The organism is Parolsenella sp. LCP21S3_E11 (genome assembly GCF_052118165.1).
In the GTDB taxonomy this organism is placed as follows: Bacteria; Actinomycetota; Coriobacteriia; order Coriobacteriales; family Atopobiaceae; genus Parolsenella.
On record NZ_JBQKHS010000003.1, the window covers coordinates 115,343 to 170,932 of the forward strand.

At 63.4% G+C, this 55,590-nt stretch carries 47 protein-coding genes, 2 tRNA genes and 1 riboswitch; of the genes, 19 read left to right on the forward strand and 30 right to left on the reverse strand.

From position 1 onward, the window contains the following. Positions 1–108 precede the first annotated feature (108 nt). The 10 genes from ricT to ACTQ1Z_RS04825 all read right to left on the reverse strand — a co-directional run bounded on the left by ricT (position 109) and on the right by ACTQ1Z_RS04825 (position 10,928). A complete protein-coding gene (gene ricT / locus ACTQ1Z_RS04780) occupies positions 109–1,692 on the reverse strand; it encodes a regulatory iron-sulfur-containing complex subunit RicT (RefSeq protein WP_441859149.1) in 1,584 nt (527 codons plus the stop codon). Then, the gene (locus tag ACTQ1Z_RS04785) at positions 1,671–2,825 is read right to left on the reverse strand and encodes a DNA polymerase III subunit (RefSeq protein WP_441859151.1); all 1,155 of its coding nucleotides are present in this window, start codon (positions 2,823–2,825) and stop codon (positions 1,671–1,673) included. Before ACTQ1Z_RS04785 ends, ricT begins: the two co-directional genes overlap by 22 nt. Beyond that, positions 2,818–3,507 carry a dTMP kinase gene (tmk, locus tag ACTQ1Z_RS04790; protein ID WP_441859153.1) on the reverse strand — a complete coding sequence of 230 codons (690 nt, stop codon included), beginning with the start codon at positions 3,505–3,507 and terminating at the stop codon, positions 2,818–2,820. Before tmk ends, ACTQ1Z_RS04785 begins: the two co-directional genes overlap by 8 nt. After that, entirely contained in the window at positions 3,508–4,341 is an 834-nt protein-coding gene (locus tag ACTQ1Z_RS04795) for an HAD family hydrolase (RefSeq protein WP_441859155.1), read from the reverse strand. It lies immediately after the preceding gene. A 4-nt stretch (positions 4,342–4,345) separates the two neighbouring features. Beyond that, positions 4,346–6,985, reverse strand: a complete 2,640-nt coding sequence (locus ACTQ1Z_RS04800) for a DNA topoisomerase I (RefSeq protein ID WP_441859157.1) — start codon at positions 6,983–6,985, stop codon at positions 4,346–4,348. Positions 6,986–6,988: 3 nt separating this feature from the next. Beyond that, positions 6,989–7,780 (reverse strand): twin-arginine translocase subunit TatC, encoded by a 792-nt coding sequence (gene tatC / locus ACTQ1Z_RS04805; RefSeq protein ID WP_441859159.1) that lies wholly within the window; start codon positions 7,778–7,780, stop codon positions 6,989–6,991. Further along, complete coding sequence (locus ACTQ1Z_RS04810; RefSeq protein ID WP_330028773.1) at positions 7,781–8,278, reverse strand: Sec-independent protein translocase subunit TatA/TatB; 498 nt, start codon at positions 8,276–8,278, stop codon at positions 7,781–7,783. 43 nt (positions 8,279–8,321) lie between these two features. Continuing rightward, positions 8,322–8,633 carry an STAS domain-containing protein gene (locus ACTQ1Z_RS04815; protein ID WP_293814304.1) on the reverse strand — a complete coding sequence of 104 codons (312 nt, stop codon included), beginning with the start codon at positions 8,631–8,633 and terminating at the stop codon, positions 8,322–8,324. 13 nt (positions 8,634–8,646) lie between these two features. Further along, positions 8,647–9,519, reverse strand: a complete 873-nt coding sequence (locus tag ACTQ1Z_RS04820; protein ID WP_441859162.1) for a tetratricopeptide repeat protein — start codon at positions 9,517–9,519, stop codon at positions 8,647–8,649. 116 nt (positions 9,520–9,635) lie between these two features. Next, on the reverse strand, positions 9,636–10,928 hold the full coding sequence (locus ACTQ1Z_RS04825) for an aminotransferase class I/II-fold pyridoxal phosphate-dependent enzyme (RefSeq protein ID WP_320679744.1): 1,293 nt from the start codon (positions 10,926–10,928) through the stop codon (positions 9,636–9,638). Positions 10,929–11,191: 263 nt separating this feature from the next. Between ACTQ1Z_RS04825 and ACTQ1Z_RS04830 the strand changes: the two genes are divergently transcribed. Further along, entirely contained in the window at positions 11,192–11,482 is a 291-nt protein-coding gene (locus ACTQ1Z_RS04830) for a hypothetical protein (RefSeq protein ID WP_441859164.1), read from the forward strand. A 931-nt stretch (positions 11,483–12,413) separates the two neighbouring features. After that, positions 12,414–13,502, forward strand: a complete 1,089-nt coding sequence (locus ACTQ1Z_RS04835; protein ID WP_320679743.1) for a hypothetical protein — start codon at positions 12,414–12,416, stop codon at positions 13,500–13,502. 952 nt (positions 13,503–14,454) lie between these two features. On the opposite strand, the gene nhaA is transcribed toward ACTQ1Z_RS04835, so the two are convergent. From nhaA to ACTQ1Z_RS04850, 3 genes are all read right to left on the reverse strand, one after another. Beyond that, entirely contained in the window at positions 14,455–15,846 is a 1,392-nt protein-coding gene (gene nhaA, locus ACTQ1Z_RS04840; protein WP_441859166.1) for a Na+/H+ antiporter NhaA, read from the reverse strand. Between the two features lie 5 nt (positions 15,847–15,851). Continuing rightward, positions 15,852–16,778 (reverse strand): manganese-dependent inorganic pyrophosphatase, encoded by a 927-nt coding sequence (locus ACTQ1Z_RS04845; protein ID WP_320679681.1) that lies wholly within the window; start codon positions 16,776–16,778, stop codon positions 15,852–15,854. 326 nt (positions 16,779–17,104) lie between these two features. Next, positions 17,105–17,668, reverse strand: coding sequence for a DUF1836 domain-containing protein (locus ACTQ1Z_RS04850; RefSeq protein ID WP_320679680.1), 564 nt, complete (start codon positions 17,666–17,668; stop codon positions 17,105–17,107). Between the two features lie 204 nt (positions 17,669–17,872). Between ACTQ1Z_RS04850 and ACTQ1Z_RS04855 the strand changes: the two genes are divergently transcribed. The 3 genes from ACTQ1Z_RS04855 to ACTQ1Z_RS04865 all read left to right on the forward strand — a co-directional run bounded on the left by ACTQ1Z_RS04855 (position 17,873) and on the right by ACTQ1Z_RS04865 (position 21,588). Beyond that, positions 17,873–18,739, forward strand: a complete 867-nt coding sequence (locus tag ACTQ1Z_RS04855) for a DegV family protein (protein ID WP_320679678.1) — start codon at positions 17,873–17,875, stop codon at positions 18,737–18,739. Between the two features lie 296 nt (positions 18,740–19,035). Next, a complete protein-coding gene (locus ACTQ1Z_RS04860; protein WP_441859169.1) occupies positions 19,036–20,400 on the forward strand; it encodes a PFL family protein in 1,365 nt (454 codons plus the stop codon). A gap of 21 nt (positions 20,401–20,421) precedes the next feature. Further along, the gene (locus tag ACTQ1Z_RS04865) at positions 20,422–21,588 is read left to right on the forward strand and encodes a serine hydrolase (RefSeq protein ID WP_320679676.1); all 1,167 of its coding nucleotides are present in this window, start codon (positions 20,422–20,424) and stop codon (positions 21,586–21,588) included. Positions 21,589–21,593: 5 nt separating this feature from the next. Here ACTQ1Z_RS04865 and murB read toward each other — a convergent pair whose 3' ends face one another. Next, positions 21,594–22,538 (reverse strand): UDP-N-acetylmuramate dehydrogenase, encoded by a 945-nt coding sequence (gene murB, locus ACTQ1Z_RS04870; protein ID WP_441859171.1) that lies wholly within the window; start codon positions 22,536–22,538, stop codon positions 21,594–21,596. Between the two features lie 308 nt (positions 22,539–22,846). After that, positions 22,847–22,990: riboswitch (FMN riboswitch) on the forward strand. Between the two features lie 6 nt (positions 22,991–22,996). Here murB and ACTQ1Z_RS04875 point away from each other — a divergent pair. From ACTQ1Z_RS04875 to ACTQ1Z_RS04920, 10 genes are all read left to right on the forward strand, one after another. Further along, positions 22,997–23,566, forward strand: coding sequence for an ECF transporter S component (locus tag ACTQ1Z_RS04875; protein WP_320679674.1), 570 nt, complete (start codon positions 22,997–22,999; stop codon positions 23,564–23,566). A gap of 27 nt (positions 23,567–23,593) precedes the next feature. After that, positions 23,594–25,363 carry an ABC transporter ATP-binding protein gene (locus tag ACTQ1Z_RS04880; RefSeq protein ID WP_441859174.1) on the forward strand — a complete coding sequence of 590 codons (1,770 nt, stop codon included), beginning with the start codon at positions 23,594–23,596 and terminating at the stop codon, positions 25,361–25,363. Then, complete coding sequence (locus tag ACTQ1Z_RS04885; protein WP_441859177.1) at positions 25,357–26,160, forward strand: energy-coupling factor transporter transmembrane component T family protein; 804 nt, start codon at positions 25,357–25,359, stop codon at positions 26,158–26,160. Before ACTQ1Z_RS04880 ends, ACTQ1Z_RS04885 begins: the two co-directional genes overlap by 7 nt. Before the next feature lie 462 nt (positions 26,161–26,622). After that, entirely contained in the window at positions 26,623–27,822 is a 1,200-nt protein-coding gene (locus ACTQ1Z_RS04890; RefSeq protein ID WP_441859180.1) for a coiled-coil domain-containing protein, read from the forward strand. Between the two features lie 285 nt (positions 27,823–28,107). Beyond that, the gene (gene galE, locus ACTQ1Z_RS04895) at positions 28,108–29,163 is read left to right on the forward strand and encodes a UDP-glucose 4-epimerase GalE (protein ID WP_441859183.1); all 1,056 of its coding nucleotides are present in this window, start codon (positions 28,108–28,110) and stop codon (positions 29,161–29,163) included. A gap of 9 nt (positions 29,164–29,172) precedes the next feature. Next, the gene (locus ACTQ1Z_RS04900; protein ID WP_441859186.1) at positions 29,173–30,219 is read left to right on the forward strand and encodes a polyprenyl synthetase family protein; all 1,047 of its coding nucleotides are present in this window, start codon (positions 29,173–29,175) and stop codon (positions 30,217–30,219) included. A 94-nt stretch (positions 30,220–30,313) separates the two neighbouring features. Further along, complete coding sequence (locus ACTQ1Z_RS04905) at positions 30,314–31,222, forward strand: peptidoglycan-binding domain-containing protein (RefSeq protein WP_441859188.1); 909 nt, start codon at positions 30,314–30,316, stop codon at positions 31,220–31,222. A 195-nt stretch (positions 31,223–31,417) separates the two neighbouring features. Then, entirely contained in the window at positions 31,418–32,923 is a 1,506-nt protein-coding gene (locus ACTQ1Z_RS04910; protein ID WP_441859191.1) for an efflux RND transporter periplasmic adaptor subunit, read from the forward strand. A 2-nt stretch (positions 32,924–32,925) separates the two neighbouring features. Continuing rightward, positions 32,926–33,741, forward strand: a complete 816-nt coding sequence (locus tag ACTQ1Z_RS04915) for an ABC transporter ATP-binding protein (protein ID WP_441859194.1) — start codon at positions 32,926–32,928, stop codon at positions 33,739–33,741. 3 nt (positions 33,742–33,744) lie between these two features. Beyond that, the gene (locus ACTQ1Z_RS04920) at positions 33,745–34,974 is read left to right on the forward strand and encodes an ABC transporter permease (protein WP_441859197.1); all 1,230 of its coding nucleotides are present in this window, start codon (positions 33,745–33,747) and stop codon (positions 34,972–34,974) included. A 219-nt stretch (positions 34,975–35,193) separates the two neighbouring features. On the opposite strand, the gene ACTQ1Z_RS04925 is transcribed toward ACTQ1Z_RS04920, so the two are convergent. The 5 genes from ACTQ1Z_RS04925 to tatA all read right to left on the reverse strand — a co-directional run bounded on the left by ACTQ1Z_RS04925 (position 35,194) and on the right by tatA (position 43,098). Beyond that, positions 35,194–37,812, reverse strand: a complete 2,619-nt coding sequence (locus ACTQ1Z_RS04925; protein ID WP_441859200.1) for an ATP-dependent Clp protease ATP-binding subunit — start codon at positions 37,810–37,812, stop codon at positions 35,194–35,196. A gap of 202 nt (positions 37,813–38,014) precedes the next feature. After that, positions 38,015–39,703, reverse strand: a complete 1,689-nt coding sequence (locus tag ACTQ1Z_RS04930; protein WP_441859202.1) for a threonine/serine ThrE exporter family protein — start codon at positions 39,701–39,703, stop codon at positions 38,015–38,017. A 417-nt stretch (positions 39,704–40,120) separates the two neighbouring features. Then, on the reverse strand, positions 40,121–42,067 hold the full coding sequence (lysS, locus tag ACTQ1Z_RS04935; protein WP_441859204.1) for a lysine--tRNA ligase: 1,947 nt from the start codon (positions 42,065–42,067) through the stop codon (positions 40,121–40,123). A gap of 154 nt (positions 42,068–42,221) precedes the next feature. Beyond that, complete coding sequence (gene greA / locus ACTQ1Z_RS04940; protein ID WP_441859207.1) at positions 42,222–42,698, reverse strand: transcription elongation factor GreA; 477 nt, start codon at positions 42,696–42,698, stop codon at positions 42,222–42,224. Between the two features lie 82 nt (positions 42,699–42,780). After that, complete coding sequence (tatA, locus tag ACTQ1Z_RS04945) at positions 42,781–43,098, reverse strand: twin-arginine translocase TatA/TatE family subunit (RefSeq protein WP_441859210.1); 318 nt, start codon at positions 43,096–43,098, stop codon at positions 42,781–42,783. A gap of 206 nt (positions 43,099–43,304) precedes the next feature. Here tatA and ACTQ1Z_RS04950 point away from each other — a divergent pair, with 206 nt between their 5' ends. After that, positions 43,305–44,147 (forward strand): spermidine synthase, encoded by an 843-nt coding sequence (locus ACTQ1Z_RS04950; protein ID WP_441859213.1) that lies wholly within the window; start codon positions 43,305–43,307, stop codon positions 44,145–44,147. A 159-nt stretch (positions 44,148–44,306) separates the two neighbouring features. On the opposite strand, the gene ACTQ1Z_RS04955 is transcribed toward ACTQ1Z_RS04950, so the two are convergent. From ACTQ1Z_RS04955 to ACTQ1Z_RS04965, 3 genes are all read right to left on the reverse strand, one after another. Further along, positions 44,307–44,383, reverse strand: a tRNA-Pro gene (locus ACTQ1Z_RS04955). 87 nt (positions 44,384–44,470) lie between these two features. Then, complete coding sequence (locus ACTQ1Z_RS04960; RefSeq protein ID WP_320679104.1) at positions 44,471–45,337, reverse strand: 4-(cytidine 5'-diphospho)-2-C-methyl-D-erythritol kinase; 867 nt, start codon at positions 45,335–45,337, stop codon at positions 44,471–44,473. Between the two features lie 9 nt (positions 45,338–45,346). Further along, complete coding sequence (locus ACTQ1Z_RS04965; RefSeq protein ID WP_317285038.1) at positions 45,347–45,646, reverse strand: Veg family protein; 300 nt, start codon at positions 45,644–45,646, stop codon at positions 45,347–45,349. A gap of 146 nt (positions 45,647–45,792) precedes the next feature. Between ACTQ1Z_RS04965 and ACTQ1Z_RS04970 the strand changes: the two genes are divergently transcribed. Continuing rightward, entirely contained in the window at positions 45,793–46,881 is a 1,089-nt protein-coding gene (locus ACTQ1Z_RS04970) for a M24 family metallopeptidase (protein ID WP_441859216.1), read from the forward strand. Between the two features lie 107 nt (positions 46,882–46,988). On the opposite strand, the gene ACTQ1Z_RS04975 is transcribed toward ACTQ1Z_RS04970, so the two are convergent. The 6 genes from ACTQ1Z_RS04975 to ACTQ1Z_RS05000 all read right to left on the reverse strand — a co-directional run bounded on the left by ACTQ1Z_RS04975 (position 46,989) and on the right by ACTQ1Z_RS05000 (position 51,683). Further along, the gene (locus ACTQ1Z_RS04975) at positions 46,989–47,762 is read right to left on the reverse strand and encodes an HAD family hydrolase (protein ID WP_320679098.1); all 774 of its coding nucleotides are present in this window, start codon (positions 47,760–47,762) and stop codon (positions 46,989–46,991) included. A 216-nt stretch (positions 47,763–47,978) separates the two neighbouring features. Further along, positions 47,979–48,716, reverse strand: coding sequence for a glucosamine-6-phosphate deaminase (gene nagB, locus ACTQ1Z_RS04980; protein WP_320679096.1), 738 nt, complete (start codon positions 48,714–48,716; stop codon positions 47,979–47,981). A gap of 345 nt (positions 48,717–49,061) precedes the next feature. Further along, entirely contained in the window at positions 49,062–49,688 is a 627-nt protein-coding gene (gene rdgB / locus ACTQ1Z_RS04985) for an RdgB/HAM1 family non-canonical purine NTP pyrophosphatase (protein WP_320679094.1), read from the reverse strand. A gap of 115 nt (positions 49,689–49,803) precedes the next feature. Next, positions 49,804–50,538: a ribonuclease PH gene (gene rph / locus ACTQ1Z_RS04990; RefSeq protein WP_320679093.1), complete on the reverse strand. Its 735-nt coding sequence runs from the start codon at positions 50,536–50,538 to the stop codon at positions 49,804–49,806. 13 nt (positions 50,539–50,551) lie between these two features. Next, positions 50,552–51,511 (reverse strand): glutamate racemase, encoded by a 960-nt coding sequence (gene murI / locus ACTQ1Z_RS04995; protein WP_320679091.1) that lies wholly within the window; start codon positions 51,509–51,511, stop codon positions 50,552–50,554. Positions 51,512–51,607: 96 nt separating this feature from the next. Further along, positions 51,608–51,683: transfer RNA gene (locus ACTQ1Z_RS05000), tRNA-Val, on the reverse strand. Between the two features lie 260 nt (positions 51,684–51,943). Here ACTQ1Z_RS05000 and ACTQ1Z_RS05005 point away from each other — a divergent pair. Next, complete coding sequence (locus ACTQ1Z_RS05005) at positions 51,944–53,563, forward strand: Mur ligase family protein (protein WP_441859221.1); 1,620 nt, start codon at positions 51,944–51,946, stop codon at positions 53,561–53,563. Positions 53,564–53,573: 10 nt separating this feature from the next. After that, positions 53,574–54,488, forward strand: a complete 915-nt coding sequence (locus ACTQ1Z_RS05010; RefSeq protein ID WP_441859222.1) for an HAD family hydrolase — start codon at positions 53,574–53,576, stop codon at positions 54,486–54,488. A gap of 294 nt (positions 54,489–54,782) precedes the next feature. Here the strand turns inward: ACTQ1Z_RS05010 and ACTQ1Z_RS05015 are convergent, their stop codons facing one another. Further along, positions 54,783–55,103: a type II toxin-antitoxin system RelE/ParE family toxin gene (locus ACTQ1Z_RS05015; RefSeq protein WP_320679695.1), complete on the reverse strand. Its 321-nt coding sequence runs from the start codon at positions 55,101–55,103 to the stop codon at positions 54,783–54,785. Continuing rightward, positions 55,096–55,359 (reverse strand): prevent-host-death protein, encoded by a 264-nt coding sequence (locus tag ACTQ1Z_RS05020; RefSeq protein ID WP_320679696.1) that lies wholly within the window; start codon positions 55,357–55,359, stop codon positions 55,096–55,098. Before ACTQ1Z_RS05020 ends, ACTQ1Z_RS05015 begins: the two co-directional genes overlap by 8 nt. Positions 55,360–55,590 lie beyond the last annotated feature (231 nt).

A 55,590-nucleotide genomic window follows, 5' to 3' on the forward strand; every position in this document is an offset into this window, starting at 1 on the left:
CAAGGAAGCGGGCGCCGTGCCCGTCGCCCACGAGTTCTTTGCGCAGCAAAGCTGTCTGAGTGGGAGACGGGCACGGCGCCCGCCGCGCTATAACGTTAGATTCGCCAGCTACTCGGCCGCAGGGACACCGCCTTCGGACGAGCCGCCGCTGCGGTGACGACGGCGACGACGCTTCTTGGGAGCATCCCCGGACTGCTGGGGCTCGTCGGCCTGTCCGCCACGCTGCTTGCCCTCACGCTGCTGGGAGTCCCCGGACTGGCCAGCCTGCTGCTTGCGCACGCGCTTCTGGCGCGGCTGCTGCGAGCCAGCTTCGGCCGCGGCGGCGCCACCCTTGTCGCCGGGACGGCGGCGACGGCGCTTGGGGGCGGCATTACCCTGCTCGACAGCATCCTGGTGTTGCGGCTTCTGCTCGCGCGGCTGCTGCTGGGCCTCGTTGGAAGCCGCAGCCTCGCCCTCGGCATGGTGACGACGTCGACGAGACCTGCGGCCCTCGCCCGGGGCGCTCTGCTTGGCCTCGTTCATGTTGCCCTGACCCGGAAGCTTCTCGGCGGCATCGCCGGAAATCTCGACGGTCTTGCGACGACGACGCTTACGCGTGCTCGTCTCGGCAGGCTGCTCAGACGTGGCGGGCGCCTGCTGCGATGCACCAGAGCCGGATCCACCCTTGTTGCCACCCTTGTTACGGCGGCGACGGCCGCGCTCCTCCGTCACGAAGAGGTCATCCTCGGAGAAGGTCTGGTCAGGCAGGAGGCCGTTCTTGCGATCAAGCTCCTCAAGCGCGGCACGGACCTCGGGGCTCGCCAGGCGGTCCATGGTCGAACGAACGACCGTGTCAGGACGACAGGGACAGCCAAGCTCCTCGCTCTTCTTGCGCGCGGCATCCGACGTCTCCATCTCGGCAAGCGGGATGCGGATCTGCTTGCCGTTCTCGAGGCGAAGGGCCAGCTGCTCCTTCGGGGTGTCATACTCGATGATCTTGGCGGTACCGAGCGGGGTCTGGATGACGGCGTTCTTCTTAGGCGCGCGCTGCTTGAAGTCACGGTACGCCTCGAACTCGTAGCGCAGGCAGCACATGAGGCGGCCGCAGGCACCAGAGATCTTGTTCGAGTTCAGAGGAAGGTCCTGCTCCTTGGCCATGCGAATCGAGACGGGCTCGAAACCGCTGCCAAAGCGTGCGCAGCACAGCTCCTGGCCACAGTGGCCAAAGCCGCCCACGAGCGCCGCCTCCTCACGCACGCCCACCTGACGCATGTCAACACGCTCATGGAGCTCACGCGAAAGATCGCGCACGAGCTGGCGAAAGTCGATTCGCTCATCCGCGGAGAAGTAGCAGACGACCTTCTCTCCGCCAAAGATGTACTCGACGCCCACGGGCTTCATGTCGAGACCGCTCTTGGAGACGAGCCTACGGAAGGTGGGCATAGCCGCGTCGCCACGCGCCGAAAGCTCGTCGACGCGAACGAAATCCTCCTCCCCCGCAATACGAACGACGGGCTTCAGGGCTGCGCCGTCGGTCTTGCGGTTGAGCTCCGACTCGTCTATCTCCATCGGATCGCCCGTGGCGAGGCCCATCTCGGTGCCGCGCTCGGTCGAGCAGATGACGTGATCGCCCTCGACCGCGCCGGTCTCGCGGGGATCGAACCAAAGGTCGCGCGTGGCATAAGCGAATTTCACCGGAATGACGGTGGGCATAGTGCCTCCTTGCAAGAGCACAGCATGACTTCAAGAGCCAGCTGGGGGGATACGTTGTGGGCGAGGTCACTTTCCGCGTGGCTCACGGCATCGAGGGCGCGAAGGGCCCCCGCAACATCGGTGCGGGCGGAGAGACGCGAGACGACGTCCTCGCAGTCGACGTTCACGATGGGGGCGCCCACACCGCTCACGCGCATGAGGACATCCCGCAAAAGCGAGTCGGCTGCTGCTAGAAGTTCAATGATACCCGAACGCTCGCGGGCGGTAAGCTCGCGCTTGTTACGCTGCTCCACAAGCTTCTGGGCTTTCGAGGAAAGGTAGTCTGCGCTCTCCTCGGCGGCACGCTCCTGATCCGCGCGGACATCATCGAGTGGGACTTTGGCCGCGACGGCAAGATCGCGAGCGGCACAGAGCACGTCCCACAAGTCATCCGCGGCAAGGGCATCGAGCGTGCGGACCATGAGCCTACGAGCCTCACGACGCGCCGGGGAGCGAAGATAGTCACAGGCGCGTTCGGGCGTGCCCGTCACGGCAAGCGCAATCCTTGCAGTGGGGTCGTTCTCGGCCACACCGCAGGTAAGGGCGACGCGACGAGCCGCTTCGGCGGGATCGCTCACGCGGAAGGGCACGAGCTGGCAGCGAGACGAAATCGTGGGCAGCACGGCATCAGCCGTACGCGCCATGAGAATGAAGACCACTCCCTCTGGCGGCTCCTCGATGGTCTTGAGCAGGGCATTCGCCGAAGCCTCGCGCAGCGTGTCGACACGGTCGAGAATGTAGACCTTCGCGTTAGCGCGCACCGGGGAGAGCGAGACGTCCGCGATGAGCTGGCGCACCTGCTCGACGACGTAGCCGCTCGCGCCCTCGGGCGAGAGCCAGTGGACGTCCGGATGCGTGCGATGCGCCACGCGGATGCATTCGTCGCACGAGTCGCAACCGCCCTTGGGGCAGACGAGGCACTCCGCGAGCGCCATGGCCGCCTCCTGCTGGCCGGAGCCCGGAGCCCCCAGGAAGAGGTAGGCATGGCCCACGCGATGCTCGAGCACGGCTGCGGCAAAGAAGTCGCACACGCGAGGCTGGCCCTCGACGCGCGAGAACGCGGCGGGGATGTCCTTGCCAGCGTCATTAGCCATGATTGCTCTCCTGAGCCGCGACGCCCTCAAACAGGCCTGGCAAGGCAGCCGCCAGGGTTTCCTCGAGGCGCGCATATACCTCGTCGGGCGCGCCATCCGCATCGACGAGTCGCACACGTGCCGGCTCTGCTTCCGCAAGCTGGCGATAGTCCTCGCGCACACGACGCTGGAAAGCGAGGCCCTCTGCCTCCATGCGATCATGCTCGCCCCGCGCACCCGCGCGCTCGAACGCTCGCCCTGGATCCATGTCGAGGACGAGCGTCACATCAGGATGGACGCCACAACAGCCGAGCTCGTTCGCGCGGCGCACGAGGGCACCATCGAAGCCGCGGCCGCCGGCCTGGTAGGCATGGGTCGAGTCATAGAAGCGGTCGCACACCACGACGGCACCACGCGCGAGCGCAGGCTCGATCACCTCGCGCACGAGCTGGGCACGCGAAGCCTCGAAGAGCAGTAGCTCGCACTCAGGGGCCATCTCGGAATTGCCGGGGTCAAGCAGAAGGGCACGGATGCTCTCGGAGATCGCGGTACCGCCCGGCTCGCGCAGGCGGACGACCTCGCGGCCACATGCCTCGAGGCGCTCGACGAGGCGCGCCACCTGCGTGGTCTTGCCCGCGCCATCAACACCCTCGAGGGTAACGAATACGCCAGGACGAGCGGTCGCCGTCTCCGCACGCAGCATCTAGATCGCCTGCCTTGCAGCGACAACCTGGTCGATCACCTGGAGAACGCCGCGGTCCTCGTTGCTGGGCGCCACGAGGTTCGCATGGTTCGCCATGCAGGGCTGAGCGTTGGCCATCATGTAGCCAAAGCCAACGGTCTCGAGCATGTCCGCGTCGTTGGGGGCATCGCCAAAGGCGAGCATCTCGTCAAGGCCGACGCCACAGAGCTCGGAGATTCGGCGCATGGCGTTACCCTTGCTCACGCCCTCGGGCATGACATCGAGCCACATGATGCCGCCGCAAGCGAAGGTATAGTCTCCGCCGATAGCCGCGGCGTACTCCGCCTGGCGCTCGGAGGCATCGTTGTTCGGGAAGTAGACCGTGTACTTATCGGCGGGAGCATCGACCTGAGCGAGGTCATTCACATAGACCACGCGCGTGTAGAAGGTTCGGAAGTAGTCCTCGTACGGCTTCGCGTTAGGCTCGACATAGCAAGCATCAACGCCGCAGATGAGACCCACATCGCCCTTCTCATGCGTGATGCGCGCCATACGGCGGTACTCCTCCACCGGAAGATCTGCCTGGTAGATGACCTTGCCATTTCGGCTGATAACGCCACCGTTGTCGCCAATCAGCATGATCTTGTGACCAAGGTGGCCGAGATTGTCCTCGAGAGTATAGAGGGGTCTTCCGCTGGCGGCGGAGAAGAGCGTCCCCACGCTCGCGAGCGCGTCAACGCGCTCCTCGAAACCTTCAGGGAGAACGGAGGCGTTCGTGAGGAGGGACCCGTCCATGTCAGACGCAATGAAGCGAACGTGCTTCAAGCCTTCAGGAACCGGTGTCACCTCGAACATGTAGTTATTCCTTACTAGTCTTCTTGCGCGAGGAGGTCGCGCTCTTGGTCTTCTTTTTGGCGGATGCCTTCTTGGCGGGCGCCTTCTCAGCAGTCGCCTTCTTGGCAGTCGCCTTCTTGAAACTCGCAGCCTTGGTCGTGGTCTTCGCCGCGCCCTTGGCCTCAGTGGTTCGCGCGCCGCGACCACGGGCGGGCGTCTTGCGCTCGTTCGTGGGGCAGTCCATGTTCACGCACTTCTTCCACGGACCGCGCGCCGTCTCGACGATAATCATGGGCGCACCGCACTCGGGGCACGTTTCATCCGTCGCGGTGAGCTTGCCACGAGCCGGGAGCGGATAGCTCGTGCCGCACTCCTCGTAGTTGGTGCAACGGATGAAGCGCTTGCCCGTGCGCTCGCTCTTGTGGGCGATGAGGTCGCCATGGCGGCCGGCCTCGGCACAGGCGCGGCACTCGCCAACCTTGAGGTCAGGCTCGTAGTTGGTGGGGCACTTCGGGTTGATGCAGATCTCATACGCCTTGGCGCGGAAAGGCTTGCACTTGATACGCGGAGCGCCGCACTCGGGACACACGGCACCCTCGCCCTCGATGGCCTCATAGCGAACGCCGGAGGGCAGCGGATAGGTGACTTCGCAGTCCGGCCAGCCCATGCAGCCAACGAAGCTGCCACGGGTCTTGGCGCTCGACTTGATAACGAGGTCCTTGCCGCACTTGGGACAGGAGCCCACGCGGGCATCCGCCGTGACAGCATCGGCAATCGCCTCGCCGAGGTCATCCTTGTGCTCGATAAGCGCGTCGAGCATGCCGGCGAGCAGCGCGCGCGAGTGGTAGACGACCTGATTCTGGGTGTCGGTGCCCTCGGCGACCTTCGTCATGTCCTGCTCGAGCTCACTCGTCATGTCCGGCGTCGTGATGCGCGGAGCGAACTCGTGGAGGGCGTCAATGATGGCCATGCCGAGCTGACTCGGCTCAACCGGATCGTTCTTGAGGTACTTGACCGTATAGAGGCGCTCAATGATGCTCGCGCGCGTCGACTTGGTGCCAAGGCCGCGCTTCTCCATCTCCTGGATGAGCTTGCCCTGGCTGTAACGCGCAGGAGGCTCCGTCTGCTTGGCCTCGAGGTTGATGCCAAAGACGTCGACGGCGTCACCTTCCGAAAGCTCGGGAAGCTGCTCGTCCTTCTTGAGACCAAAAGGATAGATGGCGCGGAAGCCCGGGTCCTTGAGGACATCGCCACTCGCCTGGAAGGGCTCGCCCGCGACGTCAATCGCAAGCTTGGTTCCCTCGATGGTCGCGGGATCAGAGAGCGTTGCGAGGAAACGGCGCGCGATGAGGTTGTAGAGCTTCCACGCGGCAGGCTCGAGCTTGCCGGGGTCAGCCACGCCGGTGGGATAGATGGGTGGGTGGTCCGTGTCAAACTGCTTGCCGCGCGTTGCATGCATCTCAGGCGCCGCCGTGAGTTTGGCCACGTAGGGAGCATACTGCGGAACGCCTGCGAGCATCTTTGCCGTCGCCCTCAGGTCGAGGGACGGCGGATAGACGGTGTTGTCAACACGCGGATACGAGATGAGGCCGTCCATGTAGAGGCTCTCGGCAAGGCGCATGGTACGCGCCGGAGAAAGGCCCTCGGACGCGGCGGCAGCCTGAAGGCTCGTCGTGTTGAACGGCGCGGGCGGACGCTGCGTGCGGCTCTTCTTCGTCACCGAGGTGACGGTACCCGTGGTTGCGTTCTTCACGTGACCGTACGCCTCGGTCGCCTCAGCCTCGACCGAGAAGCGGCCCTTGGCATGGGAGATCTTGAAGCGCTCGTCCTCCGAGGCACCAACGGCAGAAGCCTGGCCGTTGATGACCCAGTAGTCCTCCGGAACGAAGGCGAGGCGCTCGCGCTCGCGCTCGACCACGAGGGCGAGCGTAGGCGTCTGCACGCGGCCAGCGCTGCGGACGTTACCAAAGCCGCCAAAGCGCGCCATCGTGAGATAGCGCGTGAGGGCGGCGCCCCAGATGAGGTCGATGTACTGGCGGGACTCGCCGGCGTCAGCGAGGTTCTGGTCAAGCTCCACGAGGTTGGCGAAGGCGTGCTCGATCTCCGCTCGCGTATAGGCAGAATAGCGAGCGCGCGTCACGGGAACGTCAGGGTTCACCTCGAGCACCTGCGAAAGAGCGTCAGACCCGATGAGCTCTCCCTCGCGGTCGAAGTCCGTGCCGATGACGACGGAATCCGCCTTCTTGGCCAGGTTCTTGAGGGCGCGAATAATGCCCTTCTCCGCCGGAAGCTTCTCGACGGGGGCCCAGACGAGATAGGGCAGGCTCGGGACCTTCCAGCCCTTGATGTCGACGCCATCCTCGAGGAAGGGCTTCTTTTTCTTGAATGGCGGACGCGCGAGGCCATCCGGAACGTCAGCCGGCAGCACCTCTCCCTCCTGGGAGATGGCGTACCAGCCCTGGGCGTCAGAGAACTTGAGCTCAGCGGGGAAATCCGGAGCGAGGATGTGGCCTCGCAGGCCAATCGTCACCCACTCCTCGCCATCACGCTGGAAGCGATAGACAGGCGTGTCGTAGACCTTGTCCTTCTTGGGCTTCCCGACCTCAGAAAGCAGGGCGGCGATCTTCTCGGCGGCGTCGTTCTTCTCTGTGATGACGAGCTTCATGGGTTAATCCTCGTTGAACTTGTGCTCGGCGTACTCGTCTCGCGTCCACTTGAGAGACTCCTTGCCATCGCGCGCGATCAGGACGCGACGCGCGACGAAGAGCGAGGCCTCGTACAGGACGATGACGGCTCCGAACATAAGGAACATCGTGACGGGGCTGGCGTCGGGCGTAACCATGGCGGAGGCAATAAGCAGGCCGACATAGATGGCACGCCAGTTGCCGCGCAGGTCCTTATACGGGACAAGGTGGAATATCGAGAGGTAGAAGATCACCAGCGGCAGCTCGAAGGCGGCACCAAAGCCAAGCTCGAGGAGCATGATGATGTTGATGTAGTCCTCGGCGTTGGCGAAGATGGCCGCGAAGTCGACCGTCTGGTCGAGCATCCAGCCAAAGGTCGCCTGCAGGATGATGAAGTAGCAGAACACCATGCCGAAGAAGAACAGGAAGACCATAGCGGCGACCGTGGGCATGACCCACTTCTGCTCGCTCGGCTTAAGCGCCGGCATGAAGAAGCCAAGCACCTGGAAGATGATGATCGGGCAGCACGCAATGATGGCGAAGAATGCCGCGACCTTGAATCGCAGCGTGAAGCCACCAAGGGCGGTGGTCACGTAAAGCTTGCCACCGTCCGGCATGAACTCACGAACCGGGTCGATGAGCAGCTGGATGAGCGTCGGGGACGCCATGTAGATGATACAGGTGGTCACAAGCACGCACGCGACGATGATGGTGAGGCGCCGCCTCAGCTCGCTCAGGTGGTCGAGCAGCGGCATTCTTGCAGGTCCGACGGGCATTTAGGCGTCCTTTCCGTCATCAAGGTCAAGGTCATCGTCATCATCGTCGTCAAGGCCATAGAGGGCCTCGACGGAGGTGGGGGCAGGCTCGGGCTCGGGGGCAGGCTCGGGCTCGGGGGCAGGCTCGACCTCGGCGGGAGCATCGGCGTCAGCAGCAGAGGTGGCGGCCTTCTCGGCAGCGGCCTTCTCGGCGGCGAGGCGGGCGCGGCGCTCGGCGAAGGTCTCCGCCGGCTTAGCGGCTGCAACCTCCTCCTCCGTCATGTCCTCGTCCTCAGCCTTGGCCTTCGCGGCGGCCTTGCCAGTCGAGGTCTCGGCAACGTTCTGGATTGGGTCGATGATCTCGGACTGGACGACCTTGGTCACGCCCTCCTGCGCGGTGCGGAACTGGCGCAGGGCACGGCCGATGGTGCGCCCCATGCCGGGCAGCTTGTCAGGCCCGAACAACAGGAACGCGAACAGGATGATGAGGAAGAGCTCTTGATCTCCGATGCCGAACACGAATGCCTCCTTGGGCGTCTAGACCCGAGAACGATGGGTGTGATTAGTCTTCCACGTTGAGCTGACGCTCGACGCCAAGAAGGCCGAGCACACGCTTGACGTTTGCCTGAGGATGAGCGACGGAGAAGGCGACTCCCGCCTCCTGCGCGCGAGTGGCGGCGCCCACGAGCACGCCAATGCCAGTCGAGTCAATGTAGGAGACCTCCGCAAGATCGACGGAGACCTCCGCGGGAGCCGCCTCGAGCGCGGAGTCCACCGCCTCGCGGAGCTCGCCCGCGTTCGACACGTCAACCTCGCCCACAACGGTGACAAGGGTCTTGCCCACCTTCTCGGCGCTTGTGATGGAAAGGTCCATGCCCTCCCCCTTCCTATTCCGCAGCCGACGTCGTGGCGGCAGAGGTAAGGGACTTGAGCTGCGACGTTGCGTAGCTCTGAAGTCCATAGGTGTTGTCAGGGTCGACCTCGAGCGCCTTGTTGAAGGCGTCCGTAGCCTTTTCAGTCTCTCCGGTCTCCTGGTACATCATTCCCAGATTGGTCCATGCCGGAGCGAAATCACCAACGTTCTTGGTGAAGTCCTCAAGAGCCTTGATGGCACCGGCCTGGTCACCAAGATAGTACTGGCAAAGCGCCCTGTTCACACGCGCGGCGCTTGCGTCCTCGAGCTTGAGGTATGAATCGAAGTAGCCCTCAGCCCTGGTGAGCAGCTCCGTTATGTGGGCTTGGTCATCATCGGTTGAGGCATAGTTCCTGGCGGTGCTACCCCAGTTCAGGTAGTTGTTCGCAAGGTTGATGAGGGCGGCCTTGTCATCCGGAGAATCCTTGAGCTTCTCCTCGAGCGGGGAGACGATGGACTGGTAGTGCTCGTCCAGGTCATTCATATACGTGTTGGTCGTCTCGGCATCAGAGGTGGAGGCGTCGGTCGTCGCGGCAGAGGTGGCTGCCGCGGTTGTAGCAGTCGCGGCAGAAGTCTTGCTCTTCTGGATGCCGGAGATGATGGCGGAAAGGGACGGCAGCAGGATTGAACCCACCATGATGATGGAGACGAGCACAACACCAACGATCACGGCAGGACGGCGGTTCGACGGCGTCACCGTGCGCACGGGAGCTTGATCCTCGGCGGGCGACTCGCTGCGGCTACGGCCGCGGCCGGTCGTGCCTAGGCCCTTGCCCGCAGCTTCCTCGCCCTTGACGGTCGATACGCGCGTGGAAGCCTCGTCTGTCTTCTTTGGCTTCGATGCCATCGATGAGCGTCCTTCCTGCCCGCAATCGGGCAATTCCCCTTGATGCAGGTGCGCCCGGGCCGGGGCCTGGGCGCACACATTCTGCGTATTCTACCTCACACGCGCGCCGACGCCGCCTAGCGCGCCTCGCGAGCGAGTCGTGCCGACACGAGTCGCACACAGGTCACGAAGACGTCAAGCGCGGCGCCGAGATCCTCAAGGCTGGGATACGAAGGCGCGATACGAATGTTCGTATCGTCCGGATCCTTGCCATAAGGCCAGGTAGCGCCTGCAGGCGTCATCTTGACGCCAAGCTCCTCGGCAAGGGCGACGATCTTCTTCGCGGAGCCCTTGGGACCATCGAAGGAAACGAAGTAGCCGCCACGCGGGTGAGACCAGGTGGCACATTCGAGGTCGCCCAGGCCACTCTCGAGCTTCTCGTCCACGAGCTCGAAGCGCGGGGCAAGAATCCTCGCGTGCTCGACCATATGAGCGCGAACGCCATCCGCATCGCCAAACCAACGAACGTGCGCAAGCTGCATGAGTTTGTCAGAGCAGACGCGCTCCACGTTGAAGGTCTTGCGCAGGTCGGCGATGTCGGCAGGACTGGCGACGACACAGGCAATGCCGCTACCCGGGAAGGTCACCTTGCTCGTCGAGGCAAACTCGTAGACGAGGTTATCGTGGTCCTCCGCAGCGACCGCACCGAAGATATCGAGCAAGTAGTCCGGCTCCTCGTTGAGATCGTGAATCGCGTAGGCGTTGTCCCAGAAGATGCGGAAGTCCGGCGCGGCGGGTCTGAGGGCGGCGAAGCGGCGAACGACTTCATCCGAGTAGGTGACGCCCGTGGGGTTCGAGTACTTGGGAACGCACCAGATTCCCTTGACCGTCGGATCGTTCTCGACGAGGCGCACGACCTCGTCCATGTCGGGGCCCTCCGGCGTCATGCGAATGGGTACGTTCGTGTAGCCCACGGAGGCACTGACTGCGAAGTGGCGATCATAGCCGGGCGACGGGCACAGGAACTTGAGCGGTCCGCGAGTGGCCTGAACCGCATGGGGCTCGCAGCCGCGAACGCCGTGGATCCAGCCATGGACGATGACATCGTGCATGATGTTCAGGCTCGAAGATCCACCGATGATGAGATTGTCCGCGTCGACGCCAAGAAGATCCGCCATGAGACGGCGAGCCGCGGGGAGGCCATCAGGGCAACCATAGTTACCGGCGTCTACACCCTCATCGACGAGGTCGGTGGACGAGGTGAGCACGTCGAGCATGGGGCGAGAAAGGTCGACCTGCTCCGGGCTCGGCTTGCCGCGGGCCATATCGAGCTTGAGGCCGCGAGCGCGGAGCTTTTCCGCCTCCGCCTCGAGTTGGGCGATTTGCTCGTCAAGCTCTTCGTTCGTCATCTGCTCGTAGACACTTGCCATGCTCGTCTCCATTCGTCGACGCCTGGTTCTGCCCGATCTAGCGCTTGAGCTCGCACAACGCCAATGCGCCGGACGCGACCCAGTCCGCATGGCGTTCGCGGACCAGCTGCGGGACAGCCGCTCGCGATCCGACCACTGGAGGCAGCGGCGCATTCCCCCCTTGAAATGCTCCGTGCTGGCGCTGTGCTTACGCTCATTCGAGTATAGAGAGAAATAATCGTTATGGAACGCGAAGTGGTGAAGCGCGCGTTACGAGAGAGCGAATGGCATCCGCGGCTGTTACCATAGTGCCCATGGAAAAGCCTCCCTACATACCAAACTCTGACGAGTACGGCGAGCTCCAACGCTTCGTTGATGCGTTGTTCATGAGCGAGCACTTCGTGGATAACCTCGATGTTCAAGTCATGGCGGAGACATTTGATCTCCCGTATGATCTGCTTGAGGTCGTCAGCATGCTGCCGAGCGGCGTCTATGAGCGCCCCCGTCTCGCAGACCAACTCAACTCCGCCCTCGTCGCCCACGGTTGGACCCAGCGCTTCGGCACCGTGGAGTAACGCGACGCCCCCCGCTTGCCTCTCGCGCGGGCCCGTCAGCATCGCACCACCCGGGCGTGACACGATTCGTCGCGGTTAGCATGTCTATGCATGCACGTTTGTCCGCGGAAGCCCGGCTCTCTGCGCACGACGCCAATCGTCGCGGTTACCGCCCTTATGCACGCACATCTTGCTTTCGGCGTCCCGGTCCGCCGCCCCCGCAGTGTCAACCGTCGCGGTTAGCATGTCTATGCACGCATTGTTTCGACTGTGGCCAGACTCGCGAAATCCTTGGCGACTATTTAGCACTTATATCGGCCACGGCAGCTTTTAACTGCGTAAATAACCGCCACGGACTCGACAGAGCCTCCATCAATCAGCATTCCGACGCATATACATTCGCCATATGTGCTCATTTGCCATCAACGTTTGTCTCCTAATTACGCATACCAAACATCGGCGCATATTCAGCCCCTATATGTGTTCGTTTGCCGGCACTTCACATCACTACGGCTTTCGTATCTCAGCTACGGCTTTCATATCTCAGCTCGACACGCTTACAGCCTCGGTTCGCACCTGTTTTCATTCCTGCCGTCGAGCCCTCAAAGCGCCGATGGCACGTCGCTCTTTACTGCCTGCAGCCATTTAAGATGACATGACAATAATCAGACAATTCCTGGCAGAATCTAACGGGAATACAACAAGCAATGTTGTATTTTTCCAGGTAGATACACTTATCCGCAAATAGGTACCATTCACATATTTTTACTTTATATTCGCCTCGATCTAGGCACAATAGGCCCACCTCGTATTGGCATCTATTCGCCTTCGCGGCGTCTGAATGTGCGCTTTGCACATCCAGCCATCACCCCGCAAGGCAGAACAGCGCGCTTTCACCACAAAGCACAGTTCTTCATATGGCAAAGACATGAGTCGATCTTAAGGAGGCCCCATGAGCAAGGGAACACATAAAGCAACGGATGCGCGCCTGGGCGCCCTACTCGACGAGGCGTCACGCCGGGGTTCGTGCTTTGGCCCTCGCAATCGAAATGACCGAGCGGCCCTCTCTAGAAGAGTCGAAAAAGGCCTGGCCGTCTCCCCTTATCCGGGAGTCTACGCATCCCCATCTTTCTGGAATTCCCTTAGCCACAAACCAGAGCAGCAGGAGCGTGCCATCTTACTCGGCATCGCGATGCTTCATCCGAGCTGGGTGTTCTGCCACGTTTCCGCAGCTATCATCCACGGGCTCAACGTTCCCTACCGCATGCACGGCGCGATACATGTTGCAAATCTCAATGGATCATCCAGCAGGCAGTCGAAGCAGGTCGTTCGCCATCGAATCCGACGCAGTCAAATCGAATGGCTTGGCGGAATAGCGCTAACGTCCCCTCTTGAGACAACCCTCGAGTGCCTTTGCGACTCCGGATTTCGCGAAGGCCTCTCAATCGCCGATTCAGCCGCCAGACTCCTCGGTCTATCGGGAAGCGAACTGCGCGGCAAGCTGTCCAATCTCGGTAAAGGCACACCCGGGATCCAACGGGCGCTCAGCATCGCGCAATTCGCCGACCCTCTGAGCGAAAGCGGCGGCGAGTCAATCGCTCGCGCAGCAATCATCCGATACGGCTATGTTCTTCCTAGGCTTCAGGTTTGGATACCTAATCCGCTTGACCAGAAACACCCTTTTCGCGCTGACGCAATCTGGATTCTCCTCGATGGGATCATCATCATTTGCGAGGTTGACGGCATCGAAAAGCGCATAAATCCCGAGATGACGGGAGGTCTTGACCTCGCACGAGTTTTTGCAAAAGAGCGCCAGCGAGAAGCGTTGCTCACGGCCGTCGGCGCAAAAGTCATGCGCGTTTCATTCGATGACGCATGGGACGGGCAAAAGCTATGTCATCTGCTCGATGCCTACGGCGTGCCGAAAGCAAATAGCCCCGAAGGGCTCGCAATGAGGCGTGAGGGTTCGGCAATGATGGGTGGGGTTCCAGCGCCGAACGGCGCAGTCATCAGGAATGGGCGACTGAAGTTCGAGCGCTAGCCGAATTAGGGCAGTCCATACGGGTGCTTGAGCGCTGGCCGTATTTAGGCAGTCCATGGATTGAGGCGGCACGATTCCGCTCGCTTGGTATCTCTAAGCATGCGTATTATTGGTCGCTACGGCCCACCTCCGCCCGGCCGCGAATAGCCAACTACGACTCTGCACGCTTAAGGCCTCTAAGCGTGCAGAGTCGGCTTGCATGGTGCCACGGCCAGTGTTCACGAGTGGTCGGACTCGCAATCTTGCACGCTTGGGAGCTTTATGCATGTAGGATTGGCCCCCGCTGCCTCCCCACCAGCTTTTACTAACGGTCGGACGCGCAGTCCTGCTCGCTTAAGGCCTCTAAACGCGAGTTTCGTTCAGGATGGCACCACAGCCAGCCTTCACGAAAGATTGGTCGCGCAATTCTGCGCACTTAAAACTGACTTGCATGCCAAAACGATGCAACGATCCCACACTGATTAATCCGTGACGACTTTTCGACATAAATTAAGAAGGTTTGCTTTTTTAACTGCGCAAAAAGTCGTCACGGTTTCTGCTCACAGGTTAGGGAAGCGCATTTCGTCACACATGAGCGGCCAATATACGCCTGTTTATTGTCACGGATTCAGTAGTAACCCGTGGGAGCACGCTTCCTCATACATAGATGCCCGATATGTGTATATTTGTCTCTACAATTTGAGGGCATCACCGGAAAGCAACAGACGACATGCTTAGCCGGCCCATATACGTCGAAACTTCGCCGATGTCTCAAGTCGCGCGACAACACGACTCCTCCGCAAACTGAATGGCCGCCGGCGCGGACAGCGCGGCAACGCCACGGACGGCACGGCCGCCGGCAAGGGCAGCGCGGGTTCAGCACATAAAAAGGCGGGTCCTCCGTGGTTGGAAGACCCGCCCGCACGCCAAACTAAGTTATCCGGCGTTTAGCCATTCGATATGTTCGCGGCGCTTAATCCTCGTCGGCCTCAGGCTCGGCGGGCTTCTTGGTCGCAGCAAGGATGAAGGCGCTGCCCACGGCGGCGCTCGCGATAGAACACGCGAGAATGGCGCACTTGGCCGCAAGCACCTCGGTCTCGCTCACGAACGCAAGGCCCGCGATAAGGATGGACATCGTAAAGCCAAGGCCACCCATGAGACCCACGCCGATGATCTGCTTCCAGTCGACGCCCTTCGGCAGCTTGGCGAAACCAATCTTCACGAGCAGGAAGGTCACGCCGATGATGCCAATCGGCTTACCCAGGAACGCGCCCAGGAAGACACCGCGAGTCACAGGGTCGGCGAGGATGGCCGCCGGGTCGGCGCCCACGAGGCAGACCTGCGCGTTCACGAAGGCGAACAGCGGGAGAATGCCAAAGTTGACGAACGTCGAGATGGCGCTCTCGACGCGGACTAACGGCGGCGCAACGCGATGCATCACGTGCGCGACGCTGCGAGCCTTCTCCGTGAAATCGTGCTGGCCAAGGACGTGGGACTCCTCGTCATAGGCGTCTTCAAGGAGGTCTGCTTTGTCGCCAAGCCAGTCACGCAGCGCGTCAAGGCGGATGTCAGACTTGGCGGGAAGGAACAGGGCCAGGACGACACCGGCGAGCGTCGCGTGGATGCCGGAGTTGAACATGCATACCCACAGGACGAGACCCACAACGATGTACCAGCGGGCGGCGAAGGCACGCATGCGGTGCAGCGCCGCGAGCACGACGATGCAGCCAAGCGACGCGGCGAGCCACGGGATGCTCGGGGTCTGCCCGTAGAAGACGGCGATCACGATGATGGCGAGGATGTCGTCCGCGATCGCGAGGGTCGAGAAGAAGACCTTGGTCGCCGGCTTCACGCGGTCGCCCAGCAGCGACATGATGCCGAGAGCGAAGGCGATGTCAGTCGCCATCGGAACGGCCCAGCCATGGGGCGCGCCACCCTTTCCGAGGTTCAGGGCGAGGTAGATAAGGGAGGGCACGGCCACGCCGCCAACAGCGGCGAGCATGGGAAGCGCCGCCTGTCGCGGCCGGCGCAGCTGGCCCACGGTCATCTCATATTTGAGTTCGATGCCCACGAGAAGGAAGAAGATTGCCATCAGGAAGTCGTTCACGAACTCCTCAAGCGTGAGACTCGCGCTCACGCCGCCGATGGACACGCCGATCGACGTCTCGAAGAAGTGGTGGACCGCCTCGTAGGCGGGCGTGTTCGCGACGATGACGGCGAGGATGGCAGCGAGGACCATCACGGCGGCGGCGATGGTGCCGTTAGACGTGAACTCCTGACGCGCATCCCTACGCTTGAAGCGGCGAACCTGTACCTCCTCGACAATGATCTCCTCGTTGATAATGGGCTCCGGGCTCTGGGTCATATCTTCTACTCCGCAGCGGCGAGAATCGGGGCAGCAACCTGCTTCTTACGGGAGAGCACGCCGGGCATCCAGACGCCGTCGTGCTCGTCGGCGATACCGAGGCCCTTCTGGGCAACGGCGGTCTCGCCCTCGAAGAGGACCTGGGAGCCCTCCTCCATGATGTCGGTCAGGCAGAGGACGATGCCCTCGGCACCCTTGTCGGCCTGGTAGGCGCGCATGGCCTCGCGGATCTCGTCGATCATGCCGAGAGCGCGGCTCTTGTCGACCGTCTCGTACTGGCCGATGAGCAGCTTCTGACCAGCGACCTCGAACATCTTGATGTCGTTGCCAACCATCTCGGCCGCGGTGAAGGAGCCGGACGGACGGGAGAGGAAGACCTCCATGCCGAACTTGACCGGATCAACGCCAAGCTGCTCGCCGAGCTTGGCGGCGATGGCACGGTCGACATCGGTGGTGGTGGGGCTCTTGAGCATGAGGGTATCGGTCATCATGGCAGAGAGCAGGAGCTTCGCCTGGACGTCCGTGAGCTCCTGGCCGAGGACCTCGAACAGCTTGGCGACGATGGTGCAGCTGGAGCCCCAGGGAAGCGCGATGTAGTGGAGCGGAGTGGCAGTCTCGAAGTCACCGATGCGGTGGTGGTCAACGACGCCCAGGACGGTGGCGTCCTTCAGGCCCTCGACGGACTGGCTGGACTCGTTGTGGTCGGTCAGGACGACAAGCTGGCCAGCCTCGACGCCCTTGATCCGCTCGGGCTCGGCGATACCGGCCTCGGCGAGGAGCTTGGCAGACTCGGCCGGAAGTGCACCGAGGGCGCAGGCCTTGTACTCGTTGCCCTCGTAGCCAACCTGGTTAAGAAGCTGGGCGAGAACGACGGCGGACATGATGGCGTCGTTGTCAGGGTTCTGGTGACCAAAGACGTAGACCGTGCTCATTGCGCGTACCTCCAAATCTAAGCGGGCGCCACGGCGGCACCCGGCAAGGCAGGCGCCCCTGCGCCCACCGCTTTTGCAACTTTTTGATTGTACCCACCGACTTGTCCGCCCCGTCTGAGCGGGGCGCTGTTCCACAAAGACGCTGAAATGTTGCCCTCACCTGGGGGACAGCCAGCGCCTCGGCGGTGCGTCCGCACGGAGGCGCAGCCTGGCGCGCGCAAGCCGTCGCATCTACTGTGTCGCCGCGCGTCCGCACGGAGGCGCAGCCGGACCGCGCTCATGTCACGGCATGACCGGGAAAGCCACGCCCAGCGCCTCGACAGAGCCTACCTCACCTGGGAAAGAGTCTGCTCCACGTAGACCTTATCCGCCACAGCCTCGACGGCGGCTCTCATGAGGCGCGACAGGTCAGGGGCGACCTCGACACCGTTAACGTCCGTCAGCGGCACGTGCGGGGTTGCGGGAATAGCGTGCTCGACCTCGTCAACGGCAAAGCGGCGGGCGAGGGTCTCCTCGAGCGTGGCGACGAGCACATCATACGTACTGGCTACGTTCACGCCACGATCGACGCAGGCGTTATACAGGGTCTTGACCTCGCCTATGGAAAGCACGCGCTTCAGCGTGCATACGAAGATGAGCGAAGCGACATGGCGACGAGTGTAGCGACGGCGCTGCGGGGCTGGAATCACGCGCTGCTTCACGTAATTGTTAACCATAGAGCTCGTGATGAGCTCCTCGCCCGGAAGGGCCATGAACGAGAGGTTCTCGGACACGAAGGAGAGCACCTGGTCGAGATAGAGCTCTATGTGCGGCATCTCCTCGATTCGCGCGATGTGGACGCGCGTCATGCGCTCGCGCAGATCGCGAACGTCGTCCTCGTGCAAAGTCATCGCCAGCCCCCTTTGCCTGAATAGCCAATTCCCCAGGGTTCAGTGGGTAAATGTACGCCAGGTTCAATTTGTGACGCAAGTTTACACATTATCAAAATGACGTTTCCTAGTATCCATAACTAGATACACTAATCTCGAAGATTCGACCGAGAGACTTTGCATCGAACGCGCAACAGTCACACCGCACCTAACAGGGAGCCCCGCATGAACGAGCAGCGCATTGCCATCATCACGGATTCGGGCACTGACATCCCGGCGGACTTCGCCGCGGCTCATGACGTGCGCATTGTGTCGCTCGCAGTCAACTACTCCAACGGCGACAGCTTTCGCTCCGGCTCGGAGATTACCGCCGACGAGGTGATTGACCGCTTCGCCGAGGAGATTCCCACGACGAGCCTCCCTTCCCCCAAGGACATCCGGGAGGCTCTCGAGACCGCCCGCGCCGATGGCTACGAGGCGGCCGTCTTCGTGACGATCAGCTCTGGCCTCTCCGCCACCAACCACACCGTCCATCTCGTCGCCGGCCAAATGCCAGACTTCCCGGTGGCGGTCGTTGACACCAAGAACATAGGCATCATAGCGGGACTCACCGTCATGGCCGCCGTTCGCATGGTCGAGGCGGGCATCCCCTTCGATGAGCTCCAGGGCAGGCTCGAGGCCCTCGCGGCGGAGACCCACGGCTACTTCACCGTGCGCGAGCTCTCCTACCTGCGCCACGGCGGCCGCATCAACGAGGCCACCTACCGCCTCGGCAGTGTCCTCAACCTCAAGCCCGTCTTCACCTGTGACGAAGAGGGCAAGTACATCACCGTCAAGAAGTGCCGCGGCTGGGAGAAGGCCCTCGCTAGCGAGCTTGCCATCGTTGCCGAGAAGGCGAAGGGATACGCGCAGGTCATCTGTGCCGTGTGTTGCACCAAGGCGGAGCCTCGCACGGAGGAGCTCTCCGAGAAGATTCGCGAGATGATTCCCAATTGCCGTGAGATCGTCAAGGCCAGCCTCTCGCCGGACCTGGTCGTGCACACAGGCCCCAGCCTCATTGGCATGGCCGCCCAGCCCGTCCTGACGCTCTAGCGTCCGTCCTCGCCCCGGGCAAAAGCCAAACCACCCAGAACCCATGCGGAGGCCGCCTCGAGAGGCCTCCTCCATATGCAGGGATTGCGAGGACACTGGCCACAAAGCGCCTCGACGCCGCAAAACGCTCCGCTGCCTGTAACAATCCAACGAACAGCGGCACCGTTCGGCACCGTCTCCCCTAGCACTCGTGCATAATGTGTAAATCGCACATTTGCGCGCATAAGCCCCGCAAACACTGGGCCAACGCGTCCGCAAGCGCATGCCGCACGTCCATGCCAAACGAAGGGGACATCGTGTCTATTACTGCAGAAGAGGTCGCCGAGACACTCAACATGGTGACCGAGCAGCACCTCGACATCCGCACTATCACCATGGGCATCTCGCTCATGAGCTGCGCGGACGAGAACCTCGATCGCATGTGCACCAAGGTGTATGACCGCATCACCACCAAGGCCGAGCACCTCGTGGAGACCGCAGAGAACCTCGAGCGCGAGTATGGCATCCCCATCGTCAACAAGCGCGTCTCTGTAACGCCCATCGCCCAGATTGCCGCCGCCTGCCCGGACGTCAACCTCGTGCCGCTCGCGCACGCGCTCGACCGCGCAGCGGAGACCCTCGGTATCGATTACCTCGGCGGTTATTCCGCCCTCGTGCACAAGGGCATCGGCGACGCAGACCGTCGTCTCATCAACTGCATCCCCGAGGCGCTTGCCTCCACGAGCCGCGTGTGCTCGAGCGTGAACGTCGCGAGCCTGCGCGCCGGCATCAACATGGACGCCGTCCTCATGGCGGCCCAGACCATCATCGACGCCGCTAAGCTCACCGCAGACCACGATTCCGTGGGCGCCTCCAAGTTCGTCTGCTTCGCCAACATGGTCGAGGACTCGCCGTTCATGGCGGGCGCTGTCCATGGCTCGGGCGAGGCTGACGCCGTCATCAACGTTGGCGTCTCCGGCCCCGGCGTCATGGCCGCAGCCCTCGCCGAGCTCCCCGAGACTGCCGACATGATGGAGGTCGCGGAGCGCATCAAGCAGACCGCCTTCAAGATCACCCGCGCCGGCGAGCTCATGAGCCGCCAGGCTGCGAGCCGCCTCGGTGTCGAGAAGGGCATCGTCGACCTCTCGCTCGCCCCTACCCCCGCCATCGGCGACTCCGTGGCGCGCATCCTCGAGATCATCGGCGTTGGCCAGTGCGGTGGCCCGGGCACCACATGCGCCCTCGCCATGCTCAACGATGCCGTCAAGAAGGGCGGCGTCATGGCGAGCTCCAGCGTCGGCGGCCTGTCCGGCGCCTTCATCCCGGTCTCCGAGGACGCCGGTATGATCGACGCCGCCGAGGCAGGCGCGCTCTCCCTCGAAAAGCTCGAGGCCATGACCTGCGTCTGCTCCGTCGGCCTCGACATGATCGCCGTCCCGGGCGACACGCCGGTCGAGGCGATCGCCGGCATCATTGCCGACGAGATGGCCATCGGCGTCATCAACAACAAGACCACCGCCGTTCGCCTCATCCCCGCCATCGGCAAGGCCGAGGGCGACTGCGTCGAGTTCGGCGGCCTCTTTGGCCGCGCCCCGGTCATGCATGTGAACCCCAACGCGGGTCACGTCCTGGCACACCGTGGTGGCCGCTTCCCGGCCCCGCTCAACTCCCTCAAGAACTAGGCGGCAGCGAGGCAAGGCAAGATGTCAGACGAGCAGCGCGAGAGCGACCTGGACGAATCGTTCGAGTCGACCGATGCGCCCGAGTTGAACAACGTCGCCGAGACGAACGAGGAGCTCGCCGAGGCCCATATTGGCACCGAGACGGAAGCGCAGGCGGAGACGCCCGCGCTTCCGCGCGTGCTTAGGTGGCTCCTCCTCGTGGACGCCCGCGCCTCCGTCATAGCCAGCGCGGTCGCCGTCGTCGCCGTCATCGCCCTCGTCTTTGGTATCGCACACACGAAGAACGATTCTGTGGCAGCTCGCCAGGGAGAACCCGTCGGTGTCCTCAGCGCTCGAGTGTCTGCGCCGCCCTCAAGCGGAGCCTCCTTCGCGGATAGCCTAATCTCGACAGGGTTTTCCGCCCCCGAGGACCCAGCGGGCATCATCGTCTCAGATGCCAGCGTCACCAACGACACAATCGCTCCCCTTCGTCACGCGACCGATGCCATCGAAAACGCAGGCTACAAGGTTGGCTATGTCCTGCTAGACGTCAACACCGGTGCGACCATCAGCTACAACGCAGACACTGCCTTCTACTCCGCAAGCTCGCTCAAGGGGCCTTATGTCGCCGCGCTCGCACACTATGGCCTGGGCGACGGCATCGAATCCCTCTCAGGTCTCGTCTCCGCGACGATCGAGCAATCTGACAACGTCGCCTACGCCATCTTGCGCGGGAGCAACGGCGACGACGTCATGCGACAGCTCATTGACGAGGCAGGCGCGGAAAACCTGCCGGTAACGGCGGCGACCAGCGACATCGACTCTGCCATGCAGACGCTGAGCGTCGCGAGCATCGCGGACAATAACTACGAGTTTGTGACGCCCAACCAGATGCTTTCGATGTGGGCGCTCTGCAGGCAGTACCTTGCCAGCAACGAGCCGGGTGCTGCCTATCTCGCAAGCGAGTTCGCCATACCGGAGACCTCTGCGATCAGGTATGTGGGCAGAGCCTTTGGCGGCACCTGGTCAAAGGCTGGCTGGTACCCTGGCGAAGGTGGCTCCCTCTCGACCACGGTCGACGCCGGTGTGGTACGCGAGGAGACCGGCGATGTGGTTCTCGTCGTAATGACCAACAAGGGCTCGGACTTCTCCGTTATCGACAGCATCGCGCTCGAGCTTCTTGAGCTCCACGAGCATATGGTGGGTTAACGAACCTAGAAGTCGCCCACGAACCTGACCTCGGGCTCGAGCTCGACGTCGAACTGACGCTTGACCTCGTCCTGGACATGGGAGATAACGGCACGCACGTCGGCCGCCGTGGCACCGCCAAGGTTCACGACGAAGCCTGCATGCTTGGTCGAGACCGCGGCTCCCCCCACCTGGTAGCCCTTGAGGCCGGCATCGCTGATGAGCTTGCCGGCAAAGTGGCCCTCGGGGCGCTTGAAGGTCGAGCCCGCACTGCCATACTCAAGCGGCTGCTTGGACTGACGCGCCTCCGTAAGCTCAGCCACGCGATCCGCAATCTGGGAGCGATCACCCGCCTCGAGCTTGAACGTGGCGGAGAGCACCACAAGACCCTCAGTGCGCACGCGGCTCGTGCGATAGCCCATCTCGAGCTGATCGACCGGAATCTCCTCGACATAGCCACTCGGCATGAGGCAACGGACGCTCTCGAGGACATCGGCGCAGCAGCCGTCATAGGCACCGGCGTTCATAAAGACGGCACCGCCCACGCTGCCCGGGATGCCGCAGGCAAACTCAAAGCCCGTAAGGCCGAGGGAAGCCGCGAGCTCGGATACATCCGCAATGGCCGCGCCGGCCTCACAGAGAATCTCGCAGGTCTCGCGTGGATCACCCAGCAACAGGATGTCATCGAGGGCGCCGGCACAGTCAATCATGACACCGCGATAGCCCTTGTCGCCAACGAGCAGGTCAGAGCCCAGGCCAAGCAGAAAGTGCGGCACACCCGTATCGACGCAGGCACGCGTGACGCGGATAAGCTCGTCCTCCGTCGCGGGCGTGACGAACAGGTCCGCCGGGCCGCCGACACCAAACGTGGTATGGGCGCTCATCAGCTCGTCGCGGCGGATGGCATCCGCGCCCACCACGCTCTCGAGGGCGTGGGCAAGGGCGTCGAACTTCTCGGAATCCTGGGACATGGGTCCTCCTCGGGCTACGCGCGCGGCCGCGCGGCGATGATTGTGAGCTGCGGTGACCGGCCAGGCAGCCCAAGGCTGCCGCGCGACGAACGTCTGATTCTCTCCGCTGAAGTTTACCCGCCCTTTCGCGCGTCAATGCAAACTCCGCATTCGAGGCCGTCAGGCCGGGGCGTCTCCGCCTCGCAGGGCATACTCCGTCGTACCCCGGCCCCGGCGCCACGGACCTGCTTCCCCGCTCGCCCCGCAGCGTCTCGAGCCCTCGCGCATATATCCCCTTGCGCGCCATGGGCAATGTGCTAGCCTATCGGTGTTAGTTTCAGGGCGGGGCGAAATTCCCCACTGGCGGTAACTGGTGGCAAAGAGCCAACCAGGAGCCCGCGACCCGCGGATACGCGGTCGATCCGGTGAGAATCCGGGGCCAACGGTCACAGTCCGGATGGAAGAAACGGAGGCCACTTATGGCTACTTCCACGCACGCAAGCTCCCACGCAACCACCGGCACCACGTCGGGCGGCTGGTCGACCCAGCGCATCGCCATCTGCGCGCTGTTCGTCGCCGTCTCGATGATCGTCAGCTACATGGAGATCCCGGTTCCGCCGGTCGCCTGGCTGAAGTACGATCCGTCCGGTGCCGTCTGCCTCATCGCGGGCCTTGCCTTCGGCACGGGCACGGGTGCCATCGTGAGCGTCCTGTCCTGGCTCCCCCACCTCTTCATGAATCCGTGGGGAGGCCTCATGGGCATCCTCTGCACGCTCGCGCTCGTCGTCCCTGCCTCGCTCGTGTACGAGCGCAAGCAGACCGTTGCCGGCGCTGCCGCCGGCATGGCGATCGGCGCCGTCGCCACCCTCATCGTCGCCTGCGGAGCCAACATCGTCATCACCCCGATCTACACCCCCACGATGACCTCGGCCGACGTCATGGCCATGATCGTGCCGGTTCTCCTGCCGTTCAACGTCATCAAGGTCGCGCTCAACTGCGCCGTGACCGCCGTAGTGTTCAAGCCCGTCTCCAAGCTCGTGAGCAGGTAATTGACCGCCTCGCCTAACAGCACGCCCATGTCGAGGGCCCAGCTCGAGGACGTCCGTCTCTCCTATGACGGCGGCCTCACCTGGGCCCTCGATGGCGTTTCGCTACGCATTGAACCCGGCGAGCGCATTTGCGTGCTCGGCCCCAACGGCTCCGGCAAGTCGTCACTCGCTCAGGTGCTCGCAGGCCTGGTTGCGCCCGACGAGGGAACCGTCGAGCTCGCAGGCCGTACCTGCTTCGACGGTTCGCCTGACCCGAACGCTTACCGTCACGCGCGCCGAGTCACGGGCCTCGTCTTCCAGAACCCCGAGGACCAGATCGTCACGAGCGTCGTCGCCGATGACGTGGCCTTTGGCCCAGAGAACCTCGGCATCGAGCGCACCGACATCGCCCGCCGCGTCGACGAGGAGCTGGGGCGCGTGGCGATGTCCGCATACGCGCAGGCAGATCCGGCGCGCCTCTCCGGCGGCCAGCAGCAGCGTGTCGCCATCGCGAGTGCCCTCACCATGCACCCAGACATGCTCGTGCTTGATGAGCCCGGCGCCATGCTCGACGTCCGCGGACGTCGTGGTGTCATGTACGTGCTCGACCTGCTTCAGGAGGCCAGCACCACCCTCGTCCACGTCACGCACTTCATGGACGAGGCACTCGCCGCAGACCGCGTCATCGTAATGCGCGGCGGCCGCGTCGTTCTCGAGGGAACCCCCGCAGAGGTCTTCGCGCACGCCCGCGAGCTGCGTGAATGCGGCCTTGACCTTCCTCTCGCAACGCGCGTGTCACTCGAGCTTGGCCTGGAGCCCTGCGCAAGCGCAAGCGAGCTCGCGCATACCCTTGCCGAGAAGGGCGCGAGCCAGGGAGCCGTCACGCCCACACGAGGCGGTTGTCGCATCCCCAATTCGCTTACCTTTGACGCACCGGAGGTGGCCGCGGCCTCCCCCAGCGAAAACACGCCGGCAGCCCTTCGTTTCTCAAACGTCAGCTTCTCGTACGGCGCCGCCCCCACCCTTGACGGCCTCTCCTTCGAGCTTGCGCGCGGTGAGCTCGTCGCCCTCATCGGCCAGACGGGTTCCGGCAAGTCCACGATCGCCCGTCTCGCATGCGCGCTCGCCAATCCACAATCCGGCGAAGTCAGCGTATGTGGCATCCCTGCCGCTGACCGCAAGCGCCGCCGCGAGCTTCGCGGCAAGATCGGCTTCGTGATGCAGCGCCCCGAGCGCCAACTCTTCGCCGAGACCGTGGCCGAGGACATCGCCTACGGTCCTCGCAACCTCGGTCTTTCCGAGGAAGAAGTCGCTCGCCGCGTGAACGAGCAGCTCGAATTCCTCGGCATCGTCGATAAGGCCAGTGCCTCCCCCTTCGACCTCTCGGGCGGACAGCAGCGACTCGTTGCCCTGGGCGGCGTCCTCGCCATGGAGCCCGAGGTCCTCGTCCTCGACGAACCCATCGCCGGACTCGACCCGCGCGGGGCGGCCCACCTGCGCGAGTACGTTCGCGCACTCCATGCCCGCGGCGTTGCCGTCCTCATGATCTCCCACTCGATGGAAGACGTCGCCGAGCTCGCGGATCGCGTCATCGTGCTTGACCACGGGCGCATCGCCCTCGCCGGCACGTCCGCGGAGGTCTTCTCCCATGGGGAAGCCCTTCACAAGCTTGGCCTCGGCACGCCCGCTCCTCTCGAGCTTGCCCATGGCCTCGAGGGCGCCGGCGTTTTCGCGCCGGGCGAGCTTGGCCAGCCGCTCACAGCCAGCGCGCTCGTCACCAACATCACCCGGCTCAGGGGAGGGGATCGACCTTGCTAGCCTCCCCGATCGGACGCTATCAGCCTGGCGCCTCGCTCGTGCACCGCCTCGACGCACGCGTGAAGGTGATCTGCCTCATGGCCCTCGTCATTCTCATGGTTACGGTGACCACCCCGGCAGGGCTCGCCCTCGCGGCGACCGGCATCCTCGCGCTCATCGCTGCAAGCCACGTTGCGCCCAAGATCATCTGGACAAGCGTTCGTCCCATCGTGCCCTTCGTGGCCTTCGTCGCCGTCTTTAACCTCTTCATGGCACGCGGCGGAACAACGCTTGCGCAACTGGGGCCCCTCACACTCACCACTGAGGGCATCTGGATAGCCTCGCTCTACGCAGTCCGCCTGCTCATGGCCGTGGCACTGGGCGCCCTGCTGCTGCTCACCACCACACCCACCGCCCTCACGGACGCATTCGAGTCCCTGCTCTCGCCTCTCGGCCGTTTGGGCCTTCCCGCCCATGAGATCTCGATGGTGCTCTCACTCGCCCTTCGCTTTGTGCCGGTACTTGCGGACGAGGCCCAATCGATCATGGATGCCCAGGCAGCACGTGGCGCGTCCTTCGAGGAGGGTGGCCTCGCCAACCGCGTCCGTGCCATTGGCGCCATCCTCGTGCCGATGTTCGCCGGAGCGATTCGCCACGCTGAAAACCTCTCCCGAGCACTCGACGCCCGTTGCTATGAAGGCGGCACGGGTCGCACACACTACCACGAGCAGCGCATCCGTCCGCGCGATATCGCGTTCGTGGCCGCCTGCGTCCTCTGGAGCGTCTGCCTCATCGCGCTTTCGGCTCTTGGAATCTAGTCCCTAAATAGTAATTTCGCGAGGGGTGGCCAAAAACTATCGCGAGGCGGACAGCCATCCCGCCGTAGACTTGCAGTTGTTTGATTCTAGTCAAGCAACTGCTTTGTTTTTGGCAAGGCAGGACACCCAGAGGCTCCCCGATTGGAATTAAGCGCGTTGCTGAAACAACTATTCATGTTCCAACACCAGATAATCTGCCTCGAATTGTCCGCCGCGCAGGTGTTTTTGGCCACCTCATCAAGAATTTGTTCCATCGGCATCCCACGCTCCCCTCTCATGTCCATATACTGCCAACAGGACGTTGTTCGCACGATATAACTCACCTGCGTCAGAGACTCGAACCTTCCATGACTCAGCCGTTCATCCGTCAAAGCCATGTAATTCGGGCAACGGAGACTCGGTTGGTCTATCCTTTTCTAATCAGAGCCACCGACACGCAAACGTACACCACTTGGAGCACACATGTCGCGAAGCAACCTCCGCCCCACCGGGGGCGTTTCCTCATATGAAAAAGACGAGCTCAACACCCTTTCTCGTCCGCAGAAACTCATGACGCGCCGTACGGCGCTTAAGGCCATGTTTGGTCTCTCCGTCGTCACCGCTGGTATGTTCGGCGCACCTGCCGCGGCTTTTGCCGCAAAGGCCTCCCAGCAGACCACTGACGCCCTCAACTCCGCCCAGGCGCAGCTCGATGCCGCCCAGGCAAAGCTCGACGCCATCGCCGCGGAGTACCAGGAGCTCAACCAGAAGCTCAACGAGACCGTCGGCAAGATCGAGGAAGTCCAGGCACAGATCGACGCCAAGCAGGCAGAAATCGACGCCAAGCAGGCAGAAATCGACGCCAAGCAAGATCAGCTCGCCAGCCGCATCTCGAGCAGCTACAAGACCGGCAACTCAGACATCCTCGCCCTCATCCTCAACTCCCAGAGCTTTGAGGAGTTCTCGAACAATCTGTTCTACATGGGCAAGATCAATGCCAGCGACGAGCAGCTGATCAACGACGTCAAGACCGCCAAGGCAGAGCTCGAACAGGCAAAGGCCGAGCTCGAGCAGCAGAAGGCAGAGCTCGAGCAGCTCAAGGAGGAGCAGACCCAGCAGCTCCAGGCCGTTCAGGCCAAGCAGAACGAAGCTAGCTCCGTTGTCAACAGCCTCTCCGATGACGTGAAGGCCCTCATGGCGAAGCGCGACGCGGAAATCGCGGCCGCAGCCGAGGAGGAGCGCCGTCAGGCGGAGGCCGCGAAGGCGGCCGCAAGCGCTGCTGGCGGCGTCTCCGGCAGCCTTAGCAACGCCTCCCCGACTGACAAGGGAGCCGCCATCGTCGCCGCCTGCCACCGCGTCGGTTCGCCGGGCGCGGGCCTCTGCGCCATGTGGGTCAGCCGCGTCTACCAGGCCGCCGGCCTTGGATATCCCGGTGGCAACGCCAACAACATGTACTGGAACTACTGCACGAGCTCCAACAAGGGCGATTTGCGAGCCGGCATGATCGTCGCAGTCTCGACGCACGGCAGCACCGCAGCCGGCCGTATCTACGGCCACGTTGGCATCTACATCGGCGGTGGCATGGTCATGGAGAACGTGGGCTACATCAATACGCAGAGCCTCGACTCCTGGATTGCCTCCTACGGCGACATCGTCACGCCGCGCTGGGGTTGGGCCGGCTAGGCAATCGCTCGGCAATCCTTCCATTGCAGCACGCGCTCGCTAAAGCAGCGGGGTCGCCCGGTTAACTCGAGCGACCCCGCTTTTCTTAGTATTCTGTTCTCGTCATTCGCGCGGCACCACAGCCGCTTGCTCGTTATTCCTTTCGGCTAGACGCAGCGTTGTCGCAATTCGTCAACTATCCGCTCGCGTCTCGAGCACGACCATATCGGCACTATAATAGGAAGCTGGTGTGGACAAGGTCCACCCTGTCTACGTGTCACTGAACGCCTGGGCGAAAGGAACCCCATGAGCGAGAAGATCGATCCCAAAGACACCTGCGTGCTCGTCACCGGCGGTGCCGGCTTCATCGGCAGCCACACCGTGGTCGAGCTGCTCCAGAAGGACTACAAGGTCGTCATCGTCGATGACCTCTCCAACGCCTCCGCGAAGGTCGAGGACCGCATCAAGACCATCGTTGGCCCCGAAGCGGCCAAGAACCTCGAGCTCGTCATCGCGGACGTGAATGATCGCGCCGCGCTCGAGCAGATCTTCGACACCCACACGATCGACCGCGTCATCCACTTCGCCGGCTTCAAGGCCGTGGGTGAGTCCGTCTCCAAGCCGATCGAGTACTACTCCAACAACATCGGCAACACGCTCACGCTCGTCGACGTCATGCGCGAGCACGGCTGCAAGTCCATCATCTTCTCCAGCTCCGCCACCGTCTACGGCGACCCGGATTCCCTGCCCCTCACCGAGGCCAGCCCCAAGAAGAACGCCACCAACCCCTATGGTTGGACCAAGTGGATGATCGAGCAGATCCTGACTGACCTCCACACCGCTGACCCCGAGTGGAACGTCGTCCTTCTCCGCTACTTCAACCCCATCGGAGCCCACCCCTCCGGACTCATGGGCGAGGACCCCAAGGGCATTCCCAACAACCTCGTGCCCTACGTCGCGCAGACCGCCATCGGCAAGCGCGAGGCCGTCCACGTCTTCGGAAACGACTACGACACGCCCGACGGCACCGGCGTCCGCGACTACATCCACGTCTGCGATCTCGCCACCGGCCATGCTGCCGCCCTCGCGTGGATGAACGGCAAGACGGGCGTCGAGATCTTCAACCTCGGCACCGGCAAGGGCACCTCTGTGCTCGAGATCATCAAGGCCTTCTCCCGCGCCTGCGGCAAGGACATCCCCTACGTCATCGATCCGCGCCGCCCCGGCGACGTCACCTCGAACTACGCGGATTGCTCCAAGGCCAAGGCCGAGATGGGCTGGGAGGCCAAGTACGACATCGACGACATGTGCCGCGACTCCTGGAACTGGCAGTCCAAGAACCCCAACGGCTACGAGGGCTAGGACGTCCGTGTGAGCAACACCTTCCCCGGATATCTGAAGGAGCGCCTGCCCCTCGTGGAGCAGGCGCTCTCCCGCGTCGCGGCAATCCCGCTTGACGGCACCTCCTGCGCGACGGCAGACCTCAGCCGCTACCTCTACGCGCCCCTCGCCCACTTCACCTCGGGCGGAGGCAAGCGCGTGAGGCCGGTCCTCTGTCTGCTCGGCGCCGAGGCCGTGGGTGCCGCGCCAGAGCGCGCCCTCTCCGCCGGCATTGCCATCGAGCTCTTCCAGAGCGCCGCGCTTATCCACGATGACATCGCGGACGAGTCCGAGCTCCGCCGCGGCGAACCGTGCCTCTACGTCACGGAGGGAACGGGGGTCGCCATCAACATGGGAGACCTCGCCCTCACGCAGGTGTTCGAGGTCGTCATGGAGGACACCGCGCTCGACGCCACCACCAAGCTCTCGCTCCTGCGCAGCCTCGCCACGATGGAGCGCCACACCCTCGAGGGGCAGGCACTCGACCTCGGTTGGGCTCGCGACGGGCGCTGGGACATCACGAGCGCGGACTACACCTTCATGGTCACGAGCAAGACGGCCTACTACACGGCCGCATACCCGCTCTACCTCGGCGCCATCGCCGGTGGTGCCAGCGAGGACATCGCACGCGAGCTCTACGCAATCGGCATCGAAGCCGGCGTCGCCTTCCAGCTACAGGATGACCTGCTGAACCTCGTGGGCGACGCAGACGCCCAGGGTAAGGACTTCAGGAGCGACATCACGGAGGGCAAGCGCACGCTCGCCGTGGTCCACGCGCTCGAAAACCTTGGCACCGCGGAGCGCGACGAGCTCGTGTCGCTCCTGACCACAGGCGTGACTGCACCCGATGACCTCGCGCGCGCCGTCGAGCTCATCGAGGCGGGCGGCGGCATCGAGCATTGCCGCTCGCTCGCCGAGAAGGGCGCGGAGGAGACCAAGCGCCTGGCAGCAGAAGCGGCGGAAAAGGACCACATTACGTTTGAGGCTCGCGACCTACTCTGCTCTATGGCAGACTTCTTTGTAGAGCGCGCGGCTTAGCCGCAAGCAAGAACGGGGCCCGCAGGGCCCACGAAGCATCTTAGAGGCGCACCGCTCCCCCAGGCGGCTGCGCAGGCACACAAGGAGTACTTTGATGGATCCGATTCGCGAGGGCATGACCGGCTCGATGGTCGAGGACGTCCAGGATCGCCTGGCATCGCTTGACTACGAGATCGACGAGGCGGAGCGCTCCGCATCCGAGTTTGGCTCGTCCACCGCAAACGCCGTGGCTCGCTTCCGCATCGAACACGGCCTGTCCATCTCGGCGGAAGTTGACCTGCCCTGCTGGTCCGTCCTCGTCGACGAGTGCTACCAGATGGGTGATCGCACCCTCTACCTGCGTCTCCCCAACTTCCACGGCAACGATGTCCGCTGCCTGCAGAACGCGCTCAACGTCCTCGGCTTCTCCTGTGGCGAGGCTGATGGCTACTATGGGCCCCACACGGAGGGTGCCGTCAAGCTCTTCCAGGAGAACGTCGGCATGCTCGCAGACGGCATCGCCTTCGCTGACACCTTCGACGCCATCGAGCGCCTTCGCCACGTCTGGGCCGGCAAGCCCGCTCAGGGCCCTCACCCCATGAGCGGCATGGGCTTCGCCCGCGCCGCGCTCGTCCTCGACGAGGCTGCCGTGGCACTCACCGCCGAAGACCCGATCTCGCGCAATGTCGCCGGCCGCATCTGGAACATCGCTCGCGCCATGTCCGATGACACCGGTCTTCGCCTCGTCGACTCGACCGAGGACGCCCTCCCGACCGACCGCGCCGTTATCGTCCTTGCCGTGACACCGCGTCCTGCCGTCTCCTCCGTCGCCAACGTGACCATGGCAGACGACGGCGACCTCGCCCTGCGCCTGCGCACGGCCCTCGAGAGCTCGCGCACCAAGCCTCCCGTGGTTCGCATCGAGCTGCCCGCAGACCCCAATTTCGACGGCTCCTTCACCATCAACGATGCCCAGATGCTCGCCGTCTCGCTTGTCGACACGCTCTGCGCGGCGCTTTCGTAGCAGATAAGGCACTGTCACACACAGCTCTTCTTCCGCTGACACTAAGGCGCGAGGCCCGTTCAATGATTGGGTCTCGAGCCTTTTCCCTTACATATCTGTCACCTGTCGAGTTCTTAGCATCAGGCCAAACAATGTCCAATATGCTTGCCTGGATTGCACGTTCCCCAAAATGACCCCGATCCCCACGGAGGCCACATGCAACTCGGCAACCATGAGCAGGAGACCCAGAAGCTGGATGTCATCTCCCCCAACCCTCTCGCTGCCCCTGATCCCAATGACCCCCTTGCAGACCTCGATCCCGAGGAGCGCGAGGCCTACGAGCAGCTGAAGCGCATGCGTGCCGAGCGTCGCCGCAAGAAGCTGATCAGGAGGGGCATCGTCGTTGGTATCATCGCCGCACTCGTCGTGGGCTTCTTCGTCTTCCGCGCCGTCACGGCAAACAAGCCGGATAACAGCATCCAGGTCGTCACCACCCCTGTCTACACCGGCCCCTTCACGACTGAGGTCACCGGGTCCGGCTCCATCAAGCCCTCCTCCTCGTATGTGGTTCAGCCCCAGATCGACGGCACGATTGACTCCGTCAACGTCGTTGCCGGCCAGCCGGTCAAGGCGGGCGACGTCCTCTTCACCATCAAGAACGATGACCTTGACCGCGCCATTAACGAGGCAGGACGTGGCGTTCGCACCGCCAAACAAGGCGTTGACGAGGCAAACCAAGGGGTCGAGCAAGCGAGGCAGACGGTCAATGCCGCGGAGGAGGCCGTCAACAAGGCACAGAATCTGCTGAACGCGAATCCTGACGACACGGATCTACAGGCGGCTCTCGAAGGAGCCCAGGCCGAGCTCAAGAGCGCCCGCAATGCGCTCACCGAGGCCCAGCGCGCTCCCGAGTCCGCCCAGATCTCGCTCGAGGCGGCCCACGACGCGTACAGTCAGGCGGTTGAGCGTGCCGAGCAGCGCACCGTCAAATCCCCCATCGACGGCACCATCGTCGAGCTCAACGCCCAGCCCGGCGCTACCGTGGGCCAGGCGGTCGCCAGCGCGGGTACCCAGGGCACCGGCTCGCTTTGCCTGGTCGCCAATCTCTCCCAGATGAACGTCACGCTCCAGATCAGTGAGGTCGATATCAACAAGCTTTCCCTTGACCAGACCGCGAACGTCACCTTCTCCGCCGTTCCAGACCTCACGCTCTCCGCGACCGTCAAGTCCATCGCCTCGACCTCCAGCGGTAACGATGCCAGCGGTAACGGCTATGGTGGAGGCGGCGGTGCCACCTATGCCGTCGAACTTGTCATCCCCACGCCAGACCCGTGCCTCAAGCCCGGCATGACGGCAGACGTCTCCATCATCACGAACTCCATAGACTCCGCCCTCATCGTTCCCTCCGCCGCCGTAACGGACTTCGGCGACGGCACCGGCGTCGTCTACGTCGAGGATGACGAGAAGACCCACGCCGCGCACACCGTCCACGTCGAGATTCTCGGCGACAACGGCTCGGAGACCGCCATCAAGCCCACGGAGGGCGCGATCCGCGACGGCGACCTCGTCATCATCTCTGGCATGGAAGCCGCGACCATAGACGACATGGATGCCGGCACCATGGGCGACGTTGCCGGAAACGCCGCGGACGTTGCCTCCGGCGACGCCTCCGGAAGCTCCCTCGACGCAACCGTCGAGGACGAGACGACTGTGGCGCGATAACCATGCCCGTCATCGACGTCAAGAACATCCACCGCATCTTCGAGACGGGTGCCGGCTTCAACCACGTTCTCCGCGGAGTGTCCCTCACGGTCAACAAGGGCGAGTTCGTCGCCATCATGGGACCCTCGGGCTCGGGCAAGTCGACCCTCATGAACATTCTCGGGCTGCTCGACACGCCCACCACGGGCACGTATCATCTCGAGGGAGTCGACATCTCGACCCTCTCCGACGACGACCTCTCCTTCGTGCGTGGCAAGCGCATCGGCTTTGTGTTTCAGAGCTTCAACCTCCTACCGCGTGCCACGGTGCTGCGTAACGTCATGTTGCCGCTCGCCTATGCCGAGGTGGACCGTCGCGAACGCGAACCACGCGCAATTCGCGCGCTCACGGCCGTCGACATCGCGCCGGACCACTTCGACCACCTGACCAACGAGCTCTCCGGCGGACAGATGCAACGCGTCGCCATCGCACGCGCCCTCGTCAGCGACCCGGCGATCATCCTCGCGGACGAGCCCACCGGCAACCTCGACTCCGCGACCGGCGAGATGGTCATGCAGACCTTCGAACGCCTTCGCGACCGCGGTAAGACCATCGTCCTCATCACGCATGACCCAAACGTCTCCGCGCGTGCGGACCGCGCCTTGCACATCCTCGACGGGCGCCTTGCAGACGGCGCCTTCGCGAGCGGTGGACGCGTTGGGGGCACGCTCGGGACACTCTCGAGCGCTGAAGCCGCCGCCGCAACACGTCTCCGGCGCGTTACGACGCCCGGCCCAGGCAGCGCCACGTCACTCCCCAACCGCATTCCGGAGGTGTAAGAGATGACGCCCCGTGACCTCGCAACCGAGACAACGAGCGCGCTTGACGCCAACCGAGGGCGGAGTCTCCTCACAGTCCTCGGCATCGTGATCGGGATCGCCGCCGTCATTGCCATGACCTCGCTCATCGGAGGAGTCCGCAACTCGCTCGTTGGCGAGCTCGGCCTCGACGCCGCCCGGCGCGTTTCCATCTACGCGCCCTACGGCCTCACGAAGTCGAACATCGACACGCTCGAGCAGACAATCCCCGAATACGAGTTCATCGCCGGCGGTGCCTCGACGGCGGCAGACGTGACGACGGACAAGGGCTCCATATACATGCAGATATCCGGTGGTGATAACGATTATCTAACCGCCACCGGCATCAAACCCGCAAGGGGACGCACGTGGACGGCAGACGAGGAGAGCCGCGGCGCTCAGGTCTGCATCGTCACGCCCGACGTCATGCGCCAGCTCTTTAGCAATCCCGAGGCCGACTTTGCCGGCAAGACCATCAAGATCCAGAACTCCTCCTATACCATCGTGGGAGTCACGAGCCAGAGCTCGATGACCTCGATGGGCGACGGAAGCGGTTTCGCATGGGTACCACTCAAGTGCGCACAGGCGCGCCTAGGTGCAGACTCGAGCACGCTTCACGAGGTCGTTGGCTTCGCGAAGGAGGGTGTCGACATGAACGCCCTCGTCGAGAAGACGAAGGCACAGGTCGCACGCATTCAGCACATCGCCGATGAAGACATCGAGGACATGATCTACGTCTACTCCATGAAGGAGAGCATCGAGGCACTGGATAACTTCATGAACTCCTTCGCGCTCATCGCCGGCTCCATCGCGAGCATATCGTTGCTGGTAGGCGGCATTGGCATCATGAACATGATGCTCACCAACGTGACGGAGCGAATCCGCGAGATCGGTCTTCGCCGCGCCCTCGGCGCCACACGTACGGACATCACGGCGCAGTTCCTCGCAGAGTCCATTGCCATCAGCCTGGCCGGCGGCGTCATCGGCATCATCGCGGGCTACGCAGGCTCATGGGCGCTCGCATGGATCGCCAGCTCAACCGGGCTTGTCGCAGAGATAGGCGGCTCCGGTGGCGCGATGCTCGTACCGGCCATCTCGCTCAGCGCCGTTGGTTTTGCCACTGGCGTATGCGTGTTCATCGGCCTCGTGTTCGGCTACTACCCGGCACGTAGCGCCGCCCGTCTCGACCCGGTGGAGGCTCTGCGCTACCAGTAGCGCCCGAGGGCGCACGCGGGACCAGACGCCGCGACACCAGCCACGCGAGGGCGCATGGAGACCGGACGCCTCAACGCCAGCCATGCGCGAAGGTGTCATCGCGCGACAATAGCATCAAGAATCAACGAGCGGGGCGCCGGCTACATGACCGACGCCCCGCCTTCGCACGTCTATTCTCCGTCGCCGGCGGACGCGCGCCGACTCACGGTCGATGCGGCGCTAGTTACCCGCAGCCGCCATGCCAGAGCCACTCGAGGACGAGGGCAGTCCACCAGCAGGCGCACCCCAATTCGAACCCGGCAGCTCTCCCGAGCTCAAGTGCTCGCGCTCCGTGCGCTCGGGAATCTCGCCCTTCGTCTTGGTGAAGGAGAGCTTGTCATCCTCCCCGACATCGACGAGCACGATATCACCCGGAACCCAGCCTCCCTCGAGCAGACTCTCCGCAAGCGGATCCTCGATGAGCGTCTGGATTGCGCGACGCAGCGGACGAGCGCCATAGATGGGATCGGTGCCCTCCTTGGCGAGCAGATCCTTTGCAGCGTCCGTAAGCTCGATGGACATGCCATTGCCGATGAGGCGGTTGCGCAGGTCCGTGATCATGAGGTCGACGATGCCGCGAATCTCGGCGTTCGTAAGCGACTTGAAGACCACGATCTCATCGACACGGTTCAGGAACTCCGGACGGAAGAGCTTCTTGAGCTCGCCCATCGCACGGCTCTTGATCTCCGTGTCGGAGAGGGCGCCCGCGTTCGCGCCAAAGCCCATGGAGCTCGGCTTGGCGATCTCGCGCGCACCGGCGTTGCTCGTCATGATGATGACGGTGTTGGAGAAGTCGACCTTGCGACCCTGGCCATCAGTCAGGCGGCCTTCGTCGAGGATCTGCAGCAGGATGTTGAAGACGTCAGGATGCGCCTTCTCGATTTCATCGAACAGCACGACGGAGTAGGGCCTGCGACGGACGGCCTTGGTGAGCTCGCCGCCCTCGTCATAGCCCACGTATCCCGGAGGCGCGCCCACGAGCTTGCTCACGGCGAACTTCTCCATGTACTCGCTCATGTCGAAGGTGATAAGCGCGTCCTCGGAACCAAAGAGGAACTCCGCGAGCGACTTGGCAAGCTCGGTCTTGCCCACGCCCGAGGGACCCAGGAAGATGAACGAACCACCAGGACGACGCGGGTCCTTGAGCGGCGAGCGGCTACGGCGGATGGCACGGGCAACGGCGCTTACGGCCTCCTCCTGGCCAATAACGCGCTGGTGGAGAACGCTTTCGCTGCGCAGGAGCTTCGATGCCTCGGCCTCGGAGAGGTTCGAGACAGGCACACCCGTGATCGAGGAGACGACGTCTGCGATGGCGGCCTCATCGACGGTTACGACGTTGGCGTCCATGCGCTTGTGCCATGCGTCCTCAAGCTCGACGCGGCGAGCGAGAAGCTCCTTCTCGCGGTCGCGCAGGCGAGCGGCGTCCTCGAACTCCTGCCTGTCAGCGGCAGCCTTCTTGTCAGCACGGACACGAGTAAGGTCCTCGTCCACCTCGGCGATCTCGGGAGGAAGCGTCATGTTGTGAACACGCGTGCGGGCACCCGCCTCGTCGAGGACATCAATCGCCTTGTCAGGCAGGAAGCGGTCCTGGACGTAGCGGTTCGAGAGCGTGACGGCGGCAACCACCGCTTCGGGCGTGTAACGCACGTGGTGGTGCGCCTCGTAAGACGCCTGGAGGCCTTGAATGATCTTGATCGTATCCTCTGGGCTAGGCTCGTTGATGTTCACCGGCTGGAAGCGGCGCTCGAGCGCGGAGTCCTTCTCGATGTGCTTGCGGTACTCCTCTGCCGTGGTGGCGCCGATGACCTGGATCTCGCCGCGGGACAGAGGGGGCTTCAGGATGCTCGCCGCATCGATGGATCCCTCCGCAGAGCCAGCGCCGATGATGGTGTGCATCTCGTCGATGAAGAGGATGACCTTGCCGTCCTTTTCGACCTCGGCGATAACCTTCTTGAGGCGGTCCTCGAACTCGCCGCGGTACTTGGAGCCGGCGACGAGGGCGGAGACGTCGAGCGTCCAGATTTGCTTGCCGCGGAGCATGTCGGGCACGGTGCCGGCCGCGACGAGCTGCGCCAGGCCCTCGACGATGGCGGTCTTGCCAACGCCTGGGTCGCCCAAGATAAGCGGATTGTTCTTCTGACGACGCGCGAGCACCTGCATCACGCGCTCGATCTCGCGATCGCGGCCGATGACCGGGTCAAGCTTGCCCTCCGCGGCGAGCGCCGTGAGGTTGCGACCGTACTTCTCGAGCATCGAGGCGTCATCGCTCGAGGAGGAGCTGGTGCGCGCCGGTCCGACGGACACGCCATCCGGGCCAATGCGGACCTCCTGCGCCTGCGAGGATGCGTCATCGGCCGGAGTGTTCTTCTCAATGAGCTCGTTGACGGCATTGCGGACGGCATCACCCGAGATGCCAAGGCGGCTCAGCGTCTCCATCGCCACGCCGTTGCCCTCGCGCACGATGCCAAGCAGCAGGTGTTCGGTCGAGATGTAGGTGGCGCCGCGGCTCATGGTCTCGCGATAGGCGCCCTCAAGTACGCGCTTGGCGCGCGGCGTGAACGGGATGTGACCGCCAGGCACGGGCTCATACGCGCGATCCGTGACCTGACGCACGGCCTCGAGCGCCTCGTCATACGTAACGTCGAGCTGGGCGAGGGCTTGGGCGGCAATGCCCTCTCCCTCCTTGATGAGGGCGAGGAGCAGGTGCTCCGTGCCAACGTACATCTGCCCCAGGGTACGAGCCTCTTCTTGAGCGAGGCTCATGACCTTGCGGGCCTTGTCTGTGAACTTGTCGAACATGCGAAGGTTCCCCCTCGGTCGTTCTTCCTGCAAAACCAACGTGCCCATGCGGCCTCATGGCAGCACGGGCACGTTGTTAGCTTATACCCTCGAGCCGGGTAGGCAAAACCGCGACGTCTATATCGCTCGCCTATGGGCGGTGCCCACGCAGTGCCAACGATTCGTTCGGCTAGCACCACCCGACACCACCCGGCAATTGGTCTTACGACGTATGACGCCAGCGAGAATCCGTAAGGGTGCGCGCAATTCCAAGGCCAAGAGGCAAAAACGTCACGATAAGAATTGCGCGAACGAGCCAGCCAAGCATATCCACCGTGTCGAAGATGCACATGTAGTACATCGCTCGATACAGATAAAGGCCCGGCACCATGATGACAATCGAGGGCACCGTAAGCGCGATGCGCGGAAACGTCAGAACTTCCTCAACGCCGCTTGCTAAAAGTCCCGAGATGAGAGCCCCGATAAAAGCAGCCGCCTCGGGCGGAACGCCAGTGGCCAGGCCAAGCGATGGAACGAGTACGTTCAGGTCTACGAGGGACAAGCGGATTGTATTCGACACCGCACCGATGCAACCCGCAGTCGCGGCCATTCGCATTGGGCTGTTGAACATCACGGAGAAGCCGAAGACTCCCACAAAGCTCATCACCATGCGTAGAGCTGTGAGCTGGAACATCCCAAGACCTTGCGGAGCAAAATCATCAGGAGAAAGGCCGACGCACTCCGCCACCATCCAGCCCACAAGTGTGGCAACCACGATAATCGAGACGGCATACGCCAAACGCTCCATACCACTACGCATGTCGAGCTTCGAGATGTCGAGTCCGGCGGTGATAAGCGGGAACCCCGGAATTACAAAGAGCATCGCCCCGATGTAGCCTTCCTTATGCGCCATCGCAGTCGGGTCGAAACCACTGAGCGCGAGCAGGGCAAAAAGATATGACACACATGCAACGGCAACTCCCACCGCGAGCGAACTGAACTGCCCGAGGCGTTTGCGAAGCATGTTCGAGCGCACGAAGTTACCAATGCCTGCGCCCACGAGCGCACACAGCATCTCGACAGGGCCGCCGCCAAGCAGAAACACGAAGGCGCCACAGGCAGCACCCGCAGCGAGCCCCTGTTGCCAGGGGCGATAGTCTGGTCTCGCGTGCTCGACGTCTTCCAGCATCTGGTGGTACTCATGAACCGTAAAGATACGTCCATACGTCTCGATTTCGCGAAGAAAGCTCTCCATCATCCAGATGCGATGCGTATTAACGCCGGCGAAAGACAGGCTCACAACCTCATTGAAGATGTGATGCCCCTCGATGCAGGTGCACTCGAAGGAGAGAAGCGATAGGTCGACGTGAATCGTGATGCCAAGCACGGCGGCGACACGGTTCATCGTGTCACGCACACGCCAGGCACCCGTGCCGCTCGCGAGCATAAGCATGCCCGTACGACACACGATCGTGGACTTATCAGCAATTGGCGCCTTCACTGCAAGCTCGTCGCCCGCCTCGACAACGTCCTTCCAAACCGTTTTCATATGCAGGGCGTTTGTTCGAACACCGCGGTGATGGACGACTGGAGACTGTATGGTCCTTGTATGCTTGACTGTCCTCGCGGTAGCAAGGCGCGCCGTCGCAGCATCTGGCTCGTCATCGATAATGTCGAAGTCGTCTAGAGACTCAAGGGTTCGATGCCCTGGGACGTCGTCCTCGTCAGCATCGTCCGCCCCGTCGAACATGTTGATGCCCTCGAGAGCCGCTTCGCGCACGACCTCGCGTTCCGCGTCACTCACGGCTTCGCGTTCTGCGTCACGCTCTCGTGCGACCCCGTGCTCCGCCTCGGATGCTCGCATAAACACCCGTTCCGTCTCAGACTCGCTTTCATCTTCGCGCCTAGTCATGGGCAACCTCCCAGCCAAAGGGGTGGCTCGGCTGGGGTCACTCCTACCCGTTTTCCGCACGCAACAGTACCACTTTACATAGCTGAAAGTTCGCGAGGCATTACTCTCGATGACAGCACATGAGCAATCCCCCTGTGCAATGACACGCTTAAGACGCATATGCATGCCAATTTGCAACGTCTACGACTCGTGAGACGCACCATACCGGCCCACGGCCAATCCCGTGCGCCGGCACCACAGAGCAGCAAAGAGCCCGCCGCTGCCGAAAGGGCAACGACGGGCTCAAAACACGCTATGAATCACAAATCACCCGCGACATCACGGCCTCGCGCCCCAGCAAAAAGCCCGCCACTGCCGAGAGGCAACGACGGGCTCGGAAGCACGCTGTGGCATCGCGCGCTCAGCGTGGCGATGATCCTAGCACAGCTTGGCGCCGGCGGGAATGCGATCGCTCACCATGAGGAGGTTGAGGCACTCCTTGCCGTCCTCCTCATGAACGGCGGAGATGAGCATGCCGCAGGAGTCGATACCCATCATCTTACGCGGGGGCAGGTTGGTAATCGCGATGAGCGTCTTGCCCACCAGCTCCTCGGGCTCGTAATACCCGTGAATGCCGGAGAGGATCACGCGATCGGTGCCAGAGCCGTCATCGAGCACGAAGCGCAGGAGCTTCTTGCTCTTCTTCACGGCGTCGCACTCCTTGACCTTCACGACGCGGAAGTCTGACTTGCTGAAGGTCTCGAAGTCGACGAAGTCCTCGAACAGCGGCTCGACCTTCACCTTGGAGAAGTCGATGGGCTCGGCCTCGGCAGCGGCCGCCAGCTCTGCGGCCTTGGCCTCGGCAGCGCCGTTCTTGGCACCCGCCTCGGGCTTCATGTGCGGGAAGAGGAGGACGTCGCGGATGGACGGCTGGTTGGTGAGCAGCATGACGACGCGGTCGATGCCGATGCCGATGCCACCCGCCGGCGGCATGCCGTACTCGAGCGCGCGGACGTAGTCGGCGTCGAACTGCATGGCCTCGTCATCGCCGGAATCGCGCTCGGCAATCTCGGCGCGGAATCGCTCTGCCTGGTCGATCGGGTCATTGAGCTCGGAGAACGCATTGGCGTACTCGTGACCGGCAATGACGAGCTCGAAGCGGTGCGTGAGGCGCGGCTCGTCGTCATAGCGCTTGGCGAGCGGGCTCACCTCGACGGGATAGTCAACGACGAACGTCGGGTTCACGAGCGAGGGCTCGCCAATCTCGTCGTAGAGCTCGGCAATGAGCTTGCCGGTGCCCCACTCGGGCTTGGTCTCGATCTTGTTGGCGGCGCAGAGCTCGCGCAGGTGCTCGATCGGGGTGTCGAGGTCGACATCCTCACCAAGGGCGTTGGAGACGACCTTCGTCATCGGGATGGAGGGCCAGGTGCCGGAGAGGTCAATCGTGGTGCCCTGGTAATCGATCTGCTCGGGGTTGCCGATGGCAGCGTTCGCGGCCTTGATGACGCCCTCGGCGAGCTCCTTCATGCCCTCGAGGTCAGAGTAGGCGCGATAGGCCTCCATCGTGGTGAACTCGGGGTTGTGGGTCTGGTCCATGCCCTCGTTGCGGAAGATGCGGCCAATCTCGTACACGCGCTCGAAGCCACCCACGAGCAGGCGCTTCAGCGGCAGCTCGGTCGCGATGCGCAGGAAGCACTCCTGGTTGAGGGCGTTGAAGTGCGTGATGAACGGCTTGGCCGTGGCACCGCCCTGGATGGTCTGGAGGATCGGAGTCTCGACCTCCATGTAGGCGTCCTCCTCCATGTAGCGACGGAAGGCGGAGACGATGGCGGAGCGCTTGCGGAAGGTCTCACGGACGTCATCGTTGACGATGAGGTCGACGTAGCGCTGACGATAGCGGGTCTCCTTGTCAGAGAGACCATGGAACTTCTCGGGGAGCGGGCGGACGGACTTGCTGAGCAGGCGCACCGACTTGGGCGAAAGCGAGAGCTCGCCGCGACGGGTGCGGACCACGTTGCCGGTAGCCTCAACGATATCGCCAAGGTCGAACTGGCGAATGGCGGCCATACCCTCCTCGCCCAGGTTATCGATGCGGCAGAAGAGCTGCATGCGAGCAGTGGCGTCCTGGAGAACGACGAAGGCGACCTTGCCCTGGCCACGCTTGGCGCGGATGCGGCCGGCGACGGTCCAGACGGTCTCGTCCTCACCCTCGGCCTCGAGTTGATCGTAACGCTCGAGAAGGTCCGCGACGTGAGCGGTTACGTCGCAGTGCTCAGGGTACGGATCGCCACCGGCATCGATGATGGCCTGCCTACGCGTGATGCGCATCGCGCGTTCGTCGGTAGCGGCGGGCTCGGCGGCCACGTTCTTGGTCTCGTCAGACATGCTCTTGTCTCCTTCTGCCCACGCTCTTCCGCGCAGGCACTCGCCGGACACAGGGTGCCGGCTGGCTGCAACAAACAAAACGCCCCTCCCGCGACGGGCACGGAAGGGGCGACTACGTACTAGGCTCGGGCATCTGCCCGTGCGACCACTCGCCCTAGCGCGAGATTTTGGTGATCGTGTAGGAGCGCGTGATGCCAGTGGGGCTGGTAACCTCGACGACATCGCCCTTGGCGCGACCCATCAGCGCAGAGCCCACCGGGCTCTCGTTCGAAATCTTGTGCTCGAGGGAGTTGGTCTCGGTGGTGCCAACGATGGTGAAGGCGGCCTTCTTATCCTTGCCAGCCTCCTGAATCTCGACGGTGCAGCCGATGGAGACAGCGAGAACGTGACCGGCGTTCTCGGAGACCTTAGCGGTCGAGAGAATCTTGCGAATCTCGGCGATGCGGGAGGCGTTCTTGGACTGCTCCTCCTTGGCGTCATCGTACTCGGAGTTCTCGGAGAGGTCGCCGAAGTCGCGAGCGACCTTGATGCGCTCGATGATCTCAGCGTCGTGGTCTCCCTCACGCCAAGCGAGCTCGTCGAGGAGCTTCTGGCGGCCTTCGGGGGTAAGGATAATCTCGTTCTCAGCCATGGTTCGCTTTCTTGCCGAAGGGCGGTTGGTACAGTGGTGCGAAGGCTCGCATGCCTACACACGCGAGCCTAAAAGAAACTAGTTAGTCGAGCTTGGCGCCGCAGCTCTTGCAGAACTTGTTGTCCGCCGGGTTCTTGGCGCCGCAAGCACCGCAGAACTTGCCGTCGTCAGCATCGACGTCAGCATCCCCAGCGTCAGCGGGCTTCTCAACGACGACATCGGCAGCCTCGGTAGCCTTGTCCTTGCCGGCCTCAGCCTCGGCCTCGTCCATGCCCTCGCGGATGCTCTTGGCGGTCTTGCCAAGGGACTTGCCGAGCTTCGGGAGGTTCTTCGGGCCAAAGATCACCAGGACGACGGCCAGGATGACAATCAGCTCGGGCATACCAAGACCAAAAATCATGTGTAGTTCCTCTCAACGACAGCCTTTGTGGCGTGGTCTACAAGCAAGGCGGCTCCAGTGGAACCGTGCAATTGTGTAAGTATACTAGCCCCAGCGCGATTCCGCAGCGACTACTTAGACAATGCGCGTTCGTGCCCGCAATTTCCACGTTGATTGGCGTGTACCCACATTGGTAGCGCGCCAATCCCCAAATCCGTCGGAGACCCATGCCCACCGCCCTTATCGTCTTCATCGCCCTTACGATTGCCGGGTTCCTCATCCACCTCCTCTGCATGCGTCTGCTTGCGTGGCGCGGCGTCACTGTGAGGCGCACGCGCTTTGGCGTGACGTTCATCTTTGACACGGAGGATGCGGACGGCACTCCCGTGCGCATGCTTAATGTCAATGGGGCCTTCCAGAGCGTCGCCTATGCCACGGACGAGCTTTGGAGCGAACTTCCCGTCTCCTACCAGCGCGAACAGGCTCGCATCATCTCCGAGCTGCCGCGCCTGGGCCGCGTGGCAGTCGTTGGCGGCGGTGGGTTCTCGATGCCAAAGTGGATCGTGGACCATCTCCCTCCTGTCTGCGTGAGCGTGGCGGAAATTGACCCCAAGATCGTCGAGATTGCACGCGAGAGCTTTGGCCTCAATCGCCTCGAGCGAGAGCATGGGGAGGATGGGCGCTTCGAGCTCGCCGTCGAGGACGGTTGGAGCTGGCTCAAATCGCAGGAGGAGGGTTTCGACCTCATCATCAACGAGGCGTTCTCCGGCTCGAAGCCGCTTGGCCCGCTGACCGGGGAGGAGGGCGTCCGCGTCGTGCGCGACCACCTGAGCGAGGGTGGCACCTACCTTGCGACGCTGAGACTTCCGCTCGAGGGTCGCAAGGCGCGACCGCTGGAGGAGACCTGCGATGCCTTCGCCGCCGGCTTCGCTCACGTGTGGCTCGTGCCCGAGGCGACAGAGGAGCCCACGAAGCCCGGCAACAACACGCTCGTCGCAAGCGACGTGGACCTTGTGGCCGCCGGCTGCGAGAGACTTGTCGGATTCGAGTGGCACGGCGGAGCGAAGTAGCGGGGCCTCGCGGACTCAGTAGTACGCGGCGGCACCGCGAGGCAAAGTGCGATCCACACGATAGGTGCCGCTCTGCAACCCCGACGCCACGAAATGGGAAGCATCGAGACAAACGTAAACAAAAAGGCCAGGAACCGAAGCCCCTGGCCTGCAATTTCGTGGTCGGGTTGACTGGATTCGAACCAGCGACCCCCGCGTCCCGAACGCGGTGCTCTACCAAACTGAGCCACAACCCGATGCGAGAGAGAAGTTTAGCACACTGCGCGCTTGATGCAACCGAGAAATTTCAACGGAGTTACATGGGCAATTTATGAGGCAAAAAGCTACTCAGCCCCACCGGCGACAGCAGCCCACGCTCTCCAGCCATGATGCTCTCGCGCGGCCTCGGCAATGCGCTCCGCCGCGTCCCCGCTCTCGCAAATCGCGAACGAGCACGCGCCAGAACCCGTCACCATCGAAGCGACGACGCCCTCCTGCCCGGCGAGCCACTCACTCACCGCCCAGACATCGCCGCACAGGTGGCACGCCGCAGGAGCTAGGTTGTTGAAGAGGTTGGCCGCCATCGCGGCGACATCGCCGGCGGCAAGGGCCTCGCACACCACCTCGTAGCTCGTAGGATCCTCGCCCGCACGATCGAACTCGTCATACGCCTCCTTGGTGGAGACGCCACCGACGGCGGGCATGACGAGAGCGACGGGCATCGAAAACTCCGGGAAGGTGCGCTCGAGCACATCTCCGGCACCCAGGTACAGGCCCGGGCGTGGATCGAGGAAAAACGCGACGTCGGCGCCAACGCGCCTCGCCACGGCCACAACACGCTCGTCGCACACGGAGACGCCCCAGCGCTCACAAAGAGCACGCAGGACGGCGCCCGCATCCGCGGACGAGCCTCCCAGACCCGCCTTCTCCGGAATGCGCGCCGTGACCTCGACGCGGACCTCGGGTCTCTCCCCCAGGGCCTCCGCGAGAAGCGTCGCCGCACGCCAGACCGTCGTCCTCTCGGGAGCGACCTCAAGAGCGGGCGTATGAACAACCTCGAGCTCAGGAGCATCGCTTACGACAACGGTGTCACAAAGCGCCACCGGCACCATCACAGAATCGACGCGATGATAACCGCGGTCGTCCTTCTCGTGATGGATGCCAAGGTGGAGGTTGACCTTACAAGGGGTCTCGACGACCTGCCGCGACATAAGCGGACGCTACTCCTCGAGATCGGCAGCGACGTAGTCGAAGAGGCGCTCGCCGGACTCGCTGTCAAACAGCTCGACGGTACCGGTGAGCACGTCAACGTACTGGTAGGACTGGCGGGCCTTGCGACCGCGGCGCTCCTCGACCTCGAGGACGAACAGCGACGGGTGCGCCTGGACGAGGGTGCCGGTGCGCTCGACGATGCGGGAGCGACCCATGTTGGCCTTGACCTTCAGGCGCTCGCCCTTGAGGCCCTCGAGCTTCTCGCGGATTTCATCAACCCTGTTGACGGAAGGGACTTCGTTCTCCATGCTACGCTCTCTATCCTGACCGCCTGAAATAACTCCATGTTGGAAGGAGTTAACAAAGGTAGACTGCGGCCACTCTGATTCATGTGAATTGCTATCGTACTGTCTGCTTATCAACGCCTCAACATCCCGGGCGAAAGGAACGCAGAATGAACATGGAGCGTGTAGGTCGCGTACTCGATAACCTCGAAGACATGGGCATGAGCCAGGTGCTCGTCGCCGACCCGATGTCCATCTGGTACCTCACCGGCTACTGGAACCTCCCCTACGAACGCTTCTATGCCCTCTACCTCGCCCGCACGGACGACGGCATCAAGACGGTCATGTTCTGCAACCGTCTCTTCCCGGATGCCACCGCAACCGGCTGCGAGATCAGGGTCTTCGATGACACCGAGGACCCGATTCCACTCGTCGTCGAAACCTGCGACGAGAGCTCGCCGCTCGGCGTCGACAAGGTGCTCGCCGCACGCTGGCTGCTCCCCCTCATGGACGCTCACGCCGCGAGCGAGCTCCGCCTGGGCTCGCCCGCCGTCGACCTCGCGCGCTCCATCAAGGATGCCAGCGAGCTCGACCTCATGCGCGCCGCCTCCGCCACGAACGACAAGGCAATGGAGTGGTTGCGCTCCCAGCTGCGCGAGGGCGTGACCGAGCACGAAATCGCGAGCGGCCTTCTCGCCGAGTACCGCCGCCTTGGCGCCCAGGAGCACAGTTTCACGCCGATTGTGAGCTTTGGTGCCAACGCCGCAGACCCGCACCACGAGCCGGACGAGACGCAGCTTCGCCGCGGCGACCTCGTGCTGTTCGACGTGGGCTGCAAGCGCGACTCGTACTGCTCCGATATGACGCGCACGTTCTTCTTTGGTGCCGAACCCAGCGAACGCGACCGCGAGGTCTACGAGACGGTGCGTCGTGCCAACGAGGCCGCCGAGGCCATCGTGCGCCCCGGCGTGACGTTCGCCAAGATTGACCTCACGGCCCGTCGCATCATCGAGGAGGCTGGCTACGGCAAGTACTTCACGCACCGTCTGGGTCACCAGATCGGCCTGGAGGACCACGAGCCCGGGGACGTCTCCTCGGCTCACGACGAGCCCGTACGCGCCGGTCAGTGCTTCTCCATCGAGCCGGGCATCTATCTGCCGGGCGAGATGGGCGTGCGCATCGAAGACCTGCTCATCGTCACGGACGATGGCTGCGAGGTCATGAACAGCTATCCCAAGGAGCTCGCCGTCATCGAGTAGCGGGCCAAAGGGAAGGCCGAGCGGGCCGGAGCGCGAACGATTTCGCCCCGGCCCGCTTATTTGTGCTTCGCAAGAGAGCTGACGGCAGAGCCGGTGCGCGGCACCGGCTAGCCCTCCAGCACATACTTGCGGATGGCCCAGACCGCGCCGTCCTCGTCCACGGACGGCGCGATTACGTCCGCCGCAGCCTTCACGTTATCGCTTGCCTGGCCCATGGCCACGCCGATACCCGCGTGGCGCAGCATGTGAACGTCATTGCCGCCATCGCCAATGGCCATGCACTCGGCCGGTGTGATGCCCAAACGCGCGCAGAAGGCATCGATCGCGTCGCCCTTGCCGCAGCCCGCGCTGACGATGTCGAGGAAGTTGGGGGACCAGCGCACGTTTTCGAGCCCGTCTATGCCGCCGAGGAGCTCCTCGTCCGATTCAGGCGCGACGTCGGTCACAATCTGCAGAACGTTCGCGCAGTCGACATCGTCCCACGAACGGACCTCGTGCCCAGGCTTGTAGCGAAGGGAGCGGGCGAGCTCATCCGGGTCGCCGCAGAAGTACAGGGCGTCCGGCTCCGTGAAGGACGTGGAGAGGCCACGCTCGCGAAGGCGCTCCACCAGAGCTACCACGCACTTCTCGGGCATGGGCTTGCTCGAAATGACCTCGCCTGAGGCCATGAAGCAGTACTCGCCATTAGCGGTGGCATAGCCGTCGAAGTCAAAGCTCGCGTCCATGCCGATGCTGTCCTTATAGCGGCCGGTCACGATGAACGAGGCCACGCCGCGGCGATGGGCCTCCTCGAGAGCAGCTTTCGTACTAGGGCGCATATCGGGCGCGTCGAACGGAACGAGAGTGCCATCAATGTCCAGAAACAGCGCCTTGATTGCCATATGGTGCTCCGTCTCTCGCGCATATCCCCTGCCGCCCCACCAAAACCTGCAAAAGGGACAGTCCCTTTTTCAGGTTTTGCGAGGCTTGGTTGACAAAGGGACAGTCCCTTTGTCAACCCCGCCTGTCCGCCCGCGCCCATCCCGTGCAACGAAAAGGGCCCGAGGCGCAATGCCCCGGGCCCGGACTTGGCTCTTATCGGCTTGCTTTGACCGATTCTAGTACAGACCCTCGCACATCGAGAGCGCGGCGTCATCGGCAACGACAACGCAGTTGGGGTGAAGCTGCAGGATGGACGCGGGGCAGCTGGGCGCGATCGGACCGAAGCACATGTCGTGAACAGCCTGGGCCTTCTTCTCGCCGTTAGCGACAACGAGAATCATGCGGGAGTACATGATGGTCTGCGTGCCCATGGTATAAGCCTGGCGCGGGACGTCCTCCTCCTTCTCGAAGAGGCGGCTGTTGGCCTGGATGGTGCTCTCCGTCAGGTCGACGCAGTGGGTGCCGGCGCTGAAGTGGTCATCGGGCTCGTTGAAGCCGATGTGACCGTTGTTGCCAATGCCCAGAAGTTGGAGGTCGGTATAGCCGGCCTCGGCGACGATCTTGTCGTACTCGGCGCAGGCAGCGGCGGCATCCGGGTTGGAGCCATCCGGCACGTGCGTGTTGGCGAGGTCGATGTTGACGTGATCGAACAGGTTGTCGCGCATGAAGAAGTGATAGCTCTGCGGGTCATCATGGTCGAGGCCGCGGTACTCGTCCAGGTTGTAAGTGCTGACCTCGGAGAAATCGCAGTCGCCGTTTTTGCAAGCCTCAACGAGGTTCTGGTAGGTGCCGATGGGCGTGGTGCCGGTGGCGAGGCCGAGCACGCAGTTCGGCTTCAGGACGACCTGAGCGGCGATGATGTTCGCCGCCTTGCGGCTCATGTCCTCGTAATCCTTGGCGTGAATGATCTTCATGGCGCGTCCCTTCTCTAACGGGATGGGGTGCTATCCTTTGCGCCCCACCTGCGGCCCGCGTCGGCCGCAACCAACGTGAGACGCGGCCACCAGGGCGAGGTCGCGCAGCTATGAGGATTTCGCGCCACGTCGAGGCCCCTGCCCGTCCATGGCGGATTGGGGCGTTGCCCCAAGTGTTTCCATGATGTACCGATGTGTCCCAAGCCTCAAGCAATAATTCGGGGAAAGGCGGAAGTTGCCGGCGAAGCCCACAAGAGTTGACAAAGGGACTGTCCCTTTGTCAACTCTCCTTTGTCAACTCTTGCAACGCCACCTGCAAAAGGGACTGTCCCTTTTTCAGGTTTTTTAGGCGAGCTGGCGAGCGAGGTCGGCGAGGGCGTGGGCGCGGTGGGAGATGGCGTTCTTCTCCGCGGGCTCAAGCTCCGCCATGGTGCGACCCGGGGTGTCGACAGGCCAGAAGAGCGGGTCGTAGCCGAAGCCGTTGGCACCACGCGGCTCGCGGCCGATCATGCCCTCGCAGTCGCCCTCACCGCAGATGACGGTGCCGTCGGCCTGGATCAGCACCACGCTCGAATGGAAGCGCGCGGTGCGTTCCTCCTCCGGCACGTTCTCCATCTCGCGCATGAGCTTTTCGTTGTTGCGCTGGTCGTCGCCGTGGACGCCAGCCCAACGCGCGCTCATGATGCCCGGCTCGCCGGACAACGCATCGACGACGAGGCCAGAATCGTCAGCCACGGCGGCAAAGCCCGTCTGCTCGAGCGCGGCCTCGGCCTTGATGATGGCGTTCTGCGTGAAGGTGTCCCCGTTCTCCACCGGATCGGGGAAATCACCGAGCTCTCCGAGCGCGTAGAAGGAGACGCCGGGCATGAGCGGGGCGAGGATGGCCTCGATCTCGGTCACCTTGTGGGGGTTACCCGTGGCAACGACGACGGTCTTTGCGGGGTCAAGCGTGGCAATGTCTACCTTGGCCATGGTTGCTCCTTTTCGTGTGCGCGTGTTCGTGTGCGCGTGTAATGCGAAGTGCGTCGAGATGGCCGGACCGGCTCGGCGGGCGCGCCACGCAACGGGCGCGCACCAAGCTCGTAGTCTACGCCGTGAAGCCCGTGACCTCGTTCTGGAGGTCACACAGACACTTAATGCCAGCCTCGCCCATGTCGAGCAGCTCGTTGAGCTGGGCGCGGGAAAGAGTCGAGCGCTCGCCGGTTCCCTGGATCTCGACGATGCCGCCGTCCGCGGTCCCCACGAGGTTGAGGTCGACGTCGGCGTGCGAGTCCTCGGGGTAGTCGAGGTCGAGCATCGGCGTGCCGGCGACGACGCCCATGCTGATGGCGGCGACCTGGCCCGTGAGCGGCAGCCTCTTGATCTTGCCTTGCTCCACGAAGTTCATCAGCGCATCGTGCAGCGCCACCCAACCGCCAGTGATGCTCGCGGTACGCGTGCCACCATCCGCCTGAAGAACGTCGCAGTCGACGGTGATGGTGAACTCGCCCAGGTGGTCGAGGTCGCACACGGCGCGAAGGCTACGGCCGATGAGGCGCTCGATCTCCATCGAACGGCCCTTGCGGCCCTTGTACTCGCGCTTCGTGCGAGAGCTCGTGGAGGTGGGCAGCATCGCGTACTCCGCGGTGAGCCAGCCCTTGCGACTCGCCTTGCGCCACGCCGGCAACGCCTCCTCGATCGTGGCGGTGCACATGACGCGCGTGTCGCCAAACTCCGCGAGGCACGAGCCATGGGCGTTCTTCATGACGTCGCGCGTGAGCGTGATGGGGCGCAGCTGGTCGAGGGCGCGGCCCTCGGGCCTGCGCTGCGTGAAATCCTGCATGAGAGTCTCCTTGCTAGTCAACGAGCGACTCGAGCGTATCTAGCTCGATGTGCTCGATCGAATCAAGCGAATGCCCGAAGATGAACTTACCCGCGACGGCAAACGACGTGATGTCATCCGAAGTAGTGGCAAAGCGATACTTGGGCTCGCCGCCAGCGCCGAGGTTGGGCGAGGCAGGATCTGCAAGCTCGCCGCGGCGGCCGAGGATCTCCGCCACCTCGCGAGCCGTCTCCTCCGCCGAGCTCACGGTGCGGACATCCGGGCCCAGGGCACTCGAGATCTCGTGAGCGAGCAGCGGGAAGTGCGTGCAGCCAAGAACGACCGTATCGATACCACGGCCCAGAAGCGGGGCAACGTTTCTACATGCCAGCTCGCGAACCTCCGGCGTGTCGAAGACGCCAACGCTATCCATCCAGTCCTCGTGCAGATAGGTGCCCGTGGCAAGCTCGCGCTCGACGAAGTCGACGAACGAACCGGCAGCGCTCTGCGTGACGCGCACGCCGGCATCGAGGTTGTGAATGGCACGCTCGTAGGCACCCGAGTCGACCGTGCCCTGCGTGGCAAGCACGCCAACGCGACGCGAGCGGGTGGCCTGAATCGCGGCGCGGGCGCCCGGCTCGATCACGCCGATGACCGGGACCTTGAGCGTGCGCTGGATGACATCGAGACCGGCGGCCGTGGCGGTGTTGCACGCGATGACGACGAGCTTGACGTCGTGGCGCTCGAGCCAGCGGCCAACCTGGCGTACGAATAGGCGGACCTCCGCCTGGGGACGCGGGCCATAGGGGCATCGCTTGGTATCGCCAACGTAGTAGATCGACTCGGCCGGGAGAAGCGACGCGATGCAGCGGGCAACGGTGAGGCCGCCAATGCCAGAGTCAAAGATGCCAATGGGCTTGCTGTTCTCAGAAGCGATGGCCGCGCGAGGCGACGTCACGGCTGCGGGATCGAACCCGTCATCGAGCACGCTCATGGACTCGCTCCCCTCTCACCGGAACCGACGGAATCCGGAGCCAGTGGCGGCATATGAAAAAAAAGCCGGAGACAATGCCTCCGGCCTGCGGTTACATGGTGGGCGATGAGGGATTCGAACCCCCGACCTTGTGCGTGTAAGGCACCTGCGCTAGCCACTGCGCCAATCGCCCGCAGGCATGGGAAGTGTAACACAGGGGGAGCCCACGGCTCACTCCACCACGGCATGCCCACGACCCGCCACCCCCACGGCGCGCGACCGGCACGGTTCGTGGCACGATCCGCCACTCCCACGACGCGCGTGCGGCACGGCTCGAGGCGCGGCGCGTCGCCCTTCTACCTCGCCCACAACCGTCCCTCCATCGCGCGCCGCGTATACTTGGAATGCTGAATACGCGCCGGCACAGCCCGGCCTCACGTTAGGAGACGCCTCATGACCAGCGCCACCACCCTGCTCGAGCTCTGTGACCTTCTCGACGCCAACGATATTCTCGTAAGCGGCATTCCCGAGGAGGCAGACACGAATGTGACCGGAGCCGCCTGCGACTCGCGCTGCGTCCACGAGGGCGACGTCTTCTTCTGCAAGGGACGCGCCTTCAAGCCCGCCTTCCTCACCTCCGCCCTCGAGACGGGCGCCGTCGCCTACATCTGCGACCAGAACCACGCCGAGGAGCTCGCTGTCACCGCGCCTTCCGCGCCTGCGATCGTGACCAGCGACATGCGCCGCGCCATGGCTCTCGTCTCCGCCGCCGCCTTTGGCAGGCCCGACCTCGACGTTCCCCAGGTGGGCATCACGGGAACCAAGGGCAAGTCGACCACCGCGTACATGCTGCGCTACATCATCGACGCCGAGAACGGCGAGAAGACCTGCGGCATCATCGGCTCAATCGACACCTATGACGGCGCGGAAGACATCGAGTCCACAAACACCACGCCCGAGGCACCCGATCTCTGGCGCCACCTCGCCAACGCCCGCGAACACGACCTCGCCGCCATGGTGATGGAGATCTCGAGTCAGGCGCTCAAGTATGACCGCAGCCTCGGCCTCTCGCTCGACGTCGCGGCATTCCTCAACATCGGCGCGGACCACATCTCCGCCGTCGAGCACCCCACCTTCGAGGATTACTTCGCCAGCAAGCTCAAGATTTTCTCCCAGTGCGACAACGCCGTGATCAACCTCGGCACCGCCCACCTCGAGCGCGTCCTCGACGCGGCGCGCGCTGCCGGTGTCGAGAGCATCGTCACCGTCTCGACCTCTGGCGCCGACCCCGTCGAGTGCGGCAGCTGCGACATGGTCTACCCGGACATCTGGGCGACCGACATCAAGCCCCTGGGCACCCAGCTCACCTTCGTCGTCCACGGCACGGATGCCCCCGAGGAAGACGGCGAGCACGTCGAGTGGCAGCTCCCCGTCACCATCAACTTCCCCGGCCTCTTCAACGTGGAGAACGCCCTCGTCGCCATCGCCTGCGCTAAGCTGCTCGGCGTAAGCGGCGCCGCCATCGTAGCGGGCCTCGCCGCCTGCCGCGTTCCCGGCCGCATGGAGCTCATCGGCAAGCCGGATTCCAAGGTGCTCTGCGTCGTCGACTACGCGCACAACACCCTCTCCTACCAGAAGTTCTTTGCGTCCATGACCGAGGAGTTCCCCGGCAGGCGCATCATCGCCCTCATCGGGGCGCCCGGCGGCAAGGCGTTCGAACGCCGTGTCGAGCTCCCGCGCGAGGCCGCTCGCTGGGCGTGCCACATCGTCACCACCGAGGAGGACCCGGCGCACGACTCGAACGAGGAAATCTGCCGAGAGATGGACGGCAACGTGCCCGAGGGCGCCACGCTCGCCGATGGCACTCCCGTGACGCACGAGTACGTGCTCGACCGTGAGGAGGCCGTCGCCCGCTGCCTCGACGTCGCGCTCGGCTATGAGGAGCCGTCACTCGTCTGCCTGCTTGGCAAGGGCGATGAGACGCTCATCCACCGCGGCGACGAGTTCCAGACGATGGTGCCCGACGGCAAGGCATTCGAGAACGCTGCCGCTGCACGCGGCATCGAGCTCTAGGGGGATGGACATGGCTGGTTACCTCACGTTTCCGGAGCGTCCCACCGGCGAGCTCGCCGAGCGCCTGCGCAAGGTCCGCTACGTCATCACGGACGCGGACGGCACCATGTTCACGGGCGCCAAAGCCACGGTGAACTCCGCCGGGGAGCCCTGCGCAGACCTCGTCCAGACGCTGGTCGAGCTCACGCGCGCCGGCGTCTCCGTCATCCCGTGCACTGGCCGCAACCGCGCCATGATCATGGAGGATGCCCGCGTGCTGGGATTTCCCGGTTGGATTGCGGAGATGGGCGGCGTGGTGTGCACCAAGCAGGCCAGCCAGCCCGAGTGGCACTACTTCTGCGGACGCATGCCGTATGACGAGACCTGCGGCAAGACCCCGCACGACGTGATCTGGGAGACCGGCGTCATCGATGCGATGCTCGAGCGTTGGCCCGGCCATCTCGAGACCTACCACGATAACGGCATCGGTTTCGAATACCGCGAGGTCACCATCGCCATGCGCGGTGATGCGCCCGAGGAGGAGATGCAGGACATGCTCGACCACTGCAGTCTGCCCCTGTACCTCTCCGACAACGGCATGGTCGACCATATCTCCGGCGAGACGACCCTCGAGGTCGACCGCGCGAACCCCCAGGGCATCCACACGTACCACATCACGCCGGCCGGCGTGAGCAAGGGCACCGGCATCCTGCGCTTTATTGAGCTCGCGGGCCTGGCTCCCGAGGAGGTTCTCGGCGCGGGCGACTCCCCGGCAGATTGCGTGATTGCAGACGCCGTGGGCACGTTCCTGTTCATGTGCAACGGCCTGAGCCACGACCGCGCGGAGGAGGAGATCGCCGCCCGCAATAACATCCTCGTCTCGACGAAGCGCTCGACCGACGGCTGGGTCGCCGCCATGCGCGGTCTGCTCGCCGCGAAGGAGTAGCCGCCGACGCGCGGTCGCGGGGGTCGCGCGCATCCACCCGACCCCGCAACAGGCTCCGCAACAGCCCGGCGCCGCGCGCGTCAGCCGGCGCCCCGCAACAGCCCGCCGCGCGCAACAGCCCGGCGCCCCGCGCATCAGACGCAAACGCCTACCTCTTGTAAGGAATCCAGCCCGATTCTGGCCCCGAACCCTTACAAGAGGTAGGCGTTGTGCTCTGCCGCGACGTGCCGCCCGCGAGCCCGTAGCCCCCGTTTTGCCGCAACGCGTCTCCACCATGCTTCTCAGTAGCCACCGCTAGTTCGAACCTGTCTCGAGCAGAGCCTTCAGGTAGTCGCTCCTAGAACTAAGCACGCGATCGACGAAGACGCTGTCTCCCACCCGATAAAAGGCAAGATAGGAGCCAGCGATCACGAACCTGTACGGAGTAGAAATGGGGCTTATCGAAGACAGGGGCGTTCCTGATTCCGGGAAGTCCGCAAGCAACTCCACGCGGGACAGGATCAAATCAATCACCTTTGACGCCGCGCGCGGGTTCTCGCACTCTTCAGCGAGATAGCTCCATATGCTCTCGAGGTCACGATTCGCAAGCGGAGAGAAGACGACCTTCTTAGACATGGGTCACTTCTCGATTTGAGAAGCGCGAACGGATGTCGTCCATGGATAGCCAGCCGTCGCGCTCGCCAGACGCGCGACCCGCCTCGAGCTCGTTGAACAAGCTGCTCGCAGCAGACAGGCGATCGTAATCAGCAATATCAAGAATCGCATACCTGCCATGGCCGTTTCTCGTAAGAAAGACCGGCGAGCCCACCTGGACGTTCGAAAGGACGTCATTGTAGCTTCTCAAGTCAGACACGGGTTGAATCTTTGGCATGAGATGCTCCTTCGCTAGATTTTACGAAGTATTCTTTGGTGAATTCTACAACAACCCATGCATATGAATCCTGGCTCTACGCAGGGAGACGCACCCCGAAACGCCAACGCCTACCTCTTGTAAGGAATCCGGCCCGATTCTGGCCTCAAACCCTTATAAGAGGTAGGCGTTGTGCTCTGTCGCGACGCGCCGCCAGCGAGCCCGTAGCCCCGCCCCGTGGCCCCCGCGGCG

What these genes read in the sequence shown, in the direction of transcription:
- ACTQ1Z_RS04925 (WP_441859200.1), bottom strand. Translation starts at nt 37,812, where the DNA reads ATGTTCGACAAGTTCACAGACAAGGCCCGCAAGGTCATGAGCCTCGCT.
- ACTQ1Z_RS05010 (WP_441859222.1), top strand. Translation starts at nt 53,574, where the DNA reads ATGGCTGGTTACCTCACGTTTCCGGAGCGTCCCACCGGCGAGCTCGCC.
- ACTQ1Z_RS04815 (WP_293814304.1), bottom strand. Translation starts at nt 8,633, where the DNA reads ATGGACCTTTCCATCACAAGCGCCGAGAAGGTGGGCAAGACCCTTGTC.
- ACTQ1Z_RS04825 (WP_320679744.1), bottom strand. Translation starts at nt 10,928, where the DNA reads ATGGCAAGTGTCTACGAGCAGATGACGAACGAAGAGCTTGACGAGCAA.
- ACTQ1Z_RS04830 (WP_441859164.1), top strand. Translation starts at nt 11,192, where the DNA reads ATGGCATCCGCGGCTGTTACCATAGTGCCCATGGAAAAGCCTCCCTAC.
- galE (WP_441859183.1), top strand. Translation starts at nt 28,108, where the DNA reads ATGAGCGAGAAGATCGATCCCAAAGACACCTGCGTGCTCGTCACCGGC.
- rdgB (WP_320679094.1), bottom strand. Translation starts at nt 49,688, where the DNA reads ATGGCCAAGGTAGACATTGCCACGCTTGACCCCGCAAAGACCGTCGTC.
- nagB (WP_320679096.1), bottom strand. Translation starts at nt 48,716, where the DNA reads ATGAAGATCATTCACGCCAAGGATTACGAGGACATGAGCCGCAAGGCG.
- lysS (WP_441859204.1), bottom strand. Translation starts at nt 42,067, where the DNA reads ATGTCTGACGAGACCAAGAACGTGGCCGCCGAGCCCGCCGCTACCGAC.
- rph (WP_320679093.1), bottom strand. Translation starts at nt 50,538, where the DNA reads ATGCAGGATTTCACGCAGCGCAGGCCCGAGGGCCGCGCCCTCGACCAG.
- ACTQ1Z_RS04975 (WP_320679098.1), bottom strand. Translation starts at nt 47,762, where the DNA reads ATGGCAATCAAGGCGCTGTTTCTGGACATTGATGGCACTCTCGTTCCG.
- ACTQ1Z_RS04795 (WP_441859155.1), bottom strand. Translation starts at nt 4,341, where the DNA reads ATGTTCGAGGTGACACCGGTTCCTGAAGGCTTGAAGCACGTTCGCTTC.
- ACTQ1Z_RS04930 (WP_441859202.1), bottom strand. Translation starts at nt 39,703, where the DNA reads ATGACTAGGCGCGAAGATGAAAGCGAGTCTGAGACGGAACGGGTGTTT.
- ACTQ1Z_RS04950 (WP_441859213.1), top strand. Translation starts at nt 43,305, where the DNA reads ATGCCCACCGCCCTTATCGTCTTCATCGCCCTTACGATTGCCGGGTTC.
- ACTQ1Z_RS04915 (WP_441859194.1), top strand. Translation starts at nt 32,926, where the DNA reads ATGCCCGTCATCGACGTCAAGAACATCCACCGCATCTTCGAGACGGGT.
- tmk (WP_441859153.1), bottom strand. Translation starts at nt 3,507, where the DNA reads ATGCTGCGTGCGGAGACGGCGACCGCTCGTCCTGGCGTATTCGTTACC.
- ACTQ1Z_RS04965 (WP_317285038.1), bottom strand. Translation starts at nt 45,646, where the DNA reads ATGGAGAACGAAGTCCCTTCCGTCAACAGGGTTGATGAAATCCGCGAG.
- murI (WP_320679091.1), bottom strand. Translation starts at nt 51,511, where the DNA reads ATGAGCGTGCTCGATGACGGGTTCGATCCCGCAGCCGTGACGTCGCCT.
- ACTQ1Z_RS05020 (WP_320679696.1), bottom strand. Translation starts at nt 55,359, where the DNA reads ATGCCAAAGATTCAACCCGTGTCTGACTTGAGAAGCTACAATGACGTC.
- ACTQ1Z_RS04920 (WP_441859197.1), top strand. Translation starts at nt 33,745, where the DNA reads ATGACGCCCCGTGACCTCGCAACCGAGACAACGAGCGCGCTTGACGCC.
- ACTQ1Z_RS04850 (WP_320679680.1), bottom strand. Translation starts at nt 17,668, where the DNA reads ATGACTTTGCACGAGGACGACGTTCGCGATCTGCGCGAGCGCATGACG.
- ACTQ1Z_RS04970 (WP_441859216.1), top strand. Translation starts at nt 45,793, where the DNA reads ATGAACATGGAGCGTGTAGGTCGCGTACTCGATAACCTCGAAGACATG.
- murB (WP_441859171.1), bottom strand. Translation starts at nt 22,538, where the DNA reads ATGTCCCAGGATTCCGAGAAGTTCGACGCCCTTGCCCACGCCCTCGAG.
- ACTQ1Z_RS05015 (WP_320679695.1), bottom strand. Translation starts at nt 55,103, where the DNA reads ATGTCTAAGAAGGTCGTCTTCTCTCCGCTTGCGAATCGTGACCTCGAG.
- tatA (WP_441859210.1), bottom strand. Translation starts at nt 43,098, where the DNA reads ATGATTTTTGGTCTTGGTATGCCCGAGCTGATTGTCATCCTGGCCGTC.
- ACTQ1Z_RS04785 (WP_441859151.1), bottom strand. Translation starts at nt 2,825, where the DNA reads ATGGCTAATGACGCTGGCAAGGACATCCCCGCCGCGTTCTCGCGCGTC.
- ACTQ1Z_RS04845 (WP_320679681.1), bottom strand. Translation starts at nt 16,778, where the DNA reads ATGAGCACGGTCTACGTCTTTGGTCACCAGAACCCTGACAACGACGCC.
- ACTQ1Z_RS04905 (WP_441859188.1), top strand. Translation starts at nt 30,314, where the DNA reads ATGGATCCGATTCGCGAGGGCATGACCGGCTCGATGGTCGAGGACGTC.
- ACTQ1Z_RS04960 (WP_320679104.1), bottom strand. Translation starts at nt 45,337, where the DNA reads ATGTCGCGGCAGGTCGTCGAGACCCCTTGTAAGGTCAACCTCCACCTT.
- ACTQ1Z_RS04835 (WP_320679743.1), top strand. Translation starts at nt 12,414, where the DNA reads ATGAGCAAGGGAACACATAAAGCAACGGATGCGCGCCTGGGCGCCCTA.
- ACTQ1Z_RS04890 (WP_441859180.1), top strand. Translation starts at nt 26,623, where the DNA reads ATGTCGCGAAGCAACCTCCGCCCCACCGGGGGCGTTTCCTCATATGAA.
- ricT (WP_441859149.1), bottom strand. Translation starts at nt 1,692, where the DNA reads ATGCCCACCGTCATTCCGGTGAAATTCGCTTATGCCACGCGCGACCTT.
- tatC (WP_441859159.1), bottom strand. Translation starts at nt 7,780, where the DNA reads ATGCCCGTCGGACCTGCAAGAATGCCGCTGCTCGACCACCTGAGCGAG.
- ACTQ1Z_RS05005 (WP_441859221.1), top strand. Translation starts at nt 51,944, where the DNA reads ATGACCAGCGCCACCACCCTGCTCGAGCTCTGTGACCTTCTCGACGCC.
- nhaA (WP_441859166.1), bottom strand. Translation starts at nt 15,846, where the DNA reads ATGACCCAGAGCCCGGAGCCCATTATCAACGAGGAGATCATTGTCGAG.
- ACTQ1Z_RS04880 (WP_441859174.1), top strand. Translation starts at nt 23,594, where the DNA reads ATGTCGAGGGCCCAGCTCGAGGACGTCCGTCTCTCCTATGACGGCGGC.
- ACTQ1Z_RS04800 (WP_441859157.1), bottom strand. Translation starts at nt 6,985, where the DNA reads ATGAAGCTCGTCATCACAGAGAAGAACGACGCCGCCGAGAAGATCGCC.
- ACTQ1Z_RS04910 (WP_441859191.1), top strand. Translation starts at nt 31,418, where the DNA reads ATGCAACTCGGCAACCATGAGCAGGAGACCCAGAAGCTGGATGTCATC.
- ACTQ1Z_RS04865 (WP_320679676.1), top strand. Translation starts at nt 20,422, where the DNA reads ATGTCAGACGAGCAGCGCGAGAGCGACCTGGACGAATCGTTCGAGTCG.
- ACTQ1Z_RS04820 (WP_441859162.1), bottom strand. Translation starts at nt 9,519, where the DNA reads ATGGCATCGAAGCCAAAGAAGACAGACGAGGCTTCCACGCGCGTATCG.
- ACTQ1Z_RS04855 (WP_320679678.1), top strand. Translation starts at nt 17,873, where the DNA reads ATGAACGAGCAGCGCATTGCCATCATCACGGATTCGGGCACTGACATC.
- ACTQ1Z_RS04875 (WP_320679674.1), top strand. Translation starts at nt 22,997, where the DNA reads ATGGCTACTTCCACGCACGCAAGCTCCCACGCAACCACCGGCACCACG.
- greA (WP_441859207.1), bottom strand. Translation starts at nt 42,698, where the DNA reads ATGGCTGAGAACGAGATTATCCTTACCCCCGAAGGCCGCCAGAAGCTC.